Here is a 57,671-nt window from a genome sequence, read left to right on the forward strand (position 1 = left end):
TGAATTACCGATGACAACACAAGCGAAGCATTTATTTGCGACAGAATTAATTGATGATGTCATTATTGCAAACGCTTATGCATCAGAAGAAGAATTACAAGCACTAGGTGCATTAAATAAAGAGAAACAAACATTTGATATAGGATTATATGATACAACAACAGAACTAGAAAAAATTATCGTATTAGACGAACCACATTTTTATCGCGGAGATGTATCTGAATATATGATTCGCTCTACACAAAGTCGTGTGAAATATAAAAAAGAAGAGTTCAAACCGCATAATACGCGCGAAATTAAGCGTGGTGATCTTTTAATTGATAATGAACAGTATGGTCAATATAAAGGTGAATTGCAAATTGCTTTAAAAGATATGGTGAATACAGGAAAAACAAATGTAGTTGGCCGAATTGTAGAGGAAGAAATTTTCTTATTAGATTATTTACAAGCTTGGGATAAATTTGGATTTACACTAAAGAAATAATGAGAGCGAGATAAAGTGAAGCTTTAATCAGTGGGAATGTAGTTCATCCTCACTGATTATTAACCTTCACTAATCGGGATAAAAGGGAAAAAACTACTGATTTCAGTGGCTTTTTCCCTTTTATATAAAGAGCGAGAGGAAGAGCTATGACAAAAGTGCATCAGCGATTAATTTCTATTTTAGAGGAGTTTTTAGAAGAGAAATCGATGTTAAATCGAGCTTTTTTAGCGAGCCGTTTACATGTATCAACGAAGACGATTCAAAAAGATATAAAACTATTAAATGATATATTGGAAGAACACGGAGCGAAAATTGAATCGCAAAGAGGGACTGGATACGCACTAGAAATTATACAAACGAAGAAGTTTGAAGAGTTTTGCGTGAGTCTATTTCAAAAACAGACGGAAAAGATCCCAACTTCTTATGAAGAAAGGATAGCGTACATCCTGCAACGTATTTTAACGACAGAGGGATATGTGAAGCTTTCACAGTTAGCAGAGGAGATTTATGTGAGTAAATCGACTGTAAATTTAATCATGAAAGATGTTACAGATATATGTGGTCGCTATAAACTGCAAATTGAAAAGAGACCGTATTATGGTATACGTATTGTGGGAGAGGAGTTTAATATTCGTTCTTGTTTATCACAATATGGTTTACCGCGTTATGACCATACTCCGTTTCATGAGCAATTTGAGAAGAGTGATACATATTTATCGTTACCTCATATATCGCTTATCCGTTCGGTTATATTAAAGTATATTGAGGGAGGAACGATATATTTATCAGATATAGAAATTGATAATTTAGTCATTCATATTGCAATTGCATTAAGGCGTTGTGAAGATCAGCATTATATGAAAGGACTGAATGCGAAGCAAGCCGAACTTATAATAAAGAAAGAATATACGATTGCGAAACAGATTGTAGGAGATTTAGAGAAAGAGTTGAATCTTTCATTTCCAGAAGAAGAAGTTTTATATGTGACGATGCATTTATTAAGTACTGCTGTTACAGCGAAAGATCGTTATGAAAATGTGGAAGAATTATTAGGAAAAGATCTATATGCATTCATGCAACATATTCTTTTTAAAGTGGCGGAAGAACGGAATCTTACTTTTTATTATGATGAGGAATTATTATTTGGGTTTGGTGTTCATTTAAAAACATTATTAAACCGTTTGAAATATAAATTAAATACGAGAAATCCTCTTTTGGCAGAAGTGAAAAAGAATTATCCATATGCCTTTGAAATTGCGGTTCTTGTTGGAGACATAATTGGTGAATATACGGGTGAGTCGATTCCGGAAAGTGAAATTGGTTATATTGCTATTCACTTCGGCGGAGCGATGAGTCGTTTGCAAGAAAAGAATCAAAAGAAAAGATGCTTATTAGTTTGTGCGACTGGCCAAGGGAGTGCACAGCTATTGAAATATAAAATTCTATCACAGTTCCGAGATAAATTAGAGATTGTAGGGATTACAGGCTATTATCAATTGAAGGTAGAAGAACTTTACAAAGATAAAATAGATTGTATTATCAGTACGATTCATATACCGAGTGGTTTGCCTGTGCCAGTTATAAAAGTGAATTCAATATTTGATGATAAAGAGATTAAATCGATTGGTCAGCAGTTATTTACTCATGTGAATACTAGTGTGCAGCAATATATTAAGGAAGATTTGATCTTCTTAAATCATATTGCCTCTACAAAAGAAGAGGTTATTCAGTTTTTATGTGAGAAAGCTGCTTTGAAAGGTTATGTACCTGCAAACTTTTATGATTCTGTTATGGAAAGAGAGAATACATCTCCGACATCGGTTGGAAATTTAGTTGCGATTCCGCATCCGATGCAGTTATTAAGTGAGAAAACATTTTTGATGTTTTGTACACTTGATAAAGCAGTTGACTGGGGAGATAAGAAAGTACAAGTTATTATTTTATTTAGTGTAAAGCGCAATAATAATGAAGATTTACAAAAGCTTTATGATTTTTTATACGATATTATGTCTAGTCAAAATACGATAGAGAAATTAATTCAGGCTGAAGTAATTGCAGATTTCCAAGAGATATTATTATCTTTATAAGAAAAGTATATAAAAACTTCCGTTACACAACGGAAGTTTTTTATGTTTAATTGTATGCGTTTTCATAATAAGATAAAAATATAGAAAAAACATAGCTTGGGGGAATTTAAAATGACTGATATGCAAACTCCATTTGCGTTAATTTTACATGGTGGCAACGCGAGAAGCGCGGCACTTGAAGCAATCGCTTTTGCAAGACAAGGAGATTTTGAGAATGCGAGTGAAAAGATGACACTTGCTAGTGAAGAAATATCATCCGCTCATCGCATTCAAACAGACTTAATTCAAGAAGAAGCAAGAGGAAATCATGCAGAAATCAGTTTACTGTTAGTGCATGCACAAGATCATTTAATGAATGCCATTACAGTGAAAGAACTCGCTGAAGAATTTATTACTCTTCATAAACGAGTGGAAGAGAAAGTGACAATATAAGATGTACATTTTATTATGTTGCGCGGCAGGTATGTCAACGAGTATGGTTGTAAGAAAAATGCAAGAAGAGGCAAAGAAACAAGGGAAGGATTATAAAATTAAAGCAGTCGATTCAGAACTTGTGAAACTGGAAATAAAAAATGCTGATGTTGTTTTAATTGGACCACAGGTGAAGTATTTGTTTCCAGCAGTAGAGTTTCTTGCGAAATCTTACGATATACCAGTTGCAATAATAGAACAACGAGATTATGGCATGTGTGATGGTTTGAAAGTACTTAAGCAAGCAGAACAATTAATTTTAGCGTAATTATATTTTTTTAAACATAAACATTATAATGTTATAACTTTTTAATTTCACCACATTGAACATAGGGAGGGTTATCGATGAATGGTTTTATGAGTTTTATGGAACAGAAGATTATGCCGACAACGCAAAAGATTGCGGGGCAACGACATTTATTAGCAATTCGAAACGGAGTTATTTCTACGTTACCGTTAACGATTGTCGGATCATTTTTCGTTATCTTTTTAAATTTACCAATTGATGCATATATGGAGTGGATTGCACCGTTTCGCCATATTTTAGATATTCCATTCCGATTTACAGTAGGATTAATGGCATTATACGCAGCGTTTGGGGTAGGGGCTTCACTCGCGAACTTTTATCAGCTCAATCAATTAAGTGCAGGATTATTATCTGTACTCGCCTTTTTACTAGCATCAGTTGAACCAATTCAAATAACAAAAGCTGTACCAGGTGTTATTGATGCAGGTAGATATATTTCAGTAGGAACATTAAGTGCAACTTCTTTATTCGGAGCAATTGTTACAGCATTAATTGCAGTAGAAATTTATCACTTTATGATTAAGCATAATATCTCGATTAAATTACCAGACAGTGTACCACCAGCAGTTGCAAACTCGTTTGCAGCATTAATTCCAACTTTAGTCGTTATTCTTTTATTCTGGGGTATTCGTTACGGTTTGAAATTTGATGTGAATACAACAATCACATATTTAATCGCACCACTAAAATCAGTATTAGTAGGAAATAATTTATTCGGTGGTTTATTAACAGTATTCCTAATCGTATTCTTCTGGTCGTTCGGTATACATGGCCCAGCGATTTTAGGACCAATCATTCGTCCGATGTGGGATTCAGCAATTCTTGAAAATATGGAAGTATTCACGGCTACAGGAAATGCACATCAGTTACCAAACTTATTTACAGAGCAATTTATTCAATGGTTCGTATGGATTGGTGGATCAGGCTCAACATTAGCTTTAGTTATTATGTTTATGTTCTCTAAATCTAAGTTCCTAAAAGAGTTAGGTAGATTATCATTCGTACCAGGTTTATTCAATATTAACGAACCGATTATTTTCGGGGCGCCGATTGTAATGAACCCAATCTTAATTATTCCATTCGTTATAACGCCGTTAGTTACAACGACAGTATCATATTTCGCAGTTGTTTCAGGTATGATTCCGCTCATGATGGCGAAACTGCCATTTACGATGTTAGCACCAATTGCAGCGATTATTAGTACGGACTGGACCATTATGGCTGGTGTACTTGTACTTATTAACTTTGTTATCTCATTCGTTATTTACTACCCATTCTTCAAAATGTATGAGAAACAACAAGTAGCAGGAGAGGAGAAAACAGAATGCTCGGAGCAATTATCATCTTAATTACATTCGTAGCGGGGCAGTGTATTGCACATTATTCAAAATGGGTACAAAGTAAATCTTTATTAGTGTTACTACTCGTATCAATTGTATTTATCGGTAGTTCAATGGGTGCCTATGTAATGTTAGGGTTACAATCACCGTACGTAATCATTGTACCAACGATTTTATGTGCAACATGTTTATCTGCAAAATATAGATTTACGAGCATGGCATTAATACAACGTGTGAAGGAGATGCAAAAGCATGGAGCGTAAATTAGGAATTTCACTTTATCCAGAGCATTCAACGAAAGAAAAAGATATGGCATACATTTCGGCAGCGGCACGCCACGGTTTTTCAAGAATATTTACTTGTTTGTTGTCTGTGAATCGCCCGAAAGAAGAAATTGTAGCTGAATTTAAAGAAATTATTAATCATGCAAAAGAGTACAATATGGAAGTTATTTTAGATGTAGCTCCGGCAGTATTCGATCAACTTGGTATTAGCTATAGTGATCTATCATTCTTCGCAGAGTTAGGTGCAGACGGTATTCGATTAGATGTAGGATTTGACGGATTAACAGAAGCAAAAATGACGAACAACCCGTACGGTTTAAAAATTGAGCTAAACGTAAGTAATGATATTGCCTATTTAGAAAATATTCTTTCGCATCAAGCGAATAAAGCAGCTTTAATTGGTTGCCATAATTTTTATCCGCAAAAATTCACTGGTCTTCCGTATGATTATTTCATTCGCTGTAGTGAACGCTTTAAAAAACACGGTATTCGCACGGCAGCCTTTATTACGTCACATGCAGCTGAAATCGGTCCATGGGATATTAATGACGGATTATGTACGTTAGAACAACATCGTAACTTACCGATTGAAGTACAAGCGAAACATTTATGGGCAACAGGGCTTATTGATGATGTTATTATCGGAAATGCTTATGCGAGTGAAGAAGAGTTAGAGAAACTAGGAAACTTAAATCGTTACATGTTACAGCTAAAGGTACACTTTGTAGACGAAGCGACTGAAGTAGAGAAAAAAGCGACACTGCAAGAATTACACGTAAGACGCGGCGACATAACAGAATATATGGTACGTTCTACAGAAGTACGCAAAAAGTACAAAGACTATGACTTCCCAGTGCGCGAAAGTGTACGACAGGAAAGAGGGCAAGTTGTAATTGGTAACAACTCATTTGGTAAGTATAAAGGTGAACTACAAATCATCTTGATAGAAATGCCGATAGATGAACGGAAAAATATTGTCGGTACAATTGCTGAAGAGGAGTTATTCTTATTAGATTATGTAGGAGCCTGGACACAGTTTACTTGTGTGGAATAGGGAAGGGCAGGAGAGGATGCTATGGCATCCTCTTTTTTCTGTTGAAATAGTAGTCTATCGTATATAGAATGCAAAGAGATATATTTAACTTGGACGGGGGAGAAGGAGATGGAAGAGTATATAGATGATTTATTAAGGCGAATGGCCGATGAAGAGACAGATATATGGCATCGTGCATATGATGAAGCAAAAGAGCTAAATGACCTATTAACTTTTCCTTATTTACAGGAGAAGTTAATAAAAGCAAAAAAGGTATCTATGAAGAAAGATATTTATTATTTAATGACGAAACTCGCTGTAAATACGAAAGAAATCTGTATTGCTGATTACCTTATAGATCGTTTGGAATATGAAGAGAGCCCGACTCTGTTAAGTGAATTACTTAGTAATATTTATCCGTTGCCAGAAGTAAGTAGTACAAATAAAATTATTCCTTATATTTATCATAAAAACGATAGTGTTCGTTTTTGGGCAGTTTCTTCCTTAAAGTTATATAAATCGTTAGAAGCGGAACGTGCGTTGCTAAAGTTGCTGGATACTGAAGAAAATAAAGATGAGATTACAAATATTTGTTATACGTTGCTTGAGATTGGAACAAATCAATCGATTCTTCCATTAACAAAGCTTTTATATAGGGATAGTGCTTATGTTCGTTCAACCGTTATTGAAGTGTTAGCAAAAATAGGGGGATCGGACTTACAAATAGTCTATATTGAAGCTTTAAAGGATAGAAATGTTATGGTGAAATACGAAGCTGTTCGAGCTATTTATGCATATGGAGATGAAATGGCGACTAAGCCAATTTGCGAACGTGTAACTAAAGTTGTTTCTAGAAGACGCAAAAATGAAGTAGAGCCTACTGATGAATCAGAGATCGTCATCGCTCTCCGTTTCTTACATAAGTTTGCCGATCAAGAGGAAGTTTTAAAGACGTTTGGTAAAGTGAAACTTTAATCAGTGGGGGTTTTGTTCATCCCCCACTGATTATTAGTTGAACCAATCGGGCGTTTACGGGCAGTTAATCACCCACCTAACTACTTTGCTCCAGCCGAATTTTGAGGTGGGAGTTTTACTGCCCGTTAATGCGGGATAAAGTATATAAAAAACGAGGAAACTTGTTTATGTCAGAGAGAAAATGGCTTCGGGATAATATTAGTTACTTTCAAGAGAAAGAAAGAATATAAGAATCATAAAAAAAGAGTTAGCCTCAATAATGAGACTAACTCTTTTTTAAATAATTAGTTTAAAATTTTCACTGTAACTGTTTTACGTCCCCAGTTACTTGATGTGCCTTTATCTGGCATTAAAACATCAATTTTATTTCCTTTAATAGCTCCACCAGTATCACCAGCGATTGCTACTCCGTAACCTTCAACCCATACTTTTGAACCTAATGGAATGACACTTGGATCAACTGCAATTAGTTTCATGTTTGGATTAGCTGTTAAGTTATGACCCATAGCTGATTTTACTTGGTCTCCTGCTTTGTAACCATTTTCAAGTGGATCCGCTGTGTAAGCTGTTGCTTGAACTCTTAATTCACGAGAAGAAGATGGTGCACTTGTTTCAGTTTCTTTTGCAACAGGTTGTTGTGTAGCTGGTTTTTGAGCTTTAGCCGCTTCACGAGCTTTAGCTGCCTCTTGAGCTTTAGCTGCTTCACGAGCTTCAGCTGCCTCTTGAGCTTTAGCTGCTTCACGAGCTTCAGCCGCTGCCTGAGCTTCAGCTGCTTCACGAGCTTTAGCTGCCTCTTGAGCTTTAGCTGCTGCTTGAGCTTCAGCCGCTTCTTGAGCTTTAGCTGCTTCACGAGCTTTAGCCACTTCTTGAGCTTTAGCTGCTGCTTGAGCCTCAGCCGCTTCTTGAGCTTTAGCTGCATCTTTAGCTTTAGCTACTTCCTCGGCTTTAGTTGCTGCTTGAGCTTCAGCTGCCTCTTGAGCTTTAACTGCTTCACGAGCTTTAGCTGCTTCCTGAGCTTTAGTTTTTGCTTGAGCTTCAGCTGCCTCCTGAGCTTTAACTGCTTCACGAACTTTAGCAGTATCTTGAACGTTAGTTACTTTTTCAGCTTTAACTACTGGCTGAACTTTAACTGGCGCTTTCCCTGTTAAGTAAGGAACGTGTACATAAGCTGTTTGGCCGTTATATTCAAATTGAATCCAATCATTTTGTACTTGGTGTGTTGTTTCGATTACATCATCTTTTTTCAATTTACCAAGAATCGCTGAATCTGTATTTGCTCCAGCACGTACGTTTAATACGTTTGCTGTTACGTAGTAAGAATCTTTAGTGTAGTCAGCGCTTATGAAAGCTTCTTTACCACTATTTAATTTAACTTTTGACCATCCGTTTTCTGTATGTAAAACGTTAACTTTATATCCATCTAATAACTTTCCGACAACTTTTGATTCAGTAGTTGGGTTTTCTCGTACATTTAGTACATCAGTTGTTACAATCGTTTCTGCTTTAGCAGATGTTGTGAAAATCCCAAGACCAAAAACCGCTGCTGTTGCTATACCCATAAATTTTTTCATAATAGCCTCCATTGCATTTGTTTTTCGTTGACCTCATTATATCAACCATTATTTTCTTATTTGCGGAAAACACAAAACTACAAAGCATTCGTAATGAGGCGTTAATATTCTGTAATAATTCCATTAATATCCTGATAACGTTTTCTTTGCGGTTTTTGGGGGGTTATAACATATGATTCATAAAATCAACACTATTTTAATTACTAATAGATTAATAATATATCAGTGGTATTACTTAAATGTTTCTGTAATGTTACGAAAAAGGGGTATTTAACTATTTGAATCGTAATGTAGTTATGAAAATATAATCTTATTGTGTGTGAAGTCGTATATATAGGGGGGATTTTAATGAAATAGAGATATAATTGTTACAAAATAAGTTGTAGTATGGAAAAAATTACGCCTTGAATTTGTGTTATTACATAGTATTTTTGCAATAATAGGATTGCAGGATAGTTGTAATGTGAAATGGAAGCTGCAAGGATAAAAAGGTAATCGCAACATGAAACATATATAATAGAAGAAACATGATTTAAAGGGACGATATTGTTATGAATTTGTTCGTGAATTGCTTCAGAGTTATATAGTAGAAGTTAGAGACGCAGATTTTTAATAAAACAGCGATAAAATTGAATTTGCCTTCAATAAAATAAAAAACGTAGGAGTGTAAACTCCTACGTTTTTTATTTACTCATATCGTAAACATTCAATTGGATCAAGTTTTGCAGCTTTGTTAGCAGGTAGTAGACCGAATATAATACCGATTAACATTGAGATACCTACCGCAAGAAGTCCAAGTTCTTTTGAGACAACGAGTGGCCATCCGGCAAATATTGAGACAATCCAAGCGAAGAAGATACCGAGCATGAATCCGATGAAACCACCGAGCCCTGTTAAAATACAAGATTCAATTAAGAATTGTGTTAATACTTTACCGCGCGTTGCACCAAGTGCTTTACGAATACCAATCTCACGTGTACGCTCTGTTACAGATACAAGCATGATGTTCATTACACCGATACCACCAACAAGTAAGGAGATAGCGGCAATACCACCGAATACCATTTTCATCATACCGATGGATTCGTCTAATTGCTTCGTAAATTCACCTAAGTCTTGTGCTTCGAATTTGTGCTCAAATTTAGGAGCTTTCATTTCGTTTAAAACAGAAACGGCTTGTTTTTCTACACTTTTACGTTCTGTTGGAGAGGTCATTGTTAATCTTACAGAGTCATACTCATTTACTCCTGAAATGACAGGCGCGTTTTCCAGTGATGTGTAACCTTCAGGCATAGCCATTCCAAATTCGTTTTTCGTTTCGTATACACCGACTATTTTATACGGCTTTCCTTTTATATCTGTGTATTGATTTGATTCCCAACCACTAAATAATTTGTTGAAAGCTTCTTCATTTAATATAACAGCAGGGATTGCCTGGTTTAATTCGCTGTCGTTTAATTCACGACCGTGAACTAATTTTATTTTCGAATCTGTCATAAAGGCGCCTGTTCCACCTTTTAAATCAAGAGAGACATCTTTTGAACCAGCAGATGCTTTTACTTTCATACTTACATCTGGATAAACATCTTTAACGCCTGGCACAGTTTGAAGACGGTTTAGCATATCAGGTGTGATTTTGGCACTATCTGTTCCATAATCAGGATTGTTGTAGTAAATCGTTATTTCATTATCTTTTCCTTGGCCTAACTCTTCTTTAAACTTTGCGTTTGTACCATCACCCATTGAAATGATAGTAATAATAGCACTAATACCAATAATAATTCCTAGCATCGTTAATATAGAACGCATTTTATGGGCAAAGATAGAGGAAAGGGCCATGCGTATATTTTCACTCGTGTTCAAAATTAACCTCTCCAATCTTGGACGATATTTCCGTCACGAATTACAATTTGACGTGCTGCCGCTTCCCCGATTTCACGATCGTGGGTAATCATAATGATTGTTGAGCCTTGTTTGTTTAGTTCGTAAAAGAGGTCCATAATTTGTGTACTCGTTTTCGTATCAAGTGCACCCGTCGGTTCATCTGCTAAGAGAAATTTCGGGTTATTTACGATTGCACGTGCGACTGCGACACGCTGCTTTTGTCCACCTGACAATTCATTTGGTAAGTGAGTAGCACGATCAGCTAAACCTACTTTTGTTAAAGCTGCTAGTGAACGTTCACGTCGCTCTTTTTTATCAACACCTGCATAAATAAGAGGTAATTCAACATTTTGCATTGCTGTAAGTCTTGGTAGTAACATAAAGTTTTGGAATATGAATCCGATCTCTTTATTACGAACGTGTGCAAGTTCTGTCTCAGACATGTTTGAAATATTTTGACCAGCTAGTTCATACGCACCTGTTGTTGGTTTATCTAAGCAACCGATAATGTTCATTAATGTTGATTTACCAGAACCAGAGGGTCCCATAATAGAAGTGAATTCTCCCTGGTTCAGTGTTACGTCAATGCCGTGTAATATTTGAACGGATTCTGCACCATTTTGGAAAGATTTCGTGATGCCTTTTAAGTTAATCATTCAACGACAACCTCCATACCATCTTTTAAGTCTTTTTCAGGTTTAGAGATAATTTGCTCTCCTTTTTTCACTCCAGAAACTTTCGCTTCGCTATCTGTTTCAAATTCAACAGTAACCGCTTGTTCTTTCGCTTTACCGTCTTTTATAACGAAGACAACATTTTTGTCACCTTTTTTCACGATGCTACTTTTCGGAATAATTGTACCAGTTGCTTCACCAGATTTACTTGTCACGTATACGTGGAAGCCGTTTTGTAATTCTTCACTATTGTCTAATGTGACAGTGAATTGGTAATTAGAAACTGTTTTGTTTTCGTCCATACTCTTTAATGGTGTAGAACCGATTTCTGTTACTTTTCCTGTCCAAGTCTTACCAGCGACCGTTTTTGACGAAACAGTTACTTCTTGCCCAACTTTCATACTAGCAAGCTCATATTCAGAGAGTTGACCTTTTACTTTAAATGGACCAGCGTGACGAAGTGTAATGCCGCTCATACCTGTTTTTTCATCAGCAGTTTTTACGATATCATCAATTACACCATCAGTAGGGCTCGTTACAGAAAGGGTGTTTACCTTTTCTTTTGCTACTTTAATCATTTCATCAGCTTTTTCAACTTCAAATTTCTTCATTTCAAGTTGTGATTCTAATTGCCCAACTTCAATTTCTGATGCTTTTAATGCTTCAGCGGGAAGGCCTGCATTTTTATCTTTTTGTAATTTTTGTTTCGCTGCATCAATTTGTTTTTGGAACAATGTTACTTCTTTTTGTGCGATTTTCTTTTGCATTTCTGCTTCCGTTACACCTTGTTTAGCAGTAGGGTCATTGTATTTAAACAGAAGCTGACCTTTTTTCACTTCATCACCTTTTTTAACAGCTAATTCATACGTGCCTTTTGTTGGATCGAATGAAATTGTTTCAATACCGCTTGGAATAACTTCGCCGCCAAATTTTTGTGCATTTTCAATTTGTTTTTCTGTAACTTTATAACCGCTATATGCCATTGCTACTTCTGAACCACCGCCAGCAAATGCAAAATATGATCCAGCTGCAATTCCGATTGCTACTACACTAGTAATTAACACTTTATTTTTCTTCTTCATCTATTTATCACCTTTTCGTTCGTTTTAGTATCTACATTAAGTATAAAAGAGGTGAAGAATCTGACAAATCGTTTTAGCTTACAATAACCTTACAGTTTTGTAAGGTATGAATATCTAAATGTAAGGTAGAGGTTGTCCTAGTTTAAGCAAATGAATTGACTCGTTGCTTCTTTCTAACAATAATATTGTATGAAGGAGAGGAGGAAGGAAGATGGAAGCTTATTTTAGTGCTCATCCATTAAAACCATTTATTCCGTACTCGAGGCAACATGTCATTATATTATTTATTATGTTGGTGGGGATATTTTTTCTATATCAATACCAAGATTTATTGCGTCAAAGTGAGTGGAATATAACGGTTCGATATGCGATTGCATTTCTATTTATAGGAAGTGAGATTGGACTTCATATGTGGGAATGGAAAGCTGGGATTTTTGAGCTAGGCACTTCATTACCATTTGAGTTATGTACGATTAGTTTATTGTTAGCATCGATTATGATTGTAACGAAAAGCTATCGAATATATGAGATTGTGTTTTTTACAGGAATTATCGGTGCATCGCAAGCCATTTTAACGCCGAACGTGCAATATGCTTTTCCGCATTTTCGCTTTATAGAATTCTTTATCGCACATATATTGCTCATTTGGGCACCACTCTTTATGACATGGGTGGAAGGATATCGTCCGACATTACAATCTATTAAGCGTACGATGATATTTTTAAATATATTGATTCCAATTGTTTCGTTTGTGAATTACAAAACAGGCGGTAATTATATGTTTTTAGCTCGTAAGCCAGAAACTGCTTCATTACTCGATATGTTAGGACCGCATCCTTACTATATCATTTCATTAGAAATAGCTGCGCTTACGGGATGTTTTATTTTGTATATGCCGTTTGTGAAAAGAGAAGGGCATGCGCATAAAGAATCACTAGGATCATAACCTAGTGATTTTTTATTTTATAAATATTTACAATTCAGAAAATTAAGAATAAAATTAGGAGGTAAATTATATAAAGAGAGAAGGGAAAACGTGGTCAAAAAAGTTTTTCTGAATGGGATGGAAGTGACGATTCAATTTATTATTTCGATTTTGGGTATTATTTTTTTAGGGGCACTGCCGAAATTATTTTATGGATTTGAGCTGAATGTATCAGCGTACATAAAGAGTCTAAAAGAAGTATTTGCGAAATTAATGGATATTTCCAATATGCAATATGCAAGTGATAAATTTTTATTTCCACAGTTGTTTGTTCATTATAAAGAAACAATGGTTATTTTCTTGTCTGCATTTTGCATTTCATTATTGGTAGCATTTTGTATCGTTTATATGATTATGAGTAGTTCACCGCGTATACAACATCGCATTAAATCGTTTCTCATTTTTCTAGAATCCATTCCAGACATTCTTCTTATTTTGGGATCACAAATTTTAGTTATATGGTTTTTTAAACAGACAGGTTTTTTACCCTTTCAAATTGCGTCAATCGGAGGCGAGTCTATTAGAGGATTGCCAATATTTTGTTTGAGTATACCGACTACGATTCTGTTTGTAAAACTGTTAGTGCTTCGTTTTGAAAATGAGCTAGAAAAAGAGTATGTACTATTTGCTAAGGCGAAAGGGTTGGGGCGTTTTCACATTTTAAATCGTCATATTTTACGAAATGTGTTGCTTAGTACACTGTTCTTTGCGAAAACGAATATTTTTTTTATGTTATCTAATTTATATATTATAGAATGGATTTTTAATACGAGAGGTATTTTTATGTTTTTGAAATCATATCCGGATATTAGGGTTGAGGTTTTCATCGTTAGTGTGCTGCTTATTTATATTCCGATTTTTATTTTGTTTAAATTGTTTCATTATCTCATTCCAGCTGCGATGAAGGAGAGACTATAATATGTGGACGTATATAAAACGCGATAAAAGATTTTGGATAAGCATTGGGTTTCTTCTCATATTAGTTCTTTTGAGCATCGGAAATACGATATGGAATGATGGACATATTAGACAAGTTACATTGCAATATGATGCGGATGAAAATCCACAAGTGCCACCGTTTTCACCTTCATTACAATTTTTACTCGGGACAGACCGGAAAGGATACGACCTGTTACATTTAGTCATTGAAGGTGCGAAGTGGACGATTGGTATATCTATTTTAATTGCGGCATTTAGAATGGTGATAGGTGTGTTTTTTGGTGTTGTGCTTGGAACATATGTAAAAAGAGGGTTTTCAAAAATCGAGGCTTTTTTTGATAGTTTTACAGTCATTCCAACAGTTATGATTGCGTATTTCTTGCTTCGCTCTGTGAATACCTTTGGAAATGGAGAGGAAACAACAACTTTTTTTGAAAGAGCTTCGTTTCAAGTTGTATTACTTGTAATGCTTGCGATGCCGGTTATTGCACTGTATGTTGCGAAGGAAGTTCGTAAATTACAAACGGAAGAATTTATTGATGCCGCGCGCATATTAGGTGGATCGAGAAGACATATTGTTATAAAGCATCTTTTTCCGCATCTCTATATGACGTTTATACTCGTATTTCTTCAACAGTTTACGCAGACTCTTACCATTTTACTGCACTTAGGGCTACTGGAAGTATTCTTTGGCGGAACTGTTAAGTTTTTCGGACCGGTAGAAGAAGTAGACTCTTACACGCTTGAATGGTCAGGTTTAATTGGAGTATACTTTAGATCCTTAACGGTGCATCCGTGGATTCCTCTTGTCCCAATTACATTTTTCGGGCTTACTATTTTTTCAGGAAATATGATTGTGAAAAGTATAGAAGAAGCGATGACAAAAGTTCGATTAGGGGGAGAGATAAAGAAGACGGATGTAGAAGAAGAACAACCTGCTGTGCAGTCAAAAGAAGAGTTATTTACTTTTAAACATACGATGTGAAGGGCCTAGGAAACTAGGTTCTTTTATTTTGTTATATTACAATATTGTAAGAGAGATGTAATGAAAATCGATAGGGGAGAAATACAAATTCGTATACACTGCATGTATAGAGAAATACGAGAGTAGGTGAAGGTATACGATGGATTTTTTAGAAGTATCAAAACGTAGTATAAAGCGAAATGTGAAAGATTATTTTCTATACTTTATTTCATTAGTAGGCAGCATTATTATTTATTTTACATTCGTATCGATTAAACGGAATGAAAGTGTAGTGGCTCTTTTAAAAGAATCAGATAAGGTGGAAACGACATTTACGTTTGCACAAATTTTGTTGATTATCTTTTTAACGATTTTTATTTTTTATTGTAATAGCTTCTTTTTGCGAAAGAAGAAAAAAGAAATTGCGTTATACAGTTTATTAGGCATTCGTAAAGAGGAAATTGCTAAGTTACTCTTTTATGAAACATTACTAGTTGGTGCTGCGGCAAGTGTATTAGGTATTATTTCTGGTCTATTTATAGCGAATATGTGTGCAGGGCTTCTTGTGAAATTAATGGGAAGTGCGTTTACTTTTACATTTACGATTTCATTTTTATCTATAGTAGAAGTCCTTATAACGATAGGTACGATTTTCTTTATTGCATCATGGAAAAGTAAAAAGTTAATTTATGAGCAGCGTTTAGTTGAATTACTATATGGTGAAAATCAGAAAGAAGAGGCACCTACGTATTCAAGTAAGAAGGCAAAACGAGCGATTGTTTTATTAATTACAGGTTATATCATTGCGTTACTCACACAAGTTTTTGGATTGGGAGCAATCTTTATTACAGGTCTACTTATTTTTGGGTGTATTGTAAAAGGTACGTTTTTACTATTTGAGCAGTATACAGTGAAATCACTCCATAAAATAAAGGGAGATAAAACGAAATATTGGAATGGAACGAACATTTTATCGATTTCTTCATTGTTCTTCAGAATAAAAGGAAACGTAAAGATGCTGGCGCTATTATCTTTATTAAGTGCAGTGACACTATGTACAATTGGAATTAGTTCTAGTATGTATTATGGAGCGCAGAAAACGGCGACATTAATGAATCCAGTTAGTTATGAGTATGTAACAACTGGAAAGGAATTAGATAAGAAAGTTAGAGAAGAAATTCAAAAACACGAGTTAGGAATCAAAAATGAAACGTCTGTAGCTATGCTCTCTATGCAAGGAAAGATAGAGGGAGAACAAATATTAACAGGATATTTAATAGGTAATGGTAACGTACAAGTTATAAAAGAGTCAGATTTTAATAAATCTGCTTCTATGTTAGGTAATAAACAAGTCATTCTAGGTTCTGAAAGGGAAGTTGTTTTATTAGATCCGTATAAATCATATAACATAGAAAAGAATTCGCTTGAAGGAAACGACGTATCCTTTGAAGGGATGAAGAATGGTATAACAATCGCTGATCATCGTGAGGAAACAATTGTGAGTGCGAAACTTGCACCAGTTGGACTTGTTGTTCAAGATTCGTTATTTAATAAGTTGCAGCAAGGACATGCTGTTTCAACAGTTAGCGGATTTATCGTTGAAGGTAATGGGAGTGCAGAGCTAACGAAAGAGTTAGGGAGTATCCTATCTAAGGAAGCAAAATTCCAATCCTTTGAAGAGGCGAGCCAATCTGAATTGCAAGATGGTGCAGTATTATTATTTGCAAGTATATTTTTAGGGATTGTCTTTATTCTTGCTACTGGATGTATTTTATACTTTAAACAAATAACAGAAGCTATGGCAGAGCGACCGGCATACGGCATGTTAAAGAAAATTGGATTAACGAAAAGGGAAGCAACAGAGTCTGTAAGAAAACAAGTAGGAGCGATTTTTGTAGTACCATTACTGCTTGCGATTTGTCATACATTCTTTGCATTTTTAAGTTTGATGGGCTTTACAGGAATGTTCGAATATAGTCTTCCGTTACTAGGTAGTATAGGAGTGTATATCATCATTTACTTTAGTTACTATATGTTAACGGTTCGATCGTACACAAATACTGTATTCAGCGATAGAAAATAAAAAAGAAGCGAGCAATTTTTCATGCTCGCTTCTTTTCGTTATTTCGTAGAAACTTCACCTTCAGTTTCTGTTTGCGGAATAAAGTATCCGACTATACCACCAATTATTGCTGGAACAATCCAGCCAATACCTAATTCATAAAAAGGAATTGCGTGTACGATATTAGCGATAAAACTTGGTATCATTCCCACATTATCAAGTGCATGAATACAGCTAATAAGGAAGGCCGCAATCATTGCTCCGATATAGACAGAAGGTTTACGTTTCGTATATTTATCAATAAAGGATACGAAAATTAAAATGATTGTAATTGGATATAAAATAATTAATACGGGTAATGTAATTTTGATTAATAAACTTAAACCTAAGTTTGAAATAACGAAACTAAAAATACAAACGTATAGTACAAGCTTCTTGTATGAAACATTTGTTAATACTGTTGTGAAATAGTTAGCGAATGCACTTACAACACCAATTGCTGTCGTTAAACAAGCGGCTATAATTGCGATACTTAATAAAACATTACCGCTTGTCCCAAAGAATTGGTACATAACAGTAGCTAATAGTTGACCACCGTTTTCGAATTGCCCTAAGTTCCCGTTTGAAGCGCCGATATAGCCGAGTAAGAAGTAAACAATTGTTAGGAACAGGGCCGCAATGCTTCCGCAAATAATTGTATATTTCGCAATGGATTTCTTATCTTGTATACCGTTTTGACGAATTGCATTTACAACAATCGTTGATAATACGAGTGCTCCGATTGCATCTAAAGTTAAAAATCCTTCAAGAAATCCTTTGAAAAATGGAATTTCTTTATAGTCACCGATAGGTTCTGCAAATGATCCTGGTGAAAGAATCGCTTTTGTCGCCATAATTGCAATAATTCCAAGTAAAATTGGCGTTAATATTTTACCGATATGATCTACTAATTTGGATGGATTTAATGATAAGAAGTAGACGACTGTAAAGAAAATCGCACTAAAGATTAACATAGAGTACCATTGATCTGGGAAAAGTGGTGCGATTCCAATTTCATAAGATACAGATCCAGTTCGTGGAATAACAAATAGTGGGCCGATTGAAAGATAAATAATGATGGCGAATATTGCTGCGAATTTTGGATGAACACGGCTCGCTAAAGTATTAAAGCTACCACCAGCAAGGGCAACAGCGACGATAGCTAGTAAAGATAAACCGACGTCTGTAATAATAAATCCTGTAATGGAAACCCACATATTCTCTCCGGAAGAAAGACCGAGAAGGGGCGGGAAAATCATATTACCAGCACCGAAGAAAACTGCGAATAGTAGTAAACTAATCGAAAGTATTTGCGCTGGTTTTAAAGTTGTACGCATATAAAGAAAATCCTCCTAATGAGTGTTTTTGTCGAAAATTCAAATAATTTGTCGAGTAACTGTTATTATTTTAAAGGTCTGATGACTAGAAAGCAAGAGGGAATTTTATAAATATTAAAAAATAATGCATTAAATTGAATAAATATACTATTTATATGTTAATTAGGAAGGATTTAACTTTAAATATAAAAAAACACATATCGTTACGATATGTGTGTTAAAAGAAAATCTTTTTATCACGTTCTTCTTTTAAAATTTCAACCGCTTCTCGGAAACGTTGTGAATGGACAATTTCTCGTTCACGTAAAAAGCGCAAGCTGTCGTTTATGTCGGGGTCGTCAGATAAATCAATTAGCCATTGATAAGTTGCTCGTGCTTTCTCTTCAGCGGCAATATCTTCATATAAATCTGCGATAGGGTCTCCTTTTGCTTGAATATAAGTAGCAGTAAAAGGAACGCCACCTGAATTATGATAAAACAAAGCGCTATCGTGATTAGCGTACTGCGCATCCAATCCGGAAGCTTTCATTTGTTCAGGTGTTGCATCTTTCGTTAATTTATAAATCATCGTAGCAATCATTTCTAAATGGGCGAACTCTTCTGTACCGATATCGGTTAGTAAGCCAACGACTTTGTCAGGAATTGTATAACGCTGATTTAAGTAACGGAGGGCGGCAGCTAGTTCACCGTCCGCACCGCCATATTGTTCAACTAATAATTTGGCGAGTGCTGGATTACAAGTACTCACTTTAACTGGATATTGTAATTTTTTTTCATAAATCCACATAGTTTCTCTCCTTTATCCTGCTATTTGCTGCCAGTAAACTCCACTTAATTAAAGTTTCATTTTATATTTGCCATGGCCACGGTCCTTGGCTCCATTGCCATGGAGCGTTAGAATAACTATTTCCGAACTGCTGAAGTGGCCCGTATTTTTCTTCAATTTTTTGTTGTAATACTCTTCGTTTATAGGAGAAATCGTTGAATTGATTTATAGCTGCAGTATCGTCGGGGTGCGTATCTAAATAGAGGGTAAGTTCAACTAATACAAAGTCTAGTTCTTGTAGTTCTTCAATCCATTTGTAATATTCATCAGGCAATGTTTGTGTCACGTTTTTATTCACCGTCCTTTTTTGTGAGGATTTTCATAAAAATCATAAAAAGCAGGCCATAAAGTCCCTTTTCTTAAAGCTTCTTTTGGTGGGAATTGGGGTAAGTTAGGTGGTTGGAAGCCCATAAATAGGTGTGGGGGAGTTGAGTAATATTTCTTTCCAATTGGAGGGCAAGGATCGTTTGGGCCATGGAAAGGTATGTAGGATTTCATAAATTCATTCATGTTACACGCCTCCTTTATAAATGAAATATTCATCACTATGTATTGTATTCGTACATAATTGCAAATTATGACTCATATAGAAAACTAAAAGGGGCAGGGGGAGTGCGGATGAAGAGTGTTACAACATGTATTGTCTTAGAATCCAAAAACTTAAAGGAAACATTATATTTTTATGAAGGAATTCTAGGGGTTAAACCGAGCAAGGAGAGGCCACAAATACGTGTAACAGGTGTGTGGTATGATATCGGTTCAACGAGAATTTGTTTTGTTGTAAACAGGGGACTGGGAGAGCATAGAGAGACTGTTATATCATCAGTGAAAGAACTATTGTTAAAAACTACAAATGTCGAGCGGTTAAAGAAAAAGTTAGCGTTTTATCAAATATCATTTGTAGAAAAGCGCTGCGGTGAAGAAATTAGAATAATATTTCATGATCCAGATGGTTATACACTCCAATTTATTTCAATAGAGAACATGGAAAAAGAGCCTTTTACAATGTAATAATCTGAATGGTGAATGAAAAAAATATTGACAAGCTTAGGCAAATATTTTAATGTGATTGTATAAAATTGTGTATATAAAGGGGAGTAACTTATTACAGTAAAGTCGTCATTACAGGGAGAAACCCTCGGCTTTATTGGCAACGTTTCGTTGTTAGTGAGACCTTTACCAGCAATGGTAAAGGCCCCTTCTTGTCTTTTTTAGGACCCTTACCATATTTGGTAGGGTCCTTTTTGTATACAAAGAGAGGAGAAATAAAAATGAAAAAACTTATTAGTAGATTAAGAGTTGTATTTCATGTCCGTCGTTTTGTTCCATTTCTATTTGACTTTTTTACTTCAAAAGAGGTTTCAATAAAGAAGAAAATTTTATCTGTTGCTTTTTTAGTTGGGTATGTTGCGATGCCGCTTGATTTAATTCCAGACTTCCTGCCGTTTATCGGTATTTTAGATGATATTGGAATTGTGTTGTTCATTTTGAATCGAATTGTAAAAATGGCGCCAGTACAATTACAAGAAAAGCATAACGTAAACGTAGGATAGGAGTTGAAAATATGGAGCAAATGATTTTAGATATAATCGAGTTTTTAAAGCAGTTTTCTTATTTTGGAGTTGTGTTAGCATTAACGTTTGAATTTATTCCAGCAGAAGTAGTTTTGCCCATGGTTGGGTATTGGGTATATGAGGGAGATATGAATTTTTGGCTAGCTGTATTAGCTGGAACGCTAGGCGGAACGACAGGACCTTTAACGCTATATGCGCTCGGGTATTACGGTGGTCGTCCTCTATTAATAAAATACGGGAAATACTTCTTTATTAAAGAAGAACAAATTCAAAAAGCAGATGATTTCTTTGAAAAATATGGACCGGTTGTAGCATTTGTTGGACGCTTTGTGCCAGGAGTTCGAACGCTTATTTCTGTTCCATGTGGTATGGCGAAAATGAATATATGGAAATTTAGCATATATACATTTGTAGCAATGTTCCCATTAACGACTTTGTATATTTATTTTGGAATGAAATTAGGTCCGCATTGGGAAAAAGCAGCGGGTGTTGTTGGACAATATATGCTACCGATATTAGCAGTCGTTCTTATTATCGTAGGTGGTATTTTAATCTATAAATTTATGAAAAAAAGAAACAAAACTGAATCTATCTAGTTATTAGCACTGAAGTTTGAATATTTTTTGAAAGTAGATGAATAGTACAGGCAAAAGACTTTAAAGGACATACACATATAGGGAATATAAAAGAGAGAGGGGAAACAACTATGTCTTGTGAGTGCTCAGGGTCAGCATTAACTTGTTGTCCAGATAAAAATTATGTACAAGATAAAGTGTGTAGTCCGTGGTCTGCTACTGTAGTTGCAACAGCAATTGATAATGTTCTTTATACAAATAATATTAGCCAAAATGTAGTTGGTACTGGTTTTGTTAAATATGATGTTGGTCCAGGTCCAATTACTGTAGAAGCGCTTGATTCTGCTGGGGCTACAATTGATACACAAACATTAAACCCAGGAACGAGTATTGCTTTCACGTATCGCCGCTTTGATAGTATACAAGTTGTGTTACCTGCAACACCTGCTGGAACGTATCAGGGAGAATTTTGTATTACAACACGTTATCCACTTTCATAGCAGAATAGGAGAGGATCAAAATGGGAATGAGAAGTTCCGGTTTGTCTTGTTGTTCTAATAAAACACTTGTGCAAGATCAAGTATGTACAGACTGGTCTATTACAGGTGCTGGTACTCAAATTGTATATACGAATAATATTACACAAGAAGTATATGGTTCAGGTTACGTGAAATATGATGTAGGGGCGGCTCCGATTACAGTTGATTTTTTAGTAGGTGCTACAGTAGTTGATACAATTACTGTACAACCACAAAGTAGTGGTACTTTCACTGTACGATATTTTACGACTGTCCGAATTACTACGACAGGAACAACTATTAATCAAGGCGAGTTTTGTATTACAGTACGTTATCCAATTTCATAAAAAAGCATACCGTAAATGGTATGCTTTTTTTAATTGAGAAAGTAATGAAATTGGTATTCTATAAGCAACATGTAAATTGGCAACAGTACTTGCCTTCTAAATATAGTGAAGGATTACTTTGTATATTAATAATACTGACAGATTGTAAGTCTTTTCCTGTGTAAGATATCGTATTGCCAGGAAACACAGTGAAAATATTGGTTACTGCTCCAACGATTTGAATTGTAATTGCTTCTGTGCTGCTAGTACTATTGTAAACCGAGACAGTACCTGATATAAGTAGTATCCCATCACTTTGCCACAGTATCATTGATTGTGATGCATCTTTGGCAGAAGGGATGGTGTTATTAGTTATGAGGAAATTTCCTGCAAATTCATTTGTTACTCGCTCGCAATTTGGATTTGGAGGAGGGGGCGGTGGACAAGGGTCTGGACAAATAATAGATAAAGGAGCGAAACAGCCAATATTTTTTTTGTTCTTCAATACAACCCCTCCTTTTAAGTTGTCTTTTACTATTATTAAATGTAGAAGCATGGCCGATGTGTTAAAAAAAGAAGGAAATGTTAAAAATTAAGATTGTCTAATAGGCTTAAACCTTTACGTATCATTAGTGTTATAGAAAAGATTATATGTGAATAGTCATAGGAAAAGAATGATCAGACTCTTTTAGACAAAAGGTGGTTGTATACAATAGTACAAGGAATGTTGGACTTAACTTTTAATTAACTGTATATTTACAAAAATCTAATAAAGTTCATTTGTTATTTAAACGACATTAATATGTTTTAGATAAAATAGCCCTTGTAATGAATCAATTATTATGAGGAGGATTCACGTGGAAAGAACTGCTTTACGAAAAGTAAAAGGTCTTATTGGATTATTAATGGTGTTTGTATTGGCATTTGTATCATTACCGTGGAGTACGTCGGTTAAAGCGGAAGAGAAAAAGCAAGAAAAGGCACCAAGTGAGAAGAAAATCGTTTTCCCAGTGGTAAGTGATGTGCATATTAAGGATAGTGGAACAGATGATACATTTCGCTGGAAACGAGCGATTGAGCAATTCAATACGCTTGCACCAAAGCAAGATGCTTTTGTTATTGTAGGTGATTTTACTGATTCGGGTTCAGTAAAGCAATATGATCGTTTCATGCAAGTGTATAATGAGAATGCAAATAAAGATGCGGTACGAATGAATTCTCTAGGTAATCATGATTATTGGAATAACTTGCCTGTAGGGGATGCACAGAAGCGTTTCTTAGAAAAAACAGGAATGGAATCTATTTATTATCATAATGTAGTGAAAGGGTATCACTTCCTTGTTATGTCACCAGAGGATGGAACAACGCATGGCTATTATTCGGACAAGCAAATTAATTGGTTAAAAGAAGAAATGGCAAAGGCACAAAAGGATGATCCGGAAAAACCAATTTTTGTGTTTTTACATCAACATATTAAAGATACAGTGTATGGTAGCCAAGAATGGGGAACGAAAGATAGTGCGAAAATTAATGCGGTATTAAAAGAATATCCACAAGTCATTACGTTTTCAGGTCATTCGCATTATCCGTTAGATGATCCAAGATCGATTCATCAAAAAGACTTTACATCCGTTGGTACATCTTCTGTAAGTTATATGGAAGTTGAAGGTGGTAAAGTACAAGGAAATATCCCGTCAGGAGCTAGCACGTTAAGCCAAGGGTTATTAGTAGAAGTGGATGATAAAGAAGTAACAATTAATCGCCGTGATTTCCATACGAATTCTTGGACAGGCGAGCCATGGAAAATTCAGTTACCATCAAAGAAAGAAACATTTACGCATGTAGAAGATCGCGATAAAGAAAATCCTTACTTTGCAAAAGATGCGAAGTTATCGGTATCAAATGTAACAGAAAATGCAGCAACAGTAACATTCCAGCAAGCATTGGACAACCTTCTTGTTCATTCTTATCGTGTACAAGCTAGAGATAAGCAAACTGGAGAAATAAAGAATAAATTGTTAGCATTCTCAGAGTTTTATCGTGATCCAGTTCCAAAAGAACTTACATTTACACTTGCAGGATTAGATGGTGGGAAAGCATATACACTTGAGGTATTTGCGATTGATTCGTTTGGAAATGAGAGCGTGCAGCCATTAACTGCAGAAATCACAACGAAAAAAGATAACATCGATCCGAATGTAAAGGTGCCAAAGGCAGACGTTTTTGATGTGAATTTCTTAGATGGTACATTTAAAGATAACTCACCGTTTGGAACAAAAGGTGATGTGAAAGGGAATGTATCTATTGAATATGATAAAGCGTTGAAAACAAATGTAATGAAATTAAATGGAAAAGCAAATACATTTGGGTATCTTCCGTTTTCAGCAGCACAAAAAGAAAAAGTAGCAAATTCATTTACGTTAGAAACTGTATTTTCAATGAATGAAATTCGCGGACAAGGTATTTTGCAAAATACAGAGAGCGGTGGAATTGGTTTTGAGTCTACAGGAAGTGGATATGTAGAATTATGGGCTCATATTGGCGGAAGCTATAAACGTGTGGGTGTTCAATTAGAAGCAAACAAAACGTATCATTTAACAGGAACATATAACGGCAGTGAAGTAGCAATTTATGTAGATGGTAAAAAAGTAAATAGTCAGCCAGCTCAAGGGAAAGTATATCACCCGAACGTACCATTCGCACTTGGTGCAGATCCTGATAGCAACGGAAATGGCGGTATTCCGTTAAATGGACAAATTACACTCGCAAAATTATATAGTAAAGCATTAAGTTCTTCAGAAGTAGTAGCGGCATATAATGAGTTTTCTACTCGTACAAAATTAGAGCAAGTAAATGCGCTATATGAAGAGAGTGGAAAAGTAAAAGAAGTGTTAGCTGGTACTTATGAATTTGGTGAAAAGCCAGGTCAGTATTCACAAGCAGCTTTTAACGAATTACAAAGAAGCTATGACAATGCAAAGAAAGTGTTTGAGAATATAGTAAGTACAGGAGAACAAATTGTTCAAACGTATAATGAATTAAAAACAGCAAACCAAACATTTGTACAATCAAAAGTAGCAGAAGAACAGCCAAAAACACCGAAAGAAAAATTACAAGTGAATATTGAATCTGCAAAAGCTTTAGTAAAGAAAGCACAAGATGGAAATGTAACAGACGGTTCTGTTAAATCATTAAGTCAAAAAATCACAGTTGCAGAAGCTGTGTTACAAGATAAAAATGTAAAAGATGAGTATGTAGAATCAATGAATCGTACGTTAGAGCACGCTATTTCACTCGTTGAAAAAAGTATCAATAAGTAAGGTATAAGAAAAAGAAGCTTATCATGATAGGCTTCTTTTTTGTTATACTAAAAGTAGTATAGAAAAAGGGAGCGAATAATTTGGAAGAGAAAAAGCTAAAAAGAATTCTTGAATATGTATGGATCGCCGTTGTGCTCCTTGTAGGATATTATTTATTAAAAGATAAAAGTATATGGATTCTATTTCTAATGACATTTTTATTAGCGGGATTAGGAACGTTATTTATTAACTTTTTCTTTGATAGTGTAAACGCGTGGAGAAAGAAAAAGAAAGAGACGAAGTAAGGGAAAATAAAGTGAAGCTTTAATCAGTGGGAGTCTTACTGCCCGGCAAATAGCGGGATAAGTATACAAAAGTTGATCGGTATATTTTTTGTTTTACAATCGTTAATGAAAATAGCTCGCCTTTATGATAGGCGAGCTATTTTTTTATGCTTCTTTTTTCTCATCATTTGTTTTTTCATTAGCTAAATGACTATGTTTTCTAGAGTAGAAGAAGTAGACGCATAAACCGACTATAAGCCAAACTGCAAAGCTGATCCATGTTGTTTTGGAGAGATTCATCATTAAATATAAACAACAAAGAATAGCGACAATTGGTAATGCAGGTACGAGAGGTGTACGAAAGCCTCGTTTTAAATCAGGATGAGTTTTACGTAAAATAAGTACAGCAAAGCAAACGAAGGTGAAGGCTGTTAACGTACCGATGTTTACTAAATTAGCTAGTAAATGTAAGTCTAAAAGTCCTGCTAATAAAGCTGCAAATACTCCAGTAATCCATGTGTTTAATAAAGGGATTTTTACTTTTTTATTTACGCGTGATAACGCTTTCGGGAGTAAGCCGTCTCGGCTCATCGCATAAGAAACACGAACTTGTCCATACATAACGACTAAAAGAACGGTTGTCATTCCTGTCATCGCACCAACTGCAAGTAGCCCCGCAATTGTATCTTCACCAACGAAATGTAGTGCAAATGCAACTGGATCAGAAACGTCTAATTGCGTATAAGGAACCATGCCTGTTAAAACGAAAGATACGATCATGTATAAAACTGTACAAATAAGAAGGGAACCGATAATGCCAATTGGTAAATCACGCTGCGGTTTTTTCGTTTCTTCTGCCGCGGTTGCGATTGCATCAAAACCTAAAAAGGCGAAGAAGACAGTGGCAGCTCCGGTAATAATACCGTCGTACCCGAATGGAATGAACGGTGTCCAATTTTCAGGCTTTACATATTTTGCACCCGCTACGATAAAGGCGATAATAACTGCTAATTTTATAAGGACCATAATATTATTAATGCGTGCGCTTTCGCGTATACCAAAACTTAAAAGCCCAGTAATGAGAAGTAAAATACAAACAGCTGGTAAATCAATGAGACCACCTTTTCCTGTACCAGGGGCCGAGGCTATTATGGCGGGCAGATGGATGTTAAATCCTTGTAGTAAAGATTGTAAATAACCAGACCAACCGACAGCTACTGCTGCGACGGCAAGTAAATATTCGAGCATTAAACACCAACCAACGATAAAGGCGACAACTTCTCCGACTGTCATATATGCGTAAGTATACACACTTCCTGAGACAGGAATAGAAGAAGCAAATTCGGCATAACAAAAGGCTACACAAGCACAAGTAAATGCAGCAATAAGGAATGATAACATAATACCAGGACCAGAATGTTTCGCTGCGACAATACCTGTTAATACAAAGATCCCTGTCCCAATTACGGCGCCAATTCCTAAAAATGTTAAATCGAGTGCGGTTAATGTTCTATCTAACTGCCGTGGTGATTCAGTACTAAGCGCTTTTTTTCGTAATAATGACTTCACTTTGGACTCTCCCCCCGTTTTTTCATTTCCATAACTGCGAATATATTATGAGCCCACTAGAAAAGAGTATGTAAGTGAATGGAGGTACAGTTATGGTATGTAGTTATTTAAAAATTCTGGGTTAATCTTAATATAATTCAGAATATTTTGTCAAATAAAAAATATGACAAATAAAATGCGAATGAATAGGGGAAACTACTTGCAGAAATAGACGAAGGTTAACAGAGTGACAAAACCACTCTTAAAAGTTTCACTTTATCCCGCATTAACTGCCCGTAAATGCCCGATTAGTGCGGGCTAATAATCAGTGGGGATGGGAAAATTCCCCACTGATTAAAGTTTCACTTTATAAAGTAGGAGAAGATGCTATGTTATTTTATTTTGAACTTGTTGTCATTTTACTTTGTACGAAATTAGCTGGTGATATTAGCGTGCGACTCGGCCAGCCTTCTGTACTTGGTAAATTAATTGTTGGTATTATTATCGGTCCAGCTTTACTTGGTATTATTAATAGTTCAGAACTTATTGATGAACTTAGCGAGATTGGTGTTTTGCTACTTATGTTTATGGCGGGGCTTGAAACAGATTTAGAAGAGTTAAATCGGAATTTAAAATCTGCATTCGCAGTAGCGATGGGAGGAATTATTTTCCCATTCCTTGGTGGGTATTTAGCAGGACTTGCGTTTGGAATGTTACAGTCGCATGCAATCTTTTTAGGATTATTACTTTGTGCCACTTCGGTTAGTATTTCTGTTCAAACACTAAGAGATTTAGGGAAAATGAATACGAGAGAAAGTACGACGATTTTAGGGGCTGCTGTATTTGATGATGTAATTGTCGTTATTTTATTAGCATTTGTGATGAGTTTTTTAGGTACACAAGATGTAAATGTAACGCTTGTCATTGCAAAGAAAATTATCTTTTTTGTAAGTATCGTTTTCATTTCTTGGAAAGTTGTTCCATGGATTATGAAAATGCTCGTACCACTTCGCGTAACAGAAGCGTTAATTAGTGCAGCTCTTATTATTTGTTTCTCTTTTTCGTATTACAGTGAAATGATGGGAATCGCAGGTATTATTGGAGCATTTGCAGCCGGAATTGCCATTTCTCAAACAGAGTATAAGCACGAAGTAGAACATAAAATTGAACCGATTGCTTATGCGATATTTGTACCGGTGTTCTTCGTAAGTATTGGAATGGAAATTACATTTCAAGGCATTGGAAGCCAGCTTTGGTTCATTATCATCATGACGCTTATTGCGATATTCACAAAGTTAATCGGATCAGGCTTAGGAGCAAGACTGACAGGGTTCAACCTTCAATCTTCTATTAGTATCGGTGCGGGAATGGTTTCGCGCGGAGAAGTCGCGCTTATCATCGCGGCGAATGGGCTTGCGGCGAATTTATTAGCGAAAGAAAATTTCACAGCGATTGTTATTGTTGTTATATTGACGACGATTATTACGCCGCCGCTTTTGAAGAAGTATTTTGTATAGAAGAAAAGAGCTTATCTGATGTAGGTAAGCTCTTTTTTTATTGCAAAAAGCAATGGTCATGTGGCATGAAAGGTTTTGAATTATGGTAAAATCTATGTATGTGATATGACAAGGAGAGGGAAGTGTGAAGATTACAAAGGGGAAAGTTATAGGTGTAATCATACTCATTGCACTATGTATACCATTTACTGCATGGAAAGAATCAAAAGTGAAAGATTTTCCAGTTTCTATTTTTTCTTCTTATGTAGAAGACGAAAACCCGAAAGACTATAAGTACACTGCTTTTGTACCTGACTTTGCAATTTGGATACATGGATGGGAAAAACAGCGATCTGAAGGTGAAATAACGTCATATAAAAAAGGGGATCGAACTGTAATTGTTCACCATCCTCCTGGCGATGATGGTTTTTATCTTTTTGAAGCAAGAGAAAATAAGTGAAAGCAACCGTAAGAAGTGGAGGTTAAATAGTGAAAGCTTCAACATTACTATTTAAAATTGAAAGTAATATGGATCAATTTTCACCAGCTGAAAAGAAGGTTGCCATGTACATAATGGGGAATGCAGAAATTGTTCCGAACTTAACGACGAAAGAAGTGTCAACGAATGCAGGCGCAAGTGAGGCGAGTGTTGTTCGCTTTTGTAAATCGATTGGGATTGGAAGCTTTAAAGCATTTAAAATCGCGCTCGTTCGTGAATTGACGATTGCTGATTATAATATTAATGATTTTTCAGTTATGAATACGGAAGATGGACCGTATGACTTGTTTAATAAAGTTACGTATGTGAATAAAGCTGCAATTGAGGCGAGCGTTACTGCGATAGATAAAAAGGAACTTGAGAAAGCTGCAGATCGTATTGTAAATGCAGATAAAATTATATTTTATGGAGTAGGCGGATCAGCTACTCCGGCGATGGATGGGGCTTATAAATTTACAAGGCTCGGTTTTACAGCGATGATGCTATCTGATTTTCATATGATGTTGCCGCTTGTGACGAATTTAAAAGAGGGCGATATATTTGTTGCGATTTCAACATCTGGTCGTACGAAAGATGTACTTGAAATGGCGCAATATGCGAAGAGACAAGGTGCAACAGTTATTGCGATTACAAAGCTTGACCAATCATCACCTTTATATAAAGAAGCGGATATTCGTCTTTGTATGCCAGATGTAGAGCAAGATCATCGTATTGCAAGTATTGCTTCAAGAATGACACAACTGAATATGATTGATGCTTTATATGTGATTACGTTTAATCGTATTGGTAATAAAGTGTTGGATCAATTTATGGAGACAAGAGAAGAAGCTCTACGGTTACGGAAGTTAAAATGAGAAGATGGGGAAACCCATCTTTTTTTGCATACTGACATAAATTCGTCATGAAAAGAAATAAAATTTCATAAAATAATAAAGTAATGTTGATTTTAAATTTCTTAAAGTTATAATGAAAGTATGAAATTAAATTTCAAAGTGGGTGGCAATATGTTAGAAAATTTATCGACAGAACATCGTAATGAGAAGACGATGAATTTAGATGAGATGAGTATAAAAGAAGTGTTACAAAGTATGAATCAAGAAGATCGAACTGTTGCGTTAGCAGTTGAAAATGAAATAGAAGAAATTGCAAAGATTGTAGGGGCTGTTATTCAATCTTTTGAAGAAGAGGGCCGATTAATTTACATTGGGGCTGGTACGAGTGGCCGTTTAGGTATTTTAGACGCGGTTGAATGTCCGCCGACATTTGGTACAGATGATAAAATGGTACAAGGAATTATAGCAGGTGGATTGAAAGCGTTTACTAAAGCGGTAGAAGGTGCCGAAGACCGCGAAGAGTTAGCAGAAGAAGATTTAAAAAGCATTGGATTAAACGAGAAAGATACAGTGATTGGAATTGCAGCAAGTGGCCGAACTCCTTATGTAATTGGCGGCTTGAAATACGCAAGTAGCGTGGGAGCGAGTACAGCTAGTATCTCTTGTAATAAAAATGCTGAAATAAGTAAATATGCAAAACTAAATGTGGAAGTAGAAACAGGCGCAGAAATTTTAACAGGCTCAACGCGTTTGAAGGCTGGTACAGCGCAAAAATTAGTACTCAATATGATTTCAACAGCTTCTATGATTGGTGTTGGGAAAGTATATAAAAACTTAATGGTAGATGTTCAATCTACAAATGAAAAGTTAGTAGAACGATCAAAACGAATTATTGTGGAAGCAACAGGCATTAGTTATGAAGTAGCAGCAGAGTATTATGAAAAAGCAGAACGTAATGTGAAAGCTGCGATTGTTATGGTGTTATTGCAGTGTGAGTATGGGGAAGCACTGGAGAAATTAAAAGAAGCGAAAGGGTTTGTGAAGAAGGCACTATAAAATAATAGGGAGGGGGATTCTATTATGAAGAAAGAAGAGAGAATGGCCAAAGAGATTTCAGAGCAACTTGGGGGAGTAAAAAATATTCGTGGCATTGCTCATTGTATGACGAGACTGCGATTAACGCTTCATGATGAAAGTAAAGTGAATATGGACCTTTTGAAAAAGGTTGAAGGGGTTATGGGCGTTATTGAAGATGAGACGCTTCAAGTTGTTGTTGGACCAGGGACAGTAAATAAAGTAGCAGCTGAAATGGAAGTTTTAACAGGCCTGCGAATTGGTGAGGTGGCAGATCATCACCTTGAAGATCTTGGGCAAGAGATGAAGTCAGAGATTAAGAAGAAAAATAATACACCAGTGAAAAACTTTTTAAGAAAAATAGGAAGTATTTTCATTCCGTTAATTCCGGGGCTTGTTGCGTCAGGAATTATAAATGGGGTTGCTAACTTTGCGAAAAATGCAGGTGCCGATCCGAATGCAACGTGGCTACAAATGCTACTACTCATTGGTGGCGGTATCTTTACATTCTTAGGCATTTTAGTCGGCTGGAATACAGCGAAAGAATTTGGCGGGACACCAGTTCTTGGGGCAATTGCTGGTATTTTAATTTTTAACCCGGCGATGGCGACTGTAAAATTATTCGGTGAAGCGCTAGTACCCGGACGGGGCGGATTATTTGCAGTTATTTTTGCAGCATGGCTTATGGTTGTAGTGGAAAGACAAGTTCGAAAAGCTGTACCAAATGCAGTTGATATTATCGTGACACCGCTTATTACTGTGTTAGTGGTAAGTATCGTAACGATGTTAGCAATTCAGCCGGTAGCAGGTTTCTTATCTGAAGGAATTACAAGCGGAATTAATGGTATTTTAAGTATTGGCGGAGCGTTTGCGGGAGCGGTGCTTGCTGGAACATTTTTACCTCTCGTTATGGTCGGATTACATCACGGTTTAACACCAATTCATATGGAATTTATTAATCAAACGCACGTAACACCTTTATTACCAGTACTAGCAATGGCTGGAGCTGGGCAAGTTGGCGCAGCGATTGCTATTTTTGTAAAAACTAAAAACAAACGACTTCGTAACGTAATTAAAGGTGCATTACCAGTTGGCTTTTTAGGAATTGGCGAACCTTTATTATACGGGGTTACATTACCACTTGGGAAACCGTTTCTTACTGCTTGTCTCGGTGCAGCAGTTGGCGGTGCATTCCAAGCAGTTATGAAAACAGCTGCACTCGGAATCGGTGTATCAGGATTATCATTAATTCCGTTAATTGCTGATAATAAATATTTATTATATTTCCGTGGGTTAGTAGTTGCATATACTTTCGGTTTCATCTTTACGTACTTCTTTGGCTTTAAAGAAGAAATGGCAGAAAACATATAGAGAAAGGGATTCCTTTCTCTTTTTTTATTCATAGAAAGGGAGATTCATATGATAGGAGTTTCAATTTATCTTTCAAAAGAACGAGTAAAGAAGCAAGAAGAGTGGCTAAAAGTAGCGAAGGAAAACGGGTTTTCATCTATTTTTACATCATTGCACATTCCAGAAGATAATCCAAATACGTATAAAGAGTTAATTCAAATACTTGGGAAACAAGCTCTCGAAAATGAAATGGAATTAATGGTCGATGTTTCTCCAAAATCGTTACATCATTTAGGGATGACGTACGAAAATGTGGAAGAGTTAGTAGAGTGGGGTATTACTGGTTTACGAATGGATTATGGCATCACGCCGAAAGAAATTGCACGCGTATCCCATAAGATGAAAGTAGCTTTAAATGCGAGTACGATTACAGAATCATTTTGGAGAGAGTTACTTACGGAAAATATCCGAGTAGATTGTGTAGAAGCGTGGCATAATTTTTACCCGCGCCCAGAAACAGGACTAGCCAAGTCCTTCTTACAAAAACAAAACCAATACTTACATGAGTGCGGAATAAAAACGATGGCATTTATTCCGGGAGATGGTGAAAAACGCGGTCCATTATATGAAGGTTTACCGACATTAGAAGAACACCGCTATATGCGGCCGCTTGAAGCGTATTTAGAACTTGTGCAAGATTGTGGTGTCGATAAGGTGTTAATCGGGGATATAAGCGGAAGTCTAGAAAGTGTACAAGAAATAGCGAGTGCGAGTAGAGGAATTATTCCAGTGCGATATGAACCATTGATCAAGGAAAGAGAAGTATTAGAAATGGTAGAACAAGTGCATACAAATAGACTAGATCCAGCTCGTGATGCCATTCGTTCTGTAGAATCACGAGAGGAAACTAAAGTCGTATTACAGCCGATGCAGACCATTGTAAGAAAGAAAGGCAGCATTACAATTGATAATGAATTGTACGGTAGATATGCTGGAGAAATGCAAATTGTTGTAAATGATTTACCTGTAGATGAGAAAGTGAATGTTGTTGGAATGGTTGTGGAAGAGGACGTGCTGTTATTGCCTTATATTGGTGCTGGAAAAAAGTTTCAACTTTTTCTGTGTGATAGAGTAAAAGCTTGAATTAGCGCTATTTTATAAAAAACATTATTCGTAAAACGGATAATGTTTTTTGTTTTCTTTAAAAAAAGCATTTGACGAATGAAAAGAAATACCGTATTGTTTTGTCTTGTGAATAAATGTTCACCATAACAAAATAAAAAAGGGGAGTTCAAAATGAATCAATATATTGGGAATTTAATTATTCGTATCGTGTTAGGAGTAACGTTCTTTGCACACGGTTTAGCAAAGTTTCAATCAGGTATAGATAACGTAGCAGGATGGTTTACAAGCATCGGATTACCAGGTGGTCTTGCATATGGCGTAGCGACAGTTGAATTAGTAGGTGGTATATTATTAATTATCGGTTTAGGCGTAAGATATGTAGGATTGTTATTCGCTCTTATTTTAGCTGGAGCTATCGTAAAGGTAAATGGAGCAGCAGGATTATTAGGAGATGGAAAGAATCCAGGATATGAATTAGATCTTGCATTATTATCAATGGGTGCGTATTTATTCGTTGTAAAAGCAGAAGGATATGTAGATCGTTTCTTAAAAGAGAAAGTAATGAAAACGAAGTAAATTTTATTTATAAATTGTTGACTTAAATAGTTATTGTAACTATAATGGTTACAATAACTGAATTAAGAATAAAATAATTTGAATATTTTTTTACACAAGTTGTAACTAAATTAGTTACAACTTGTGTAAAGAATAAATAAACGAGGGAGGAAGTACTATGCCTAAATCAAATTTAGAAATTATTCGAAGCACATATGAAGGATCAGCTTCTTCGAATGCAAAACATTTAGCGGAAGCCCTCTCTGAAAAAGTAGAATGGACAGAGGCAGAAGGTTTTCCTTATGGCGGAACGTATATAGGTGTAGAAGCTATAATAGAAAATGTATTTAGCCGTTTAGGATCAGAGTGGGATAACTATAAAGCGAGTGTAAATACGTACCATGAAGTAAACGAAAAAGATGTAATTATTGCTGAAGGGGTTTATTCAGGAGTTTATAAAGAAACGGGAAAATCGTTTGAAGCAGAATTCGTTCATGTATGGCAGCTTAAAAATGAAAAAATTGTAAAATTAAAGCAATATGTGGATAGTTTTATTGTACGAGAAGCGATGAAGGTTTAAAATGAAATAAGGAAACAAATGGAATCGGCTGTGCGCAGGCGATTCCATTTGTTTATGTAATTATTAGGGGAATGGGGAGTACATAATATGAAAAAATGGATAATAGGGACAATTACAATGATTGTAATTGCGATAGGAGCTGTATTCGGTGTTACGAAACTTCTTAATTATATAGAGGAAGAAGAGAAGAGTCTTAAAGAACAAAAAGTAATGGGGCAACAGGAGAAGAAAGTTAAGGAAGAGAAGCCACAAGCTAGTGAAGATGAAATTATTTCTACAATGCATAGGATGGTACATCAAAAAGTGAAGTCCTCTGAAAAATGGGGATTTATTGAAATGACAAATAAGGAAATTCGTATCGCGAAGAACGCAGTAGAAAGCAGTACAAATTTCAAATATAAATCAAAGCTACTTTCTACGTTGGAACGCTGGGAGAAAGGGGATTTTTCACAAACGGTTGAGGAGCATAACTTTTTGTGGGAAATTCAAGGTGGTGATACTGGAAAAGCAACAGAACGTTTATCGCCAGAAGAAGAAAAGCAGTATGTGAAAGAAATGAAAGGTAAATAAAAACATCGCCACTTTGGTGGCGATGTTTTTGATTAAGAATGTTTTCGCATTAAAGCTCTAGTTGGCTGAATAGCAATGGTTTTGAAATGAGAAAATAAATAACATCCTGTCACGACGATAATTGTACCGAAAATTTGAATCCATGTTAATTCTTCTCCAAGGAAAATAAATGCTAAAATCGCTGTAAAAATGGGATTGAAGTTTAGAAAAATACCTGATGTTGTAGCTCCTAATTTTTGTACGCCAATATTCCAAAACACCATACAAAGTACTGTTGATATTAATCCTGTATATAAAAGTGATGTAATGAAAGAAGAATTAATATTGGAAACAGTGAAGCTACCTATGTTAAATGGCAGTAATAAAATAACGCCGAAAATACCAGAATATAATGTTGCCATGAGTGGTGTAGTTGTTTTTGTAGCCCATTTACTACAAACAGAATAGATTCCCCAAATACAAACTGCCGCAATCATCCATAAATCTCCGCTATTAAAATGTAGTGAAAATAAAAGTGCGAAATTTCCTTTTAAAAGGACGAGAATAACCCCGAAGAAAGAAAGAATCATTGATAAAATTTGAAGCGTATTTACTTTTTCTTTTAAAAATAAAGATGAAAATAGTGCAATTGAGATCGCGTTTAATGTAGAAATAAGTCCTACATTCGTTGCGGATGTTTTTTCAAGTGCTAAAAATTGAAAAATGTTAAACAGAGCAACGCCTGAAATGCCCATAAGTATTAACGGAAGTATTGCAGCACGAGGCGGAACGATTTTTTTTTCTTTAAACCATACCATCGGTAATAAACAAACAATCGCAATCATCCATCTTAAACTTGTCAGTGTCATTGGTGATGCATGATCAACGAGCGATTTCCCAACGACGAAATTTCCTCCCCATAGTAAGCTCGTTAATAATAGTAAAAAGACGTAAAAATAAGGCATACAAAAATCCCCTTTGCCGTAATTAATATGAATTGTAAATAATTTTAGCATTTTTCTTTATTGTGTAATATATTCTTTTGTATAATGGTTAAAAATCAATAAAATATTTTGTTGTAAATACGATTTACAGAAAAACGTTCAGCTTTATGTAAGGTGTGAGGTGTTTTTTCGAATAATCATCGGTAATAAAAAGGGGGAATTTTGATGGAGTCATCTGTTATTAAAGTGTTAGATGATTTAGATGTACAAATTTTAGATATATTGCAGAAGGAATCACAAGTAAGTAACGCAGAGCTTGCACGACGCGTTAATTTATCACCGGCTGCTATGCATGCAAGAATAAAAAGGTTAGATGGGGAAGGTTTTATTGATAAGCAAGTAGCAATTTTAAATCAAGAAAAGCTTGGTTTTGATTTACTATGCTTCATTTTTATGAGTACGAATATTCATCAATCAGATAAGCTGGAAGTGTTGGAAAAAGAATTAGAAGCGATGCCAGAAGTGTTAGAATGTCACTGTTTAACAGGAGAGTATGATTATTTATTAAAGGTTGCAAATCGTGATCGTAAAGAACTGGAGCAGTTTATTAGAAAGCTGAATAAGCTTGGTATTACACGGATACAGACGAGTTTAGCACTTCGTGAAATTAAATATTCGACAGTATTACCGATCCGAAATGAGGAACCGAGCATCGATTAGATTGCTTGGTTTTTTGTTTGTATAAAGTGATTGACGGGGAGAAAGGAGAGATGTATTATTATATAAAATTATGTATTAAAATACAGTTCGAGTTATGAATATTAATATCGGGGGCAAGGGGATATAATATGAAAATCTTTAATGCGGTTACGAGTGATGTGAAAGAAATTTATAGTCTCATTGAAGCTTATGCAAAAGAGGGAGTGGTTTTACCGCGTTCTCTTTTATCTCTCTATCAATATTTACAATGTTTATATGTTATGAAAGAAGGAGAGGAAATCGTTGGAGTTGCTGGTTTACATGTGTTAGGAGAGGATCTTGCAGAGGTACGATCGTTAGTAGTTTCGCATACATATGCAGGAAAAGGGATAGGGCGTAAGTTAGTAAATCATGTAATGAATGAGGCGGAAAAGATAAAAGTGAACAGGGTAATTTCTTTAACATATGAAACGGAATTTTTTCAAAAGTGCGGGTTTGATTTTGTGAATAGAGAAGCATTACCAGAAAAAGTGTGGATTGATTGTAGACATTGCCCCAAAGTTGATTATTGTGATGAGGTGGCGATGATACGGTATGTTGGGTGAAATTTTTAGAGAGAAAAAAGGCCCACTATTATTTAAGAAATAGTGGGTATCTATATTTTATTCAGAAATGAGATGTTGTTAAGAATTTGAATTCGTTTGTCTTACTGCAAAATTATAAAGCGGATCTCTAAGCTCAAAGTTATACGTAGAACCATCGACAAGCCCTACAACTTTATCGCTATCATAAAGGTCGAGCATAAATTGTGCCATTTGTTTTGCAGTGTGGAATTTCGGTACAACATTATCGTATTGGAATTCATCAATATCAAATGAGCGTTTCGCGAACTCTGTTTCAGTTGCAGCAGGAGCTAAAACTTTTGCTTGTAATTTTGCACCTTGTTCTTTCAGTTCGTGAGATAATCCTTCTGTAAATGCACTTACATAGAATTTTGTAGCGCAATACGTAACAGCATCAGCCACAATCGTATATCCACCGCCTGATGAAACGTTAATAAGCTGTGTTCCATCAACCATTGAATAATCCCGAACGAAAAGGGAAGAGAGTATTGTTAGTGCTTCTATATTTACATGCAACATCGTTTCTATTTTATTTAAATTTTGTTCAGCAATTGAGGCGAAATTACCAAATCCTGCGTTGTTAATCCACGTTTCAATTTGAAAAGTTTGTAGGCTTTCATAAAGTTTATAAACATTTTCAGTGACGGATAAATCAGTTCTTCGAATGACAACATCCAACTTTGGATGCATTTCGTTAATTTTTAATTTTAATCCGTCTAATTCTTCTTGTCTTCGAGCTACAAGTATTAAATTTTTTCCGCGAGATGCAAAGGCTAAAGCCGATTCATAGCCAATTCCGGAACTAGCACCAGTAATAACAGTATATTTCATATAAAATCCCCCTAAGTTCAAATTAATTTAGTATGGTTAGATTTTATTTGTTAGAGTATACTCTAAGTCAAATGTTTTTTATACATTTAATAAAGCAGTCAAATATATGATGGTAAATGGCATGTGGAGGGAGTATGAGTATGTACACAATTAGCGAGGTAGCTAAATTATTAGGAGTGAGCACACATACATTACGTTATTATGAAAAAGAGAACATATTAATTACAAATCGCGATACAAATGGGAATCGACTGTATGAAGAATCACATATAAAGTGGTTGCAGTTTGTAATGAAGTTAAAACAAACGCAAATGCCGATAGCGAAAATAAGAGAATACGCTAGATTATATACAGAAGGGGAACATACAACCGAAGATCGTTTACAACTGTTAGAAAATCATAAAAAATCTATTCGAACTCAAAGAGAAAACTTAGAAATTACGGAGAAGATGCTCGAAAATAAAATTATTGCATACAAAGACTCGTTGAAAAATAAATAGATTAAAAAATACTCTGTTCCTTGTTATGTGATGAAAAATGGGTCTGATCTATGGGTATTTCACCATAGTGTGCCGACAAATAAAAAAGAGCAGTTAGCAAAAGCTAACTACTCTATTTAAGGGATCTCCAAGGGGGAATGGAGAAAATATTATGTTACTCTTATTATTAACAGATTATTGAGAAATATACAGGTAGAAATGAAATTTTTTCCTAAATGTATTTCGTTTCGTTTTTTATTATGTGGCGGTCCATATTCAGTATGAAAATTTACAGTTGACATATTGTGAATTGTTCACATACAATAGTAATGAATGACATTCAGTCATTTTAACTTTTGAAAGGGTGCTGATAATATATTTTTGGATGCATACAAGAAGGTTAGGGAAGACGATAATTCATTGATTAAGGATGTTAAAAGTACATTAAATAATTTTTGAATTTAGTTAGCTATGTAATGAAATAAATGATAAATGAGGATGATAGTTGCTTTTATATAGTAGTGATTGAAGAGTATATTTTTTTTAAAACGAAAATGACTGATAGTCAGTCATAAGAGGTGGTAAGTATGAAAAATAAAGCTTGGTTATATGTGATATTAACATGTATCTTTGAAATATTTTGGGTGTTCGGTTTTAATACAGCTCATACTTGGTGGCATTGGGTCATTATTGTAGGAGTTATTGCTGTTGATTTTCATTTTCTTTCTAAAGCGTGCGAACATCTTGCAACAGGGACTGTATATGCTGTGTTTGCCGGAGCTGGTACGGTAGGTACTTTCCTAATGGATGTATTCCTTTTCGGCGGCAGTTTCAGTGTAGGGAAACTATTCTTTATCGTGATGGTCGTAGCGGGTGTTATCGGTTTAAAACTGGCTGATAATAAAGAAGAAACCGCGGAAGAAATTGTGAAAGGAGCTGCTTAAAAATGGGTTGGATTTTCGTATTTTGTGCCGCAATTAGTGAAATAGTCGGTGTGATAGGCCTTAAAATGTATAGTAAAGATAAGACGTTAACAAATGGAGCGATTTATATAGGTGGATTTGCAATTTCCTTTGCATTCTTATACACATCTTTCTTGTTCTTACAAGTAAGTGTAGCTTATGCGGTTTGGATTGGCATTGGAACAGCAGGAGCTGTTTTATTAAATATGTTTCTGTTTGGTGAATCGAAAAGTAAGGCACGTTTGATTAGCGTAGCTCTTATCGTATGTGGAGTTACGGGATTAAAGGCTCTTTCATAAGAAAAGGATATTAAAGTTAAATCTCCTAACGATTTGTTGGGAGATTTTTATTATGAAAAGTACACGATAATTGACAGTACAGCTAGTTATTTTATAAAATGAGTGACAGTCATTCAATACGCGTGTGAAAGGGTTTAGATGATGAATAAAAAAGAAAAAATTGTCTATGCAGCTATTGAAGTGTTTCAGGAAAAAGGCGTTGAAAAAACGAAGATTTCTGACATCGTGAAATTGGCTGGCATTGCACAAGGAACTTTCTATTTATATTTTCCTTCTAAGTTATCTGTTATGCCTGCAATAGCAGAAGTGATGGTTGAGAAGATGATACTTGCAGTGAAAGAAAAAGTACAGAACGATGCACCTTTTTCAAGTAAAGTTGAGCAAGTAATAGATGCGGTATTTAACTTTATAGCTGAATATCGTGAAATACAAGCATTAATGTATGCGGGCCTTGCATCAACTGAACATATAAAAGAATGGGAAGCTGTATATGAGCCTCTTTATATATGGCTAAGTGACTTTTTAAGTGAGGCAAAAGAATCAGGTGAAATTCGTGATTCGGTTCACGCAGAGCGAACAGCGAAGTTATTTATCGCTCTTGTTGAATCAGCAGCGGAACAAGTTTATTTATATGATCATAAAGATGATGAGCAAGTTGAGCTACAAAAGGCAGAAGTACTAGATTTTTTAACACATGCACTACATATAAAGAAGTAGTAAGGTGAACCTGTCTGAAAAGGTAGGTTCATTTCTGCGAAAAACTGAATGATAGTCATTCACCCTGTATTTATGTATGTGTGGAAGGATAGAGTGAAATTCTAATGAGTGGGGGATCTTTACTCAGTATGAGCCCACAAATAGCAGGATAAAGAAAAAGCTTCTTGGGCATTATTTTTTGAGAGGAACTTACGGGAAGAGGTGTTAAAAATTGAAGAAACCGATAAAAGAACAAAAGATGGTATTGATCATTCTTTTGAGTAATATATTTATCGCTTTTTTAGGGATTGGATTAATTATTCCGGTTATGCCGTCCTTTATGAATGATATGAATTTAACAGGGAAGACGATGGGCTATCTCGTTGCAGTGTTTGCAATGGCTCAGCTCATTACGTCACCTATTACAGGCCGGTGGGTCGACCTTTACGGTAGGAAGAAAATGATCATCATTGGATTATTTATTTTTGGTGTTTCAGAACTTCTTTTTGGATTAGGAAAAGATGTGTGGATGCTTTATGCAGCAAGGGTGCTAGGCGGAATTAGTGCTGCGTTTATTATGCCTGGTGTTACGGCATATGTTGCGGATATTACATCTATGCAGGAACGTCCAAAGGCGATGGGATATTTATCAGCGGCGATTAGTACTGGTTTTATTATAGGGCCTGGAATTGGCGGATTTATTGCAGAGTATGGTATACGTGTGCCGTTTTTCGTTGCAGCAGCAATTGCCTTTATAGCATGTATAATTTCCATCTTTATTTTGAAAGAGCCGTTAACGAAAGAACAAATTGCAGAGATTTCTGCTAATACGAAGGAATCAAGCTTTATTGGGGATTTAAAGAAATCATTACATCCAATGTATGCAATCGCATTTATTATTGTATTTGTACTCGCATTCGGATTATCGGCATATGAAACTGTGTTTAGTCTGTTTTCTGATCATAAGTTTGGTTTCACACCGAAAGATATTGCTGCAATTATTACGATTAGCTCCATCTTTGGGGTAGTTGTGCAAGTATTTATGTTTGGCAAATTGGTCGACATGTTCGGTGAAAAAGTGTTAATTCAAATATGTTTAATTGTAGGTGCAGTATTAGCATTCGTTTCAACTGTAGTCTTTAATTATTGGATTGTACTTCTCGTTACTTGCTTCATTTTCCTTGCATTTGATTTACTTCGTCCAGCTTTAACGACGTTTTTATCAAAAGCAGCTGGAAAAGAGCAAGGATTCGTTGCTGGTATGAACTCGACTTATACGAGTTTAGGAAATATCGCAGGACCAGCGATGGGCGGAATATTATTTGATATAAACATTCATTATCCATATGCATTTTCAGGTGTTGTTTTAATAGTTGGTCTCGGCATTACATTTATGTGGAGAGAGAAACAGCTAGCTCAAAGTTTTGCGAAGTAATAAAACCCCTTACGACGGTAAGGGGTTTTTGTTTTATAAACTTAATCCAAACCGCTTTAATTCAATAAAAATCCCCTCTAATTGCTTTCCTTTATCCGTTAAAGTGTACTCTACACGAGGCGGAACTTCTGGATATACTTTTCTCGTTATAATTTCTTGTGCTTCCAATTCTTTTAGGCGAAGTGATAATGTTTTCGGACTAATCCCGTCCAGTGATTTTTGTAAATCACTAAAGCGTAATGTTCCTTCGATAAGAAGGTCGCGAATAATTAAAAACGTCCATTTTGTACTAATTACGTCAAGTGTTTTAGCGATAGGACAAGGTATGCCTGGTAAACCTTTTGTTAATACAACTGGATCTATATTGGTCATGGAAATAGCCTCCATAAAAATTTTTTGAATGAATTTGCTTTATAGTATCACAAAACTATACTTTTGGTAACTATATGAAAAAAATATCACTACTTCCATAAAGGAAGTTAGTGCATATACAATAGCAATACGAAATACAAAATACAAAGGGTTTGTATGAGGAGGTGATTTCCATGAGTATAAAAAAGTTGTTTGGGTTCTTTAGTTTTTTTGTCATTTGTATTGTGCTTGTAGCATGTAGTGGTGAGCAAAAAACTGAAATTCAGTTATTAAAGGAAATGCCGAAGCCAAAAGAAATGACAATTGATCCTTCACTAAATAAAAAGGAAGCGACAGAAAGAGTTCATGCAGCGCAGCGTTTTTATGCATTTTGGGATACAGGTAAAGAGGAGCTTATTCCGCAGACTGTTACGGAAAATTTTTTCGATAATACACTGCCGAAAGGGCGACCACAAGGCACTGAAGGATTAAAGTTTGCAGCACAAAATTTTCGCAAAGTCGTTCCTGATATACATTGCGAGATTGAAGATCTATTAGTTGCTGGTGATAAAGTAACGGCTCGTCTTTCCTTTACAGGAACTCATAATGATAAGAAAATCAATTTTTTTGCAATTGATATTTTGCATGTGAAGGACGGCAAGATAACGGAAGATTGGCATTTAGAAGATAATCTTACGCTGAAGCAGCAACTGGGCTTAATAGCTGAAGAATAGATCATATAGGGGAGAGAAAAGTGATGAAAAATATATTGATTATAAATGGACATGAAAAATACGGTACGAAAGAAGGACGATTAAATAGAACGTTAGTTGATTATATGGTAACTGTATTAAGTGAGAATCATCATGTGAAAACAACAACGATTCAAGATGGATATAGTATTAAGGACGAACAAGAGAAGTTTTTATGGGCCGATGTTGTAATTTATCAAACACCAATTTATTGGTTTAGTGTTCCTGGATTATTTAAAACGTATATGGATGAAGTATATGAATATGGCTTGTTCTTTAAAGGTGCAGATGAATATGGAACAGGCGGTTTATTAAAAGAGAAGCAGTATATGTTTTCTACAACTTGGAACGCACCTGAAAAAGCATTCGGAGATAAGACGAAGTTCTTTGAAGGAGAAAGTTTAGAATCAGCACTTAGTCATTTACATCGTGCGCAGAAGTTTCTTGGCATGAGTCCGTTAAAGAGTTTTGCTTGTTATGATGTGGTGAAGAATCCTACAATTGAGCAATTTTTATTGAACTTGAAAGATCACTTAGATGGAGTAATTAAATAATAGTTTGTATCTGTATGTGAAGAAGGTACTACTAAGGATGTAGTACCTTCTCTTTCATGAAATACGTTGAAAGTCTTTACTTATACAGGACTGTTTTAGTTTTTTTGATTTGATTAAATGTTTAATATCAGAGATGTTATCGTATGAAAGCTGAGTATGAAAATAGTTAATGTACTCAAGTAATGCAAAAATATAAATAAATAGAGTGAATGATACCCCGCCTAAAGGTAAGTGGGGATACCATATTACAAAATCAATAGTAAACGTAATAAATCCCGTGATAAGTAATGCTATATTTATCTTTTTAAGTATTTTTAAATATTGAATCAACCTAATAGGCGTAACAGATGTTTTCTCTTTTTTTAGTCGTTTCCACTTTACGTACCAGTAAATTATTCCTTGTAATAAGATAAACTCTAAAAGAAGAAATGAGACCCAGAAAGAATATAGGGAATATAAATGTAACGTAGGATAAGCATAATTAAGTAAGTAACTTGTGAAAATAAAAGTAATGACTGAAAATAACTCACCTGTGTATAGATAGGAAAGTCTTTTTTCTAGAGTGCGTTTCATGGTTTTTCTCCTTTTTATAGAGACTCACATTTTAAAACGTGGATGGCTGTATCCATAACTTCGCAAAATTTGCCCAACCGAATGAATCAATTGTTACATTTTTTAAAGAAGAGGGATATGTTTTCCTTTTTAGAACGTGATAGTTAAATAAAATGATGTGTTCTGCTTGTAAAAACTCTTCGATCTCATACATGAGCTTATACCGTTTTTCTTTATTGTCTTCTAATAAAAAGGTATCAAGTAAACAATTAATTTGTTTTGCATAGTGTGGGTCCATGAACCGATTTACGAAGCAACTTTTATTTTTAAATACATTTAAAAATGCAAGTTCATGATCAGCAGCAAATACTTCCCCCATGAAAATAATATCGGCATGTTTATCGATAGAACGATCCATATAATCTGAAACGAGAAATGGGTGAAGTTCTACGTGTATTCCTAATTGTCCGCAGCGTTCCTTTAGGAAATGTGCGTCATTTGCACTATCTTTAAAGGCGAAGAAATAAATATGTATCGTTTCTCCGTTATAGGTGCTCTTTTTTAAATACTCTCTCGCCTTTTCTAAAGAGTAAGATCTTTTAGAAGCTTGGCGACTTCGTTCAGGGAAAAAGCTTGATGCAGCAATTGTTCGTCTACCCTCTATGCTATGAAGTATCGTTTCAACGTCATATAGTTCTCTCCAAGCTTTTCGAAAGTGAATGTCGTGATGAGGACCAGGTTTTGTAAAGTTGAAGCCAGCATAAATACAACCTATTTCTTCTATTTGTATATCATGCCTTTCATTTTCCTTTTCATTTGGCAGTTCATAATCAGCATCTATTTGCACATGATCAGGAATACCCCAAAATTCAATACGGTCTAATAACGCGCGCTCTTTAAAATAATGGTTGAACGCTTCGAGTACGATATTGTCTTCAGAGTAATGAGCAAGTTTGAAAGGTCCAGTACCTACATAATGATGATTTTGAATGACTGCATCATGTGGCAAAATAGCTAGTTGCATGGAACTCACATAGTGTAAGAAAAATAAGTTGGGTTTTGCTAAATGGAATCGAATTTGCAGTGGTGATGGTGTTTCAATTTGAACAATTTCTTCTGTTAACCATTCGAAAGGAGAGTGAACTTGCTTTAATCGTTCAAATGAAAATTGTACATCTTTAGAAGTTAAAACTGTTTCGTTATGAAAATATATATCTTTTCGTAAATAAAAGGTCCACGTAAGCCCGTCTTCACTTAATTCCCACGTATGTGCAATGTGTGGCTCCATTTTTTCAGTAACATCGTTATAAACGACTAACGTATCAAAAATTTGACTCGTAAGATGGCTCTCTGTAGTTACAGCCACAAAAGCTGGATCTAATGGGAATATCTTTCTCGATATAGGAATCTTTAATATGTCATACATATCATTTGAAGGTTCGTATCCAAAATGATGATGCAGTTTATTTTCTATCTTTTTTTGAAGTGCAAGGGGTAGGGGTTCTTTTAAAAGAAGAAAAACATCCTTTAACTTTTCTTGCGCTAACAGTTCATCTGTATAGGATTCAATTGCTTCTAGGAAACTATGTGCAAATAAAATTTCCGTTTTATTCCCGCGGCCTCGCCCTGGAGTCCAGTGAATTAATTGCTCTTCGTTCATTTTCTTTAATAAAATTTTTACGTTTTTCGTACTGCAATATAATATATCCGCTAATTCTTGTAAGCTATTTCGTATATGTTGTTGGTCTTGTGCATGTAGTCTTAGTCTAATGTAATAGTCCATAATTTTCATATATACACTTCCTTCTATAATAAAAGGGGAAACTCTTTAGAATATTCTAACCTTTTTCTTCCTCTTTTTCAAAGTAAAATAAGTAAGCATAAGGAGGGGGAAACAATGGGATTTTGGAGTATGCACCGAAATATAAAAATTAGAATTATAACTTCGTTTTTAACACGTACTGTGTCCACAATGATTTTTCCATTTATGGCAATTTACTTTTCAATAAAGTTAGGTAGTGCGATGGCTGGGGCTTTACTACTTATTAATGTAATAGCTTCATTAGTAATTGGTTTATACGGTGGATATGTTGGAGATCGGCTCGGTCGTAAAAAAGTAATGATTATCGGCCAAAGTATACAAGTCGTTTCCATTGCTTGTATGGGAATTGCAAACTCAGATTATGTAGATTCACCGTGGCTAACATTTGTGTTTATGTTAGTGAATAGTTTAGGATCTGGACTTATGAATCCAGCGACGGAAGCGATGTTAATAGATGTGAGTACACCTGAAAATCGAAAAGTGATGTACAGCATTAACTACTGGGCTATTAACTTATCAATTGCGATTGGAGCAATATTTGGTGGATTATTATTTGAAAATTATAGATTACAATTGTTTATCGTATTAACGGCTGTTGCGGTCATTACTTTATATGTGATGGCTGTATATATGGAAGAAGTGTATGTCGCACGAAAAACAGTGGAGAAGAAAAATGTATTAAAAGATATGGCGGATAGTTATAAAGTTGTGATGAAAGATCGGGCGTTTTTAATTTTTTGCGCAGCAAGTATATGTACATTATCTTTAGAGTTTCAAATTAATAATTATTTAGGGATACGTTTGCAGAAGGAATTTGAAACGGTGCACTTTTTATTCGGGAATGGTTTTACGTTTGATTTAACAGGTATTCGAATGCTGAGCTGGATATCGGCGGAAAATACAATTTTGGTTGTGTTATGTTCAGCACTTCTTATTAAAATGCTGAAAAGCTTCAACGATTTGAAAATTTTATATGTAGGCTTATTCATTTATACAATTGGATTTACAATACTCGGAACGAGTAATAGCTTATGGATCTTATTAATCGCAGGGCTTTTCCAAACTGTAGGAGAGATGATGTATGTGCCGGTTCGTCAATCTATAATGGCGGACATGGTGCCGGATGAGGCGAGAGGTTCTTATATGGCGATAAACGGAATGGTCTTTCAAGTGGCGAAAATGAACGGTGCATTAGGTGTTATGCTAGGCTCGTTTATTGCATCTTGGGGCATGAGTGCTCTGTACTTTATTGTTGGTATGAGCAGTATTTTATTATTTATGAAGGCAATTGGGAAAGAGAAGTATGAGGATGAGAGGGAGGTTTCTCAGATTGGATAAAACTATATAAAAAGCGAACGAACTGGACTCGCTTTTTATATAATTTTTAAAACGGATCAACTTCAGCTAAGTTTGGAGTGGTACTAGGCTGTAGCAAAAGGTTTTTTAACGTTCCTACTTCAGAAAGTGCTACTAATATGTAGCCACTAATCAGTACAATAAGCCCAATGACGCGTAACGTTTGTAAGCTTACTTCACGATTATTCGTTTCCGTTGGATTAGGGGGCGTTGAAGGTGGATTGTTATTCATAAATAAGGCTCCCATCTTTTGTATTTATATATGTGTAAAATCATGATTTAACTTATGGATAGGAATTATATAGTTATTTTCACTATATGAGAACTGCCTATGAAAAGTGATTAGAAATTTTGGGACGAAAAAAGAGGCTGTCTCAAAAAATCATTAAAGATGAAGAAATGTTTCATATGGTGTTAATTTTGTTTTTTACAAATAAAAAGGTTAACCAAAGTAGTTATTTAGCTACATTGGTTAACCTCTAATAATTATCCTAATATACGCAACGATTCTTCAATAAACGCTGGAATGTCCTCTGGTTTTCTACTTGTTACTAGCTGATTTTGGCATACAACCACTTCTTTATCATGAAAATTTCCACCGGCATTTTTCAAATCGACCTCAATGGATTTATATCCAGTCACATCGCGTCCTTCAAGTGTTTGTGCAGTGATGAGTAATTGGGGGCCGTGACAAATAGCAAAAACAGGTTTTTTCGCATCCATAAATGCTTTGCTAAAGCGAACAAAACGTTCATCTGCACGAAGTATATCTGGGGAAAATCCGCCTGGTATAAAGAGGGCATCAAAGTTCTCTGGAGAAACATCATCAATACTTTTATCAATCACGAGTTCACTTTTTCCTTGTTTACCGTGTACCGTTTTACCTTTTTCCATTTCAATAGTTGTTAATTTGTATCCCTTTTGATTAAAAGCTTCTACTGGCTCTGTGTATTCTGTGTCCTCGAAATAATCCGTTATTAAAATAGCAATTTTTTTACTCATTGCAATCAGCTCCTTATATTATATAATCGGTTCCAGAATTGTCCTTGAGCAACGCCTTTTATAAAGTGAAACTTTAATTCATATTTTTTCATTCCCTCCAGTTCCTTTGCCCTGTTAATTTAATAAATACCCTTTTTATTAGGACGTAAACATGTATTATCGTTTTTGTATGTAAAAATCATAAAATATCGGTTGTTTCAGTGATTCTTGTTTGGGGAAGAAAAATAAAAAAGCCAAGGAGATAATTTATTTTCTCCTTGGCTTTTAAGATAATTCTTTTCGTTAAAACGAAGAAACGCGTTGCTTCGTTTTTGGTACAATAATAAATTTGATCCAAAGTACTCCGATTACCATAATAATCAAAGCATGTAGTAATTGTCCTGTGGCAATGAGTATAATACTTGAAAATACAATGAGTTGAATGCTTAGCAATATAAAGATTAAGCGGAGAAATTGATTCATTCGTTTTTCAGTATCAATTGGATATAATGCTACAATAATATTTCCCGAAAAATATTTCCACAGAGAACGAAGCTGCATAGAAATCATATATAGGACGATATAAGCGATAGCGCCTTTTACATATATATTCGGAATAAAATATAGAGCGAAAGCACCGATCAACCCTAAGCGAATATATATACCGAAATAATCATTACCGCGTAAAAATGCTAGTGTATGTAAATAGAAGAAAGTTGCTCGTTTTTTATGTAATAAAGGTTCAATCCAATTTGTAAGCCATTTTCTTTTATTGACTTGCTTATTCAGTTGCGGAACATCGGTGAAAATGCTAGCAAATTGATAGAAACGAACGTCCATTTTTTCTTCTTGTTCGATTATGTAATCCCACGGTATTCGTTTGGTAGGTTGTTTCTTCGTGTATAGAAGCAGGAAAGCAAGAAGTAAGAGTAGTCCGCCTAATACGATCACATTTGCAGTATAAAACAGCATGTAAATGATCAGGGCGTTACAAGCAATGCGAATGATAAACCATATGCTTTTTTCATAATTATCACGCCACATCCAGTGTATGTATATGTTCCACGCTTTCGTAATCATTAAAACGATAAAGATTGTACATAAGAACGGTACAGTTAATTGTAATGATTGCATAGCAAGTGGTACGAGAATAAGGAACGTAAATAATAATGGGAAAAGCTGAATGATGTAATTATATAGAAGAGATTTTTTAAAATAAGATGTTAATTTCTCTTCTAATGCAAGTAAATAGACAGCATCCGGTTTTTGAATAAATGTGCGAATGGGACATCTCATTATAATAAATGTAAGAACGGTCGTTATGAGTATTAAAGATATTCCTTTAGAAGGAGATGTTTTTAGAAATTGAGCATAATAATATGCACCAACGCATGAAATAAAGATGAAGCTATATAGTAAACCGTTAATCATACGTGCAAAGTATGTAATGATATTTTGAATATGTTGTTGGAAGCGACTGCTCCATAGTGATTCGATTGACATGTCTTTCACCTCTTTGTTCTATTATATATGTTTTATAAAAGAAAAAACGAGCAAATTGCGTTATGCAACTTGCTCGTTTTTCTTTTCGTTATTTTTTTTCTGATCACGATTCATTAATGGATAGAAAGCAAAGCCAATTGCGAATAAACCGATTCCGAGAAGGAACGTTTTTATATCGGATGCGCCGGTTTTAATAACCCATAGTGCATAGCAAAGTGCGATAACTGCGACTATACCATCTGTAATTCTTGCCCGCATTTCATTTTTATATGTTTCACCAGTTGCGACTAGTTTTAACTGGAAGATTGGTGAAACGAGATATGGAATGAGGTAGGCCAGTGTTGATACGGTAATAACGAATGTATAAGCTTCCGCAATTGTTCCTGATAATGTTGAGAATAAGAACACTTGCGACATAATGTTTGTTAATCGTAGTGAATGAATTGGACTTCCTTTTTTATTTGTTTTTGCGAAGAAGGAAGGGAAGAAACCTTCTTTTGCAGCTTGATAAGGTACTTCTGAGCTTAATAAAATCCAACCTAATATTGAACCGAATAGGGAAGTAAGAGCAAGTAATGCCATAAGTTTCCCGCCGCCGTGACCCATTGCAGCGTTTAATGCATCGGCTAATGGACGTTCAGAAGCTTGTAATTTATCAACGTGAAGTACACCCATTGTTAAAATTGTAATTCCTAAATAAATTGCAACTGTTATTAATAAACCAGCAACAGTCGCGCGTTTTACCGTTTTGGGAGAAGTAGCTCGGTTTGATAAAAGAACCGCTGATTCAATCCCAATAAATGCCCAAAGCGTTGTAAGGGCCGCTAAATTTACTTGTGAAAGGAGACCGTGTGATACGCCTTCTTTATCGATCATCGGTGTGTACCATTGTCCAAACTTTGAAGCTTCGAACGCAAATAACGTAACGACAATGAATAGAAGGAATCCAGTTACTTTCGTTGTTGTTGCTAAGAAGTTTAGTTTCCCAGCTCCGCTTACACCGTTTGTTAATATTAAATGAGTTCCCCAAAGTAAGACGGAACAAATAGTAAATGTAATGAGCTTTCCAACTTCTATATCGAACGAGCCGATTGAAAATAATAGTCGCGTATCTTTCATAATCGGGAAGAAGAGTGATAAATATCCCGCGAAAGATGTAATGATGGCAACGTTACTTGCCCAGTTTGCAACCCAATATCCCCATACCATACTGAAACCAGCCATTTTCTTTCTTTTTGGTGTTGAGAATAAAGCATATGCATGACTTTGTGGTCCCGTTGTTAAATCAGGACGACGAATTGCTAAATTACCGAAAACAAGAGCTAGCATTAAAACACCAAACCCTGTTGTTAACCAAGCTAAAGTGACACCGAGTGGGCTTGCTGTTTGTGCTAACGTACTTGGCACCATGAAAATACCAGCGCCAACCATGTTACCGACAACGAAAGCTGTTAGTACCCAAAAGCCCCATTTTTTTTGTTGCATAGAAAATACCTCCAAAGTTAGTATAACCAAGTCAAGCGAGGAGATATGTATGTCTTCCTGATAAGGAAGAGAAGGTCCAAACAAAACAAAAAAAGCACGTAATCTGCCGCTACATGCTTTCTATCTTATAAGAAACCCACGACATACCTCTCGATAGCTCTCCACAAACGAAACGTTTGTGACAGTTCTGCACTTATTAAATGCAGACCCAGCAAGCGTGCATGGTGGACACGACTTACTTCGGCAATCATTCCTTTCTCATTTCTTCATCAATGCCACTACATCTCCTGAAATGATACTCTTAATGACTGCAACCTCTACCTCACCGAGATACGAATGAGGATTTATGTATTAAATTAACATGTTTAAGAGTAACAAATGTATTTTTATACGTCAATGGATATAGTAATAATCAGATTATAGAGAAGAGTTCGTTATTGAGAGGTTGGAGGGTTTGAGATGGATTCATTGAATAAATTCCAATAAGGAATTTACTTTTAATGGGAATGGGGATTGTTTAAATGATACGTGCTTATAGTGAAAAAGAAGATCGGATCGGGACATTGAATTTAATAAAAAGTATGGGGACAGAAGAAGAGATAGGTTCTTTAGATGATATTGTATCGAACTCCACGCATTTTCTTTTATATAACCAAAATGGGATTGAAGGATTCGCGTATTCATCCTTTTATACAAATAGTAATGGAGAGTCTATTGGTCAAATAAGTGTGTATGTGGAACCTGGTTCTCGCTTGAAAGGTATTGGTTCTGGATTATACAAGGCAATAGAAGATTTAATTTCTAAAATAAAACCGGATTTTGTGTGCACTTATATGAGAATAGAATCAGAAAATTGTATTGGTTTTGCTAAGAAAATGGGATTTGAAAGATGGTGGGGATCGCTTGAATTGATATATAAGGGAGGGAGTTTTCCTAAAACCGATCTCAAGTTTATTAAGTATGAAGATATATTTTTTAACCAGTTTGTAACAATGGTACAGGAATGTTATTACGAATTGCATGAAAGGAATGATATGAAGCCGTATCTTGCCTCGGAAGATAGTATAAAGAAATACAAATTGAACAATGAAAGTAATGTGTATGTAGCTTTAGAAAATGAGCAGCTAGTTGCATCAGTTACAGTAGGGGAAGGGACAATAGAGAATTTAATAGTTGCACAAAGTCATCAAGGAAATGGATATGGGCGTAAAGCTTTACAATTTGGTATGAACAAGTTGTTAGAAGGCGGGTATGAAGATATTAGACTCTGTTATATAGAAGGAAATGAAAGTGCTGAGAGGTTATACAAATCTGTAGGGTTTAAGCCGTTTCATAATACGCAGGTGTATCGGAAATTTAAAAAGCAGCGGATCTAAATACTAGATCAGCTGCTACATATAAGATTAAACTAAGTTTAATACAGTTACTTTTTCACGTGTCATAGACTCAAGGCTCTTGCGAATACCTTGTGCGCCCATACCTGAACCTTTTACACCGATGAATGGGAAGTGGTCAGGGCCGCGCTCTGTGCGTCCGTTAATTTGAACAGAACCAGTTTCGATTTTGTTAGCAATTGCAAATGCTTTGTTAATGTCTTTTGTGAAGACACTTGCTTGCAGACCGAACTCTGATTTGTTAGCAATTTCAATCGCTTGTTCGTCAGAAGAAACACGGATGATTGGAAGGATTGGGCCAAATGGCTCTTCCCAAGCAACTTTCATTTCTTCTGTTACGTGGTCGATTAATGTTGGGTAAATTAAGTTGCGCTCACGTTTGTTACCAATAACGATTGTTGCACCTTTTTCAACAGCGTCGTCAACTAAGCCTTGAACGAAGTCAGCAGATTTATCGTCGATTAATGGAACGATTGTGCTGTCTTGTTCTGGAGATCCAACTGATAGTTCAGCTACTTGCGCTTTTAATAAGCTAACAAGCTCGTCTGCTACGTTTTCGTGTACAAGTACACGTTTAATAGCTGTACAACGTTGACCAGAGTAAGAGAATGCACCGCTTACGATGTGGTTTGCAGCATCTTGTAAGTCAGCATCTTCACGAACGATACCAGGGTCTTTACCACCAAGTTCTAATACAAGTGGAATCATTGCAGCTTTTTTCGCTAAATGTTTACCTGTGTTTGTACCACCTGTGAACGATACCATATTGATGCCTTCGTGTTCTACTAAGTAGTCACCAATTACAGAACCGCGTCCTGTCGCTACGTTTACAAGACCTTTTGGAAGGCCAGCTTTATGAAGTGCTTCCACCATTTTAATACCGCTAATTGCACCTTGAGTTGCTGGTTTGAAAATAACAGCGTTACCCATAATTAATGCTGGTGCAAGTTTTGCAGCAGATAAGTTTACTGGATAGTTAAATGGTGCGATTGCTAATACAACACCAAGTGGTGCGCGTTGGATGATCGCAAGTTTAGACTTCGTTCCGCCAGGGAAGCTATCGCCCATCATGCTTTCTCCGTGCATATGTAAAGCTTCTTCAATTGTGTAACGAATGAAATCAGCTGTACGAACAACTTCTTTCTTCGCATCTTTATAACCTTTACCGACTTCTTTCATAATGATATCGGCAATTTCATCTTGCATATTTACGAGCTCATCAGCCCATTTATATAAATATTTTGCGCGATCTTGTAGAGAAGCTTCAGCCCATGATTTTTGAGCTTCTTTTGCAGATGCAATTGCTTCATCTACTTCTCCGCGAGTAATTGCTTGTACTTGACCAATTACTTCGTGTAAGTATGGAGATGGAATTTCGATTGTTTGACCTGAAGAGCTTTCTCTCCATTCTCCGTTTAAATAAAATTTGTACGTATTGCTAGTTGTCATGATTAGTCCTCCTAAAATAGCAACTTGTAAGAGTGAGTATAAGGTGATTGTAGGTGGTTTGATAATATTTTTCAAATGAAATGTTTGTGAAAACGATTTCTTATTATTTTTTTGTTTTGTATGCCCTTTCTTACAGAAGATTCTCTTATTTCAAACGGATGTATCGTATTATGAATCCCCTTCATTTTCTTGTGATAAAAGATTATTTTATTCTATAGTAAAAAAAACAATTGACAGAATACTCAATAAAGTTGTAAGATTATAAATGGAAAATAAATGAAGGGGGTGTGCGTAATGATTGTAATCGTAAATGGAATGGGCTTAGCTCTGTTAAATGGCAGAAAACATTCATATCATTACGCAACCCGTACGGATATATAGGGCATCTTTGTCTTATAAAAAGCGTACGTTGCGTATATCGTAACGTACGCTTTTTATGCATTTCTGTGCATATCGTCAAGCGGCGGTATGCTTTTTTTGTTTATTTTCCTTGTTACTATAAAAAATCAGAATGTGGAAGGTGGAAAAATGTGATGAAATTGTATGGCTTACGAAATGTAAATGTGATGGGTTTGGATAGCGGATAAAGAAATGTGAATTAAACGAGAACGAGAAAGGAGAGGTTATATTGTTTTCAGTATTACTAAAGTTAAGCTGGTTTTTTAGGGAGCATTGGAAAAGGTATAGTATCGCAATTGGGGTACTTTTAATTGTAAACGTGATAGAGGTAATTCCTCCGAAAGTATTAGGTATTACAATTGATAACATTAAAACAGGAGCCTTAACGAACGAGGCGATTATGCAATATATTTTTATTTTACTTGGGGTAACGATTGGTGGGTATGTGCTTACTTTCATTTGGCAGCACCAACTATTTGGCGGTGCGTTCGTACTTGAGAAAACGATGCGTTCAAAATTTATGGGGCATTTACTCAAGATGACACCGACGTTTTATCAAAAAAATCGTACTGGCGATTTAATGGCGAGAGCGACGAATGATTTAAAAGCAATCTCCATGACAGCTGGTTTTGGTATATTAACGCTCGTTGATTCTAGTCTATATATGCTTACAATCGTTTGTATGATGGGCTTTTCAATTAGTTGGCAGTTAACATTTGCTGCGCTTATACCGCTTCCGATTATGGCGTTTGCAATGAATAGGTACGGAAAGAAATTGCATGAACGATTTACAGTCGCGCAAGATGCGTTCGGGGATATGAACGATAAAGTACTTGAATCAATTGCGGGTGTGCGTGTTATTCGTGCGTATGTACAGGAGGATGCTGATCAAGAAAGGTTTCATCATTTAGGAGATGACGTATACGAGAAAAATATGAGAGTAGCAAGAATCGATGCATTATTCCAGCCGACTGTGAAAATGCTTGTCGGTCTTAGTTATTTAATTGGTTTAGTGTACGGTGCATATCTCGTATTCCAATCAAAAGTGACACTTGGGGAGCTCGTTTCTTTTAACGTCTATTTAGGAATGATGATTTGGCCGATGTTTGCAATTGGTGAATTGATTAATGTTATGCAAAGAGGAAATGCGTCGCTCGACCGTGTAAATGAAACGTTAGCTTATGAACCGGATGTAAAGAATCCGAAAAATCCAAAGGTTGTACAAGAGCCAGATTACATTCAATTTGATAACGTTACTTTTTCATATCCTTCATCAAATGAAACGAATTTGAAAAATGTTTCGTTCTCATTAAAACAAGGAGAGACACTTGGAGTTGTTGGGAAAACAGGGAGCGGGAAAACGACGCTCGTACGCCAGTTTCTTCGTCAATATCCACTTGGAGAAGGGGATATTGCAGTTTCTGATGTAAAGCTAGATAAAATTCCGAATGATAACGTACTTGGCTGGATTGGGTATGTACCGCAGGAACACATTTTATTTTCAAAAACAGCGAAGGAAAATATTTTATTCGGAAACAGAGAAGCGACTGAAGAAGAACTTGAAAAAGCGATTGAAATAGCTGCGTTTAAAAAGGATTTAGAGTTTTTACCGGAAGGTTTAGAAACGCTCGTTGGAGAGAAAGGTGTTTCTTTATCAGGTGGACAAAAGCAAAGGATTTCGATTGCGAGAGCTGTTATTCAAAATCCGGAAATTTTAATTTTGGACGATTCTTTATCAGCTGTTGATGCTCGTACGGAAGCAGCGATTATTGAAAATATAAGAACAGAAAGAAGCGGGAAGACGACGATTATAACAACGCATCGTTTGTCAGCAGTGCAGCATGCGGATTGGATTCTCGTTATGGATAACGGTGAGGTTATTGAAGAAGGTTCGCATGAAGCGCTCGTTCGAAATGGGGGCTGGTATGCAGAGCAGTTCGAAAGACAACAAGGTGAAAGTGAAAGTGCGGATAGTGGGGTGAAAATATGAGTGTTTCAAAACGATTGTTTCAATACGCGATGAAAGTAAAAGGGCCGATTTTTGCAGCGATGGCGATGCTATTTGTTTTCGTTATTGCAGAACTAGCGGGTCCTTTCGTCGCAAAAACGATGATCGATGAGCATATCGTTGGAATAGAGAGACCTTGGTATGAAACAGAAAAGAGTGAGGATGCTGTTTCATATAATGGCGCCTTGTATAAGCGAAGTGATCGCTTTGAGGAAGGTGAGAAAAAGGGGAAAGAGGTTCGGGTTATTCAAGTTGGTTTTCAGTACTATTTTGTACCGAATAAAATAACGCTTGAAGGAACTCGTTCTGTTAAGGGTGATGTACTTACAGTACAAAGTGGTAAGGCAGTGCAGGTTTATAAAGCGAAAGCCTTAACGAAAGAGGAAGTATTTGCGTTTTATAAACCAGAAATAAATCGGTTATTACTACTCGGCGGTGGATATTTCGCTTTATTAGTAGTTGTATCATTATTTGCATACGGAAAGCAGTTCTTCTTACAGAAGGCAGCAAACAAAATTATTCAAATTATGAGGGAGGATGTCTTTTCTCATATACAAACGTTACCAAT

60 protein-coding genes, 2 pseudogenes and 1 riboswitch (2 of these 63 only partly in view) are annotated in these 57,671 nt (G+C 35.6%); of the genes and pseudogenes, 42 read left to right on the forward strand and 20 right to left on the reverse strand.

What is annotated here, in order from left to right; genetic code table 11:
• The 8 genes and pseudogenes from BAU23_RS21620 to BAU23_RS21655 form a co-directional block, all read left to right on the forward strand.
• A protein-coding gene (locus BAU23_RS21620; RefSeq protein ID WP_071735133.1) for a DUF871 domain-containing protein crosses the window boundary here: on the forward strand, positions 1-484 show its end. 605 nt of this gene lie to the left of the window's left edge; only the last 484 of its 1,089 coding nucleotides appear in the window; its start codon lies off the left edge, out of view; it ends in the stop codon at positions 482-484.
• Positions 485-630: 146 nt separating this feature from the next.
• Positions 631-2,571, forward strand: coding sequence for a BglG family transcription antiterminator (locus BAU23_RS21625; RefSeq protein WP_000169814.1), 1,941 nt, complete (start codon positions 631-633; stop codon positions 2,569-2,571).
• 111 nt (positions 2,572-2,682) lie between these two features.
• A complete protein-coding gene (locus BAU23_RS21630; protein WP_000131329.1) occupies positions 2,683-3,003 on the forward strand; it encodes a PTS lactose/cellobiose transporter subunit IIA in 321 nt (106 codons plus the stop codon).
• A 1-nt stretch (position 3,004) separates the two neighbouring features.
• The gene (locus tag BAU23_RS21635; RefSeq protein WP_000275637.1) at positions 3,005-3,310 is read left to right on the forward strand and encodes a PTS sugar transporter subunit IIB; all 306 of its coding nucleotides are present in this window, start codon (positions 3,005-3,007) and stop codon (positions 3,308-3,310) included.
• A 77-nt stretch (positions 3,311-3,387) separates the two neighbouring features.
• Entirely contained in the window at positions 3,388-4,698 is a 1,311-nt protein-coding gene (locus BAU23_RS21640) for a PTS sugar transporter subunit IIC (protein WP_001013047.1), read from the forward strand.
• Complete coding sequence (locus tag BAU23_RS21645; RefSeq protein WP_000900036.1) at positions 4,674-4,952, forward strand: hypothetical protein; 279 nt, start codon at positions 4,674-4,676, stop codon at positions 4,950-4,952. The genes BAU23_RS21640 and BAU23_RS21645 overlap by 25 nt, the downstream gene beginning before the upstream one ends.
• Positions 4,942-6,027 (forward strand): DUF871 domain-containing protein, encoded by a 1,086-nt coding sequence (locus BAU23_RS21650; RefSeq protein WP_071735134.1) that lies wholly within the window; start codon positions 4,942-4,944, stop codon positions 6,025-6,027. Before BAU23_RS21645 ends, BAU23_RS21650 begins: the two co-directional genes overlap by 11 nt.
• Before the next feature lie 108 nt (positions 6,028-6,135).
• Positions 6,136-6,972 (forward strand): annotated as a pseudogene (locus tag BAU23_RS21655) (HEAT repeat domain-containing protein); the annotation flags it as partial.
• Between the two features lie 293 nt (positions 6,973-7,265).
• On the opposite strand, the pseudogene entC reads toward BAU23_RS21655, so the two are convergent.
• The 4 genes and pseudogenes from entC to BAU23_RS21675 all read right to left on the reverse strand — a co-directional run bounded on the left by entC (position 7,266) and on the right by BAU23_RS21675 (position 12,192).
• A pseudogene (gene entC, locus BAU23_RS21660) lies at positions 7,266-8,676 on the reverse strand (cell wall-binding protein EntC).
• A 563-nt stretch (positions 8,677-9,239) separates the two neighbouring features.
• Positions 9,240-10,391: an ABC transporter permease gene (locus tag BAU23_RS21665; protein WP_404841059.1), complete on the reverse strand. Its 1,152-nt coding sequence runs from the start codon at positions 10,389-10,391 to the stop codon at positions 9,240-9,242.
• Between the two features lie 26 nt (positions 10,392-10,417).
• Positions 10,418-11,092 carry an ABC transporter ATP-binding protein gene (locus BAU23_RS21670; RefSeq protein WP_000609096.1) on the reverse strand — a complete coding sequence of 225 codons (675 nt, stop codon included), beginning with the start codon at positions 11,090-11,092 and terminating at the stop codon, positions 10,418-10,420.
• Entirely contained in the window at positions 11,089-12,192 is a 1,104-nt protein-coding gene (locus BAU23_RS21675; protein ID WP_000728824.1) for an efflux RND transporter periplasmic adaptor subunit, read from the reverse strand. The genes BAU23_RS21670 and BAU23_RS21675 overlap by 4 nt, the downstream gene beginning before the upstream one ends.
• A gap of 211 nt (positions 12,193-12,403) precedes the next feature.
• Between BAU23_RS21675 and BAU23_RS21680 the strand changes: the two genes are divergently transcribed.
• The 4 genes from BAU23_RS21680 to BAU23_RS21695 all read left to right on the forward strand — a co-directional run bounded on the left by BAU23_RS21680 (position 12,404) and on the right by BAU23_RS21695 (position 17,163).
• Positions 12,404-13,138 carry a YwaF family protein gene (locus BAU23_RS21680; RefSeq protein WP_000388703.1) on the forward strand — a complete coding sequence of 245 codons (735 nt, stop codon included), beginning with the start codon at positions 12,404-12,406 and terminating at the stop codon, positions 13,136-13,138.
• Positions 13,139-13,228: 90 nt separating this feature from the next.
• The gene (locus BAU23_RS21685; RefSeq protein ID WP_000239669.1) at positions 13,229-14,095 is read left to right on the forward strand and encodes an ABC transporter permease subunit; all 867 of its coding nucleotides are present in this window, start codon (positions 13,229-13,231) and stop codon (positions 14,093-14,095) included.
• A 1-nt stretch (position 14,096) separates the two neighbouring features.
• A complete protein-coding gene (locus tag BAU23_RS21690; protein WP_071735136.1) occupies positions 14,097-15,101 on the forward strand; it encodes an ABC transporter permease in 1,005 nt (334 codons plus the stop codon).
• 139 nt (positions 15,102-15,240) lie between these two features.
• The gene (locus BAU23_RS21695) at positions 15,241-17,163 is read left to right on the forward strand and encodes an FtsX-like permease family protein (RefSeq protein ID WP_071735137.1); all 1,923 of its coding nucleotides are present in this window, start codon (positions 15,241-15,243) and stop codon (positions 17,161-17,163) included.
• Between the two features lie 38 nt (positions 17,164-17,201).
• Here BAU23_RS21695 and brnQ2 read toward each other — a convergent pair whose 3' ends face one another.
• The 4 genes from brnQ2 to BAU23_RS21715 all read right to left on the reverse strand — a co-directional run bounded on the left by brnQ2 (position 17,202) and on the right by BAU23_RS21715 (position 19,854).
• Positions 17,202-18,518 carry a branched-chain amino acid transport system II carrier protein BrnQ2 gene (gene brnQ2 / locus BAU23_RS21700; RefSeq protein WP_001260916.1) on the reverse strand — a complete coding sequence of 439 codons (1,317 nt, stop codon included), beginning with the start codon at positions 18,516-18,518 and terminating at the stop codon, positions 17,202-17,204.
• A gap of 217 nt (positions 18,519-18,735) precedes the next feature.
• Entirely contained in the window at positions 18,736-19,305 is a 570-nt protein-coding gene (gene cotJC / locus BAU23_RS21705) for a spore coat protein CotJC (protein ID WP_071735138.1), read from the reverse strand.
• 61 nt (positions 19,306-19,366) lie between these two features.
• Positions 19,367-19,630 carry a spore coat protein CotJB gene (locus BAU23_RS21710; RefSeq protein WP_000194953.1) on the reverse strand — a complete coding sequence of 88 codons (264 nt, stop codon included), beginning with the start codon at positions 19,628-19,630 and terminating at the stop codon, positions 19,367-19,369.
• 8 nt (positions 19,631-19,638) lie between these two features.
• Positions 19,639-19,854 carry a spore coat associated protein CotJA gene (locus BAU23_RS21715; protein ID WP_001001831.1) on the reverse strand — a complete coding sequence of 72 codons (216 nt, stop codon included), beginning with the start codon at positions 19,852-19,854 and terminating at the stop codon, positions 19,639-19,641.
• A gap of 108 nt (positions 19,855-19,962) precedes the next feature.
• On the opposite strand from BAU23_RS21715, the gene BAU23_RS21720 reads away from it, so the two are divergent.
• The 5 genes from BAU23_RS21720 (at position 19,963) to BAU23_RS21740 (ending at position 22,358) form a co-directional block, all read left to right on the forward strand.
• Complete coding sequence (locus BAU23_RS21720) at positions 19,963-20,355, forward strand: VOC family protein (protein ID WP_000844162.1); 393 nt, start codon at positions 19,963-19,965, stop codon at positions 20,353-20,355.
• 260 nt (positions 20,356-20,615) lie between these two features.
• Positions 20,616-20,897 carry a YkvA family protein gene (locus BAU23_RS21725; protein WP_000733852.1) on the forward strand — a complete coding sequence of 94 codons (282 nt, stop codon included), beginning with the start codon at positions 20,616-20,618 and terminating at the stop codon, positions 20,895-20,897.
• Between the two features lie 11 nt (positions 20,898-20,908).
• Positions 20,909-21,514: a DedA family protein gene (locus BAU23_RS21730; protein ID WP_000437064.1), complete on the forward strand. Its 606-nt coding sequence runs from the start codon at positions 20,909-20,911 to the stop codon at positions 21,512-21,514.
• Positions 21,515-21,624: 110 nt separating this feature from the next.
• Positions 21,625-21,993: a DUF3992 domain-containing protein gene (locus BAU23_RS21735; RefSeq protein ID WP_001277544.1), complete on the forward strand. Its 369-nt coding sequence runs from the start codon at positions 21,625-21,627 to the stop codon at positions 21,991-21,993.
• A gap of 20 nt (positions 21,994-22,013) precedes the next feature.
• Positions 22,014-22,358 (forward strand): DUF3992 domain-containing protein, encoded by a 345-nt coding sequence (locus BAU23_RS21740; protein ID WP_000525801.1) that lies wholly within the window; start codon positions 22,014-22,016, stop codon positions 22,356-22,358.
• 58 nt (positions 22,359-22,416) lie between these two features.
• Here BAU23_RS21740 and BAU23_RS21745 read toward each other — a convergent pair whose 3' ends face one another.
• Complete coding sequence (locus BAU23_RS21745) at positions 22,417-22,800, reverse strand: S-Ena type endospore appendage (RefSeq protein WP_313956189.1); 384 nt, start codon at positions 22,798-22,800, stop codon at positions 22,417-22,419.
• On the opposite strand from BAU23_RS21745, the gene BAU23_RS30965 reads away from it, so the two are divergent.
• From BAU23_RS30965 to BAU23_RS21755, 3 genes are all read left to right on the forward strand, one after another.
• On the forward strand, positions 22,685-22,933 hold the full coding sequence (locus BAU23_RS30965) for a hypothetical protein (RefSeq protein ID WP_033656519.1): 249 nt from the start codon (positions 22,685-22,687) through the stop codon (positions 22,931-22,933). The genes BAU23_RS21745 and BAU23_RS30965 overlap by 116 nt on opposite strands.
• Before the next feature lie 261 nt (positions 22,934-23,194).
• Entirely contained in the window at positions 23,195-25,657 is a 2,463-nt protein-coding gene (locus tag BAU23_RS21750) for a LamG-like jellyroll fold domain-containing protein (RefSeq protein WP_071735140.1), read from the forward strand.
• 80 nt (positions 25,658-25,737) lie between these two features.
• Positions 25,738-25,941: a hypothetical protein gene (locus tag BAU23_RS21755; protein WP_000391506.1), complete on the forward strand. Its 204-nt coding sequence runs from the start codon at positions 25,738-25,740 to the stop codon at positions 25,939-25,941.
• A gap of 144 nt (positions 25,942-26,085) precedes the next feature.
• Here the strand turns inward: BAU23_RS21755 and BAU23_RS21760 are convergent, their stop codons facing one another.
• Positions 26,086-27,489, reverse strand: a complete 1,404-nt coding sequence (locus tag BAU23_RS21760; protein ID WP_071735141.1) for a branched-chain amino acid transporter BcaP — start codon at positions 27,487-27,489, stop codon at positions 26,086-26,088.
• A gap of 368 nt (positions 27,490-27,857) precedes the next feature.
• On the opposite strand from BAU23_RS21760, the gene BAU23_RS21765 reads away from it, so the two are divergent.
• The 9 genes from BAU23_RS21765 to BAU23_RS21805 all read left to right on the forward strand — a co-directional run bounded on the left by BAU23_RS21765 (position 27,858) and on the right by BAU23_RS21805 (position 35,550).
• Positions 27,858-28,985 carry a cation:proton antiporter gene (locus BAU23_RS21765; RefSeq protein ID WP_000899801.1) on the forward strand — a complete coding sequence of 376 codons (1,128 nt, stop codon included), beginning with the start codon at positions 27,858-27,860 and terminating at the stop codon, positions 28,983-28,985.
• A gap of 124 nt (positions 28,986-29,109) precedes the next feature.
• Positions 29,110-29,424 carry a hypothetical protein gene (locus tag BAU23_RS21770; protein ID WP_000704963.1) on the forward strand — a complete coding sequence of 105 codons (315 nt, stop codon included), beginning with the start codon at positions 29,110-29,112 and terminating at the stop codon, positions 29,422-29,424.
• A 29-nt stretch (positions 29,425-29,453) separates the two neighbouring features.
• A complete protein-coding gene (locus tag BAU23_RS21775; RefSeq protein ID WP_000648177.1) occupies positions 29,454-30,317 on the forward strand; it encodes a MurR/RpiR family transcriptional regulator in 864 nt (287 codons plus the stop codon).
• A gap of 150 nt (positions 30,318-30,467) precedes the next feature.
• Positions 30,468-31,352, forward strand: coding sequence for an N-acetylmuramic acid 6-phosphate etherase (murQ, locus tag BAU23_RS21780; RefSeq protein WP_000892370.1), 885 nt, complete (start codon positions 30,468-30,470; stop codon positions 31,350-31,352).
• Positions 31,353-31,376: 24 nt separating this feature from the next.
• On the forward strand, positions 31,377-32,741 hold the full coding sequence (locus BAU23_RS21785) for a PTS transporter subunit EIIC (RefSeq protein ID WP_071735142.1): 1,365 nt from the start codon (positions 31,377-31,379) through the stop codon (positions 32,739-32,741).
• A 48-nt stretch (positions 32,742-32,789) separates the two neighbouring features.
• The gene (locus BAU23_RS21790; RefSeq protein WP_000580644.1) at positions 32,790-33,863 is read left to right on the forward strand and encodes a DUF871 domain-containing protein; all 1,074 of its coding nucleotides are present in this window, start codon (positions 32,790-32,792) and stop codon (positions 33,861-33,863) included.
• Positions 33,864-34,016: 153 nt separating this feature from the next.
• Positions 34,017-34,421 (forward strand): DoxX family protein, encoded by a 405-nt coding sequence (locus tag BAU23_RS21795; protein WP_001077751.1) that lies wholly within the window; start codon positions 34,017-34,019, stop codon positions 34,419-34,421.
• Positions 34,422-34,578: 157 nt separating this feature from the next.
• Positions 34,579-34,980, forward strand: coding sequence for a nuclear transport factor 2 family protein (locus BAU23_RS21800; RefSeq protein ID WP_071735143.1), 402 nt, complete (start codon positions 34,579-34,581; stop codon positions 34,978-34,980).
• Between the two features lie 87 nt (positions 34,981-35,067).
• Complete coding sequence (locus BAU23_RS21805; protein WP_000758761.1) at positions 35,068-35,550, forward strand: PRK06770 family protein; 483 nt, start codon at positions 35,068-35,070, stop codon at positions 35,548-35,550.
• A 32-nt stretch (positions 35,551-35,582) separates the two neighbouring features.
• Here BAU23_RS21805 and BAU23_RS21810 read toward each other — a convergent pair whose 3' ends face one another.
• Entirely contained in the window at positions 35,583-36,494 is a 912-nt protein-coding gene (locus BAU23_RS21810) for a DMT family transporter (protein WP_016128776.1), read from the reverse strand.
• Positions 36,495-36,698: 204 nt separating this feature from the next.
• Between BAU23_RS21810 and BAU23_RS21815 the strand changes: the two genes are divergently transcribed.
• Together BAU23_RS21815 and BAU23_RS21820 are read left to right on the forward strand one after the other, a co-directional pair.
• Complete coding sequence (locus BAU23_RS21815; RefSeq protein ID WP_000446106.1) at positions 36,699-37,193, forward strand: Lrp/AsnC family transcriptional regulator; 495 nt, start codon at positions 36,699-36,701, stop codon at positions 37,191-37,193.
• Positions 37,194-37,321: 128 nt separating this feature from the next.
• The gene (locus BAU23_RS21820; protein ID WP_000689145.1) at positions 37,322-37,777 is read left to right on the forward strand and encodes an N-acetyltransferase; all 456 of its coding nucleotides are present in this window, start codon (positions 37,322-37,324) and stop codon (positions 37,775-37,777) included.
• 78 nt (positions 37,778-37,855) lie between these two features.
• On the opposite strand, the gene BAU23_RS21825 is transcribed toward BAU23_RS21820, so the two are convergent.
• The gene (locus BAU23_RS21825) at positions 37,856-38,626 is read right to left on the reverse strand and encodes an SDR family NAD(P)-dependent oxidoreductase (RefSeq protein ID WP_071735144.1); all 771 of its coding nucleotides are present in this window, start codon (positions 38,624-38,626) and stop codon (positions 37,856-37,858) included.
• A 140-nt stretch (positions 38,627-38,766) separates the two neighbouring features.
• Between BAU23_RS21825 and BAU23_RS21830 the strand changes: the two genes are divergently transcribed.
• The 5 genes from BAU23_RS21830 to BAU23_RS21850 all read left to right on the forward strand — a co-directional run bounded on the left by BAU23_RS21830 (position 38,767) and on the right by BAU23_RS21850 (position 42,497).
• The gene (locus BAU23_RS21830) at positions 38,767-39,126 is read left to right on the forward strand and encodes a MerR family transcriptional regulator (protein ID WP_071735145.1); all 360 of its coding nucleotides are present in this window, start codon (positions 38,767-38,769) and stop codon (positions 39,124-39,126) included.
• A gap of 566 nt (positions 39,127-39,692) precedes the next feature.
• On the forward strand, positions 39,693-40,049 hold the full coding sequence (locus tag BAU23_RS21835; protein ID WP_000790622.1) for a DMT family transporter: 357 nt from the start codon (positions 39,693-39,695) through the stop codon (positions 40,047-40,049).
• Between the two features lie 2 nt (positions 40,050-40,051).
• Complete coding sequence (locus BAU23_RS21840; RefSeq protein WP_000539703.1) at positions 40,052-40,366, forward strand: DMT family transporter; 315 nt, start codon at positions 40,052-40,054, stop codon at positions 40,364-40,366.
• Between the two features lie 138 nt (positions 40,367-40,504).
• Positions 40,505-41,083, forward strand: a complete 579-nt coding sequence (locus BAU23_RS21845) for a TetR/AcrR family transcriptional regulator (protein ID WP_002100298.1) — start codon at positions 40,505-40,507, stop codon at positions 41,081-41,083.
• Between the two features lie 211 nt (positions 41,084-41,294).
• The gene (locus BAU23_RS21850) at positions 41,295-42,497 is read left to right on the forward strand and encodes an MFS transporter (RefSeq protein ID WP_071735146.1); all 1,203 of its coding nucleotides are present in this window, start codon (positions 41,295-41,297) and stop codon (positions 42,495-42,497) included.
• 33 nt (positions 42,498-42,530) lie between these two features.
• Here BAU23_RS21850 and BAU23_RS21855 read toward each other — a convergent pair whose 3' ends face one another.
• Entirely contained in the window at positions 42,531-42,869 is a 339-nt protein-coding gene (locus BAU23_RS21855; protein ID WP_071735147.1) for a winged helix-turn-helix transcriptional regulator, read from the reverse strand.
• 173 nt (positions 42,870-43,042) lie between these two features.
• Here BAU23_RS21855 and BAU23_RS21860 point away from each other — a divergent pair, with 173 nt between their 5' ends.
• On the forward strand, positions 43,043-43,582 hold the full coding sequence (locus BAU23_RS21860) for an ester cyclase (RefSeq protein ID WP_071735148.1): 540 nt from the start codon (positions 43,043-43,045) through the stop codon (positions 43,580-43,582).
• A gap of 23 nt (positions 43,583-43,605) precedes the next feature.
• A complete protein-coding gene (locus BAU23_RS21865) occupies positions 43,606-44,154 on the forward strand; it encodes an NAD(P)H-dependent oxidoreductase (RefSeq protein WP_044738395.1) in 549 nt (182 codons plus the stop codon).
• A gap of 54 nt (positions 44,155-44,208) precedes the next feature.
• Here the strand turns inward: BAU23_RS21865 and BAU23_RS21870 are convergent, their stop codons facing one another.
• Together BAU23_RS21870 and BAU23_RS21875 are read right to left on the reverse strand one after the other, a co-directional pair.
• Complete coding sequence (locus BAU23_RS21870; RefSeq protein WP_071735149.1) at positions 44,209-44,727, reverse strand: general stress protein; 519 nt, start codon at positions 44,725-44,727, stop codon at positions 44,209-44,211.
• A 31-nt stretch (positions 44,728-44,758) separates the two neighbouring features.
• Positions 44,759-46,498: an SgrR family transcriptional regulator gene (locus tag BAU23_RS21875; protein WP_071735150.1), complete on the reverse strand. Its 1,740-nt coding sequence runs from the start codon at positions 46,496-46,498 to the stop codon at positions 44,759-44,761.
• A 105-nt stretch (positions 46,499-46,603) separates the two neighbouring features.
• Between BAU23_RS21875 and BAU23_RS21880 the strand changes: the two genes are divergently transcribed.
• Complete coding sequence (locus tag BAU23_RS21880; protein WP_071735151.1) at positions 46,604-47,866, forward strand: MDR family MFS transporter; 1,263 nt, start codon at positions 46,604-46,606, stop codon at positions 47,864-47,866.
• A 46-nt stretch (positions 47,867-47,912) separates the two neighbouring features.
• Here the strand turns inward: BAU23_RS21880 and BAU23_RS21885 are convergent, their stop codons facing one another.
• The 4 genes from BAU23_RS21885 to BAU23_RS21900 all read right to left on the reverse strand — a co-directional run bounded on the left by BAU23_RS21885 (position 47,913) and on the right by BAU23_RS21900 (position 51,853).
• A complete protein-coding gene (locus BAU23_RS21885) occupies positions 47,913-48,116 on the reverse strand; it encodes a hypothetical protein (protein ID WP_016089175.1) in 204 nt (67 codons plus the stop codon).
• A gap of 254 nt (positions 48,117-48,370) precedes the next feature.
• The gene (locus BAU23_RS21890; RefSeq protein WP_071735152.1) at positions 48,371-48,886 is read right to left on the reverse strand and encodes a type 1 glutamine amidotransferase domain-containing protein; all 516 of its coding nucleotides are present in this window, start codon (positions 48,884-48,886) and stop codon (positions 48,371-48,373) included.
• 282 nt (positions 48,887-49,168) lie between these two features.
• Complete coding sequence (locus tag BAU23_RS21895; protein ID WP_071735153.1) at positions 49,169-50,368, reverse strand: ABC transporter permease; 1,200 nt, start codon at positions 50,366-50,368, stop codon at positions 49,169-49,171.
• Positions 50,369-50,428: 60 nt separating this feature from the next.
• Positions 50,429-51,853: an amino acid permease gene (locus tag BAU23_RS21900; protein ID WP_001186323.1), complete on the reverse strand. Its 1,425-nt coding sequence runs from the start codon at positions 51,851-51,853 to the stop codon at positions 50,429-50,431.
• Between the two features lie 146 nt (positions 51,854-51,999).
• A riboswitch (Lysine riboswitch) is annotated at positions 52,000-52,181 on the reverse strand.
• A 193-nt stretch (positions 52,182-52,374) separates the two neighbouring features.
• On the opposite strand from BAU23_RS21900, the gene BAU23_RS21905 reads away from it, so the two are divergent.
• Positions 52,375-53,229 (forward strand): GNAT family N-acetyltransferase, encoded by an 855-nt coding sequence (locus BAU23_RS21905; RefSeq protein ID WP_071735154.1) that lies wholly within the window; start codon positions 52,375-52,377, stop codon positions 53,227-53,229.
• 27 nt (positions 53,230-53,256) lie between these two features.
• Here the strand turns inward: BAU23_RS21905 and gapN are convergent, their stop codons facing one another.
• Positions 53,257-54,696: an NADP-dependent glyceraldehyde-3-phosphate dehydrogenase gene (gene gapN / locus BAU23_RS21910; protein ID WP_000213651.1), complete on the reverse strand. Its 1,440-nt coding sequence runs from the start codon at positions 54,694-54,696 to the stop codon at positions 53,257-53,259.
• 628 nt (positions 54,697-55,324) lie between these two features.
• Here gapN and BAU23_RS21925 point away from each other — a divergent pair.
• Entirely contained in the window at positions 55,325-57,085 is a 1,761-nt protein-coding gene (locus BAU23_RS21925; protein ID WP_071735156.1) for an ABC transporter ATP-binding protein, read from the forward strand.
• On the forward strand, positions 57,082-57,671 hold the beginning of the coding sequence (locus BAU23_RS21930; protein ID WP_000116597.1) for an ABC transporter ATP-binding protein. It continues 1,411 nt past the right edge of the window; only the first 590 of its 2,001 coding nucleotides appear in the window; it begins with the start codon at positions 57,082-57,084; its stop codon lies off the right edge, out of view. Before BAU23_RS21925 ends, BAU23_RS21930 begins: the two co-directional genes overlap by 4 nt.

This window comes from Bacillus nitratireducens (genome assembly GCF_001884135.1).
Taxonomy (GTDB): domain Bacteria; phylum Bacillota; class Bacilli; order Bacillales; family Bacillaceae_G; genus Bacillus_A; species Bacillus_A nitratireducens.

Excerpts from the sequence above, each read along its gene's own strand:
- BAU23_RS21625 (WP_000169814.1), top strand. The coding sequence starts at position 631 with ATGACAAAAGTGCATCAGCGATTAATTTCTATTTTAGAGGAGTTTTTA.
- BAU23_RS21630 (WP_000131329.1), top strand. The coding sequence starts at position 2,683 with ATGACTGATATGCAAACTCCATTTGCGTTAATTTTACATGGTGGCAAC.
- BAU23_RS21635 (WP_000275637.1), top strand. The coding sequence starts at position 3,005 with ATGTACATTTTATTATGTTGCGCGGCAGGTATGTCAACGAGTATGGTT.
- BAU23_RS21640 (WP_001013047.1), top strand. The coding sequence starts at position 3,388 with ATGAATGGTTTTATGAGTTTTATGGAACAGAAGATTATGCCGACAACG.
- BAU23_RS21645 (WP_000900036.1), top strand. The coding sequence starts at position 4,674 with ATGCTCGGAGCAATTATCATCTTAATTACATTCGTAGCGGGGCAGTGT.
- BAU23_RS21650 (WP_071735134.1), top strand. The coding sequence starts at position 4,942 with ATGGAGCGTAAATTAGGAATTTCACTTTATCCAGAGCATTCAACGAAA.
- BAU23_RS21665 (WP_404841059.1), bottom strand. The coding sequence starts at position 10,391 with ATGGCCCTTTCCTCTATCTTTGCCCATAAAATGCGTTCTATATTAACG.
- BAU23_RS21670 (WP_000609096.1), bottom strand. The coding sequence starts at position 11,092 with ATGATTAACTTAAAAGGCATCACGAAATCTTTCCAAAATGGTGCAGAA.
- BAU23_RS21675 (WP_000728824.1), bottom strand. The coding sequence starts at position 12,192 with ATGAAGAAGAAAAATAAAGTGTTAATTACTAGTGTAGTAGCAATCGGA.
- BAU23_RS21680 (WP_000388703.1), top strand. The coding sequence starts at position 12,404 with ATGGAAGCTTATTTTAGTGCTCATCCATTAAAACCATTTATTCCGTAC.
- BAU23_RS21690 (WP_071735136.1), top strand. The coding sequence starts at position 14,097 with ATGTGGACGTATATAAAACGCGATAAAAGATTTTGGATAAGCATTGGG.
- BAU23_RS21695 (WP_071735137.1), top strand. The coding sequence starts at position 15,241 with ATGGATTTTTTAGAAGTATCAAAACGTAGTATAAAGCGAAATGTGAAA.
- brnQ2 (WP_001260916.1), bottom strand. The coding sequence starts at position 18,518 with ATGCGTACAACTTTAAAACCAGCGCAAATACTTTCGATTAGTTTACTA.
- cotJC (WP_071735138.1), bottom strand. The coding sequence starts at position 19,305 with ATGTGGATTTATGAAAAAAAATTACAATATCCAGTTAAAGTGAGTACT.
- BAU23_RS21715 (WP_001001831.1), bottom strand. The coding sequence starts at position 19,854 with ATGAATGAATTTATGAAATCCTACATACCTTTCCATGGCCCAAACGAT.
- BAU23_RS21720 (WP_000844162.1), top strand. The coding sequence starts at position 19,963 with ATGAAGAGTGTTACAACATGTATTGTCTTAGAATCCAAAAACTTAAAG.
- BAU23_RS21725 (WP_000733852.1), top strand. The coding sequence starts at position 20,616 with ATGAAAAAACTTATTAGTAGATTAAGAGTTGTATTTCATGTCCGTCGT.
- BAU23_RS21730 (WP_000437064.1), top strand. The coding sequence starts at position 20,909 with ATGGAGCAAATGATTTTAGATATAATCGAGTTTTTAAAGCAGTTTTCT.
- BAU23_RS21735 (WP_001277544.1), top strand. The coding sequence starts at position 21,625 with ATGTCTTGTGAGTGCTCAGGGTCAGCATTAACTTGTTGTCCAGATAAA.
- BAU23_RS21740 (WP_000525801.1), top strand. The coding sequence starts at position 22,014 with ATGGGAATGAGAAGTTCCGGTTTGTCTTGTTGTTCTAATAAAACACTT.
- BAU23_RS21765 (WP_000899801.1), top strand. The coding sequence starts at position 27,858 with ATGTTATTTTATTTTGAACTTGTTGTCATTTTACTTTGTACGAAATTA.
- murQ (WP_000892370.1), top strand. The coding sequence starts at position 30,468 with ATGTTAGAAAATTTATCGACAGAACATCGTAATGAGAAGACGATGAAT.
- BAU23_RS21785 (WP_071735142.1), top strand. The coding sequence starts at position 31,377 with ATGAAGAAAGAAGAGAGAATGGCCAAAGAGATTTCAGAGCAACTTGGG.
- BAU23_RS21790 (WP_000580644.1), top strand. The coding sequence starts at position 32,790 with ATGATAGGAGTTTCAATTTATCTTTCAAAAGAACGAGTAAAGAAGCAA.
- BAU23_RS21795 (WP_001077751.1), top strand. The coding sequence starts at position 34,017 with ATGAATCAATATATTGGGAATTTAATTATTCGTATCGTGTTAGGAGTA.
- BAU23_RS21800 (WP_071735143.1), top strand. The coding sequence starts at position 34,579 with ATGCCTAAATCAAATTTAGAAATTATTCGAAGCACATATGAAGGATCA.
- BAU23_RS21805 (WP_000758761.1), top strand. The coding sequence starts at position 35,068 with ATGAAAAAATGGATAATAGGGACAATTACAATGATTGTAATTGCGATA.
- BAU23_RS21810 (WP_016128776.1), bottom strand. The coding sequence starts at position 36,494 with ATGCCTTATTTTTACGTCTTTTTACTATTATTAACGAGCTTACTATGG.
- BAU23_RS21815 (WP_000446106.1), top strand. The coding sequence starts at position 36,699 with ATGGAGTCATCTGTTATTAAAGTGTTAGATGATTTAGATGTACAAATT.
- BAU23_RS21820 (WP_000689145.1), top strand. The coding sequence starts at position 37,322 with ATGAAAATCTTTAATGCGGTTACGAGTGATGTGAAAGAAATTTATAGT.
- BAU23_RS21825 (WP_071735144.1), bottom strand. The coding sequence starts at position 38,626 with ATGAAATATACTGTTATTACTGGTGCTAGTTCCGGAATTGGCTATGAA.
- BAU23_RS21830 (WP_071735145.1), top strand. The coding sequence starts at position 38,767 with ATGTACACAATTAGCGAGGTAGCTAAATTATTAGGAGTGAGCACACAT.
- BAU23_RS21835 (WP_000790622.1), top strand. The coding sequence starts at position 39,693 with ATGAAAAATAAAGCTTGGTTATATGTGATATTAACATGTATCTTTGAA.
- BAU23_RS21840 (WP_000539703.1), top strand. The coding sequence starts at position 40,052 with ATGGGTTGGATTTTCGTATTTTGTGCCGCAATTAGTGAAATAGTCGGT.
- BAU23_RS21845 (WP_002100298.1), top strand. The coding sequence starts at position 40,505 with ATGATGAATAAAAAAGAAAAAATTGTCTATGCAGCTATTGAAGTGTTT.
- BAU23_RS21855 (WP_071735147.1), bottom strand. The coding sequence starts at position 42,869 with ATGACCAATATAGATCCAGTTGTATTAACAAAAGGTTTACCAGGCATA.
- BAU23_RS21860 (WP_071735148.1), top strand. The coding sequence starts at position 43,043 with ATGAGTATAAAAAAGTTGTTTGGGTTCTTTAGTTTTTTTGTCATTTGT.
- BAU23_RS21865 (WP_044738395.1), top strand. The coding sequence starts at position 43,606 with ATGAAAAATATATTGATTATAAATGGACATGAAAAATACGGTACGAAA.
- BAU23_RS21870 (WP_071735149.1), bottom strand. The coding sequence starts at position 44,727 with ATGAAACGCACTCTAGAAAAAAGACTTTCCTATCTATACACAGGTGAG.
- BAU23_RS21875 (WP_071735150.1), bottom strand. The coding sequence starts at position 46,498 with ATGAAAATTATGGACTATTACATTAGACTAAGACTACATGCACAAGAC.
- BAU23_RS21880 (WP_071735151.1), top strand. The coding sequence starts at position 46,604 with ATGGGATTTTGGAGTATGCACCGAAATATAAAAATTAGAATTATAACT.
- BAU23_RS21885 (WP_016089175.1), bottom strand. The coding sequence starts at position 48,116 with ATGAATAACAATCCACCTTCAACGCCCCCTAATCCAACGGAAACGAAT.
- BAU23_RS21890 (WP_071735152.1), bottom strand. The coding sequence starts at position 48,886 with ATGAGTAAAAAAATTGCTATTTTAATAACGGATTATTTCGAGGACACA.
- BAU23_RS21895 (WP_071735153.1), bottom strand. The coding sequence starts at position 50,368 with ATGTCAATCGAATCACTATGGAGCAGTCGCTTCCAACAACATATTCAA.
- BAU23_RS21900 (WP_001186323.1), bottom strand. The coding sequence starts at position 51,853 with ATGCAACAAAAAAAATGGGGCTTTTGGGTACTAACAGCTTTCGTTGTC.
- BAU23_RS21905 (WP_071735154.1), top strand. The coding sequence starts at position 52,375 with ATGATACGTGCTTATAGTGAAAAAGAAGATCGGATCGGGACATTGAAT.
- gapN (WP_000213651.1), bottom strand. The coding sequence starts at position 54,696 with ATGACAACTAGCAATACGTACAAATTTTATTTAAACGGAGAATGGAGA.